General features: G+C 69.4%; 39 protein-coding genes. 13 read left to right on the forward strand and 26 right to left on the reverse strand.

Annotation, left to right across the window (positions count from 1 at the left end; all coding sequences use genetic code 11):
- Positions 1-181: 181 nt before the first annotated feature.
- A complete protein-coding gene (locus tag AB0C15_RS28670) occupies positions 182-1,498 on the reverse strand; it encodes an extracellular solute-binding protein (RefSeq protein ID WP_357357093.1) in 1,317 nt (438 codons plus the stop codon).
- 272 nt (positions 1,499-1,770) lie between these two features.
- On the opposite strand from AB0C15_RS28670, the gene AB0C15_RS28675 reads away from it, so the two are divergent.
- Together AB0C15_RS28675 and AB0C15_RS28680 are read left to right on the forward strand one after the other, a co-directional pair.
- Positions 1,771-2,796 (forward strand): LacI family DNA-binding transcriptional regulator, encoded by a 1,026-nt coding sequence (locus AB0C15_RS28675; RefSeq protein WP_357357094.1) that lies wholly within the window; start codon positions 1,771-1,773, stop codon positions 2,794-2,796.
- Positions 2,797-2,799: 3 nt separating this feature from the next.
- Complete coding sequence (locus tag AB0C15_RS28680) at positions 2,800-3,828, forward strand: family 43 glycosylhydrolase (RefSeq protein ID WP_357357167.1); 1,029 nt, start codon at positions 2,800-2,802, stop codon at positions 3,826-3,828.
- Between the two features lie 90 nt (positions 3,829-3,918).
- Here the strand turns inward: AB0C15_RS28680 and AB0C15_RS28685 are convergent, their stop codons facing one another.
- From AB0C15_RS28685 to AB0C15_RS28710, 6 genes are all read right to left on the reverse strand, one after another.
- Positions 3,919-6,312 carry an RICIN domain-containing protein gene (locus AB0C15_RS28685; protein ID WP_357357096.1) on the reverse strand — a complete coding sequence of 798 codons (2,394 nt, stop codon included), beginning with the start codon at positions 6,310-6,312 and terminating at the stop codon, positions 3,919-3,921.
- A gap of 80 nt (positions 6,313-6,392) precedes the next feature.
- Positions 6,393-7,244, reverse strand: coding sequence for a sugar phosphate isomerase/epimerase family protein (locus AB0C15_RS28690; RefSeq protein ID WP_357357098.1), 852 nt, complete (start codon positions 7,242-7,244; stop codon positions 6,393-6,395).
- Between the two features lie 6 nt (positions 7,245-7,250).
- Positions 7,251-8,432 carry an ABC transporter substrate-binding protein gene (locus tag AB0C15_RS28695; RefSeq protein ID WP_357357100.1) on the reverse strand — a complete coding sequence of 394 codons (1,182 nt, stop codon included), beginning with the start codon at positions 8,430-8,432 and terminating at the stop codon, positions 7,251-7,253.
- Between the two features lie 13 nt (positions 8,433-8,445).
- Positions 8,446-9,429 carry an ABC transporter permease gene (locus AB0C15_RS28700; protein WP_357357103.1) on the reverse strand — a complete coding sequence of 328 codons (984 nt, stop codon included), beginning with the start codon at positions 9,427-9,429 and terminating at the stop codon, positions 8,446-8,448.
- Between the two features lie 2 nt (positions 9,430-9,431).
- Positions 9,432-10,403, reverse strand: a complete 972-nt coding sequence (locus AB0C15_RS28705; RefSeq protein ID WP_357357105.1) for an ABC transporter permease — start codon at positions 10,401-10,403, stop codon at positions 9,432-9,434.
- Positions 10,400-11,911, reverse strand: a complete 1,512-nt coding sequence (locus AB0C15_RS28710) for a sugar ABC transporter ATP-binding protein (protein WP_357357107.1) — start codon at positions 11,909-11,911, stop codon at positions 10,400-10,402. The genes AB0C15_RS28705 and AB0C15_RS28710 overlap by 4 nt, the downstream gene beginning before the upstream one ends.
- A 527-nt stretch (positions 11,912-12,438) precedes the next feature.
- Here AB0C15_RS28710 and AB0C15_RS28715 point away from each other — a divergent pair.
- Positions 12,439-15,981 carry a ThuA domain-containing protein gene (locus AB0C15_RS28715; protein WP_357357109.1) on the forward strand — a complete coding sequence of 1,181 codons (3,543 nt, stop codon included), beginning with the start codon at positions 12,439-12,441 and terminating at the stop codon, positions 15,979-15,981.
- Positions 15,982-16,070: 89 nt separating this feature from the next.
- Here AB0C15_RS28715 and AB0C15_RS28720 read toward each other — a convergent pair whose 3' ends face one another.
- The 8 genes from AB0C15_RS28720 to AB0C15_RS28755 form a co-directional block, all read right to left on the reverse strand.
- Positions 16,071-17,063: an aldo/keto reductase gene (locus AB0C15_RS28720; RefSeq protein ID WP_357357111.1), complete on the reverse strand. Its 993-nt coding sequence runs from the start codon at positions 17,061-17,063 to the stop codon at positions 16,071-16,073.
- Complete coding sequence (locus AB0C15_RS28725; RefSeq protein WP_357357113.1) at positions 17,060-17,938, reverse strand: amidohydrolase family protein; 879 nt, start codon at positions 17,936-17,938, stop codon at positions 17,060-17,062. Before AB0C15_RS28725 ends, AB0C15_RS28720 begins: the two co-directional genes overlap by 4 nt.
- Complete coding sequence (locus tag AB0C15_RS28730) at positions 17,935-18,696, reverse strand: SDR family NAD(P)-dependent oxidoreductase (protein ID WP_357357115.1); 762 nt, start codon at positions 18,694-18,696, stop codon at positions 17,935-17,937. Before AB0C15_RS28730 ends, AB0C15_RS28725 begins: the two co-directional genes overlap by 4 nt.
- Entirely contained in the window at positions 18,693-19,718 is a 1,026-nt protein-coding gene (locus AB0C15_RS28735) for an alcohol dehydrogenase catalytic domain-containing protein (protein ID WP_357357117.1), read from the reverse strand. The genes AB0C15_RS28730 and AB0C15_RS28735 overlap by 4 nt, the downstream gene beginning before the upstream one ends.
- 107 nt (positions 19,719-19,825) lie before the next feature.
- The gene (locus AB0C15_RS28740; RefSeq protein ID WP_357357119.1) at positions 19,826-21,049 is read right to left on the reverse strand and encodes a mandelate racemase/muconate lactonizing enzyme family protein; all 1,224 of its coding nucleotides are present in this window, start codon (positions 21,047-21,049) and stop codon (positions 19,826-19,828) included.
- A 2-nt stretch (positions 21,050-21,051) separates the two neighbouring features.
- Positions 21,052-21,879 (reverse strand): carbohydrate ABC transporter permease, encoded by an 828-nt coding sequence (locus AB0C15_RS28745; protein WP_357357121.1) that lies wholly within the window; start codon positions 21,877-21,879, stop codon positions 21,052-21,054.
- On the reverse strand, positions 21,879-22,859 hold the full coding sequence (locus AB0C15_RS28750) for a sugar ABC transporter permease (protein ID WP_357357123.1): 981 nt from the start codon (positions 22,857-22,859) through the stop codon (positions 21,879-21,881). Before AB0C15_RS28750 ends, AB0C15_RS28745 begins: the two co-directional genes overlap by 1 nt.
- A gap of 4 nt (positions 22,860-22,863) precedes the next feature.
- The gene (locus tag AB0C15_RS28755; protein WP_357357125.1) at positions 22,864-24,126 is read right to left on the reverse strand and encodes an extracellular solute-binding protein; all 1,263 of its coding nucleotides are present in this window, start codon (positions 24,124-24,126) and stop codon (positions 22,864-22,866) included.
- Between the two features lie 146 nt (positions 24,127-24,272).
- Here AB0C15_RS28755 and AB0C15_RS28760 point away from each other — a divergent pair, with 146 nt between their 5' ends.
- Complete coding sequence (locus tag AB0C15_RS28760) at positions 24,273-25,043, forward strand: FadR/GntR family transcriptional regulator (protein ID WP_357357127.1); 771 nt, start codon at positions 24,273-24,275, stop codon at positions 25,041-25,043.
- A gap of 60 nt (positions 25,044-25,103) precedes the next feature.
- Here AB0C15_RS28760 and AB0C15_RS28765 read toward each other — a convergent pair whose 3' ends face one another.
- From AB0C15_RS28765 to AB0C15_RS28775, 3 genes are all read right to left on the reverse strand, one after another.
- Positions 25,104-26,492 (reverse strand): RICIN domain-containing protein, encoded by a 1,389-nt coding sequence (locus AB0C15_RS28765; protein ID WP_357357129.1) that lies wholly within the window; start codon positions 26,490-26,492, stop codon positions 25,104-25,106.
- Positions 26,493-26,913: 421 nt separating this feature from the next.
- Complete coding sequence (locus AB0C15_RS28770) at positions 26,914-28,380, reverse strand: endo-1,4-beta-xylanase (RefSeq protein ID WP_357357131.1); 1,467 nt, start codon at positions 28,378-28,380, stop codon at positions 26,914-26,916.
- Positions 28,381-28,829: 449 nt separating this feature from the next.
- Positions 28,830-29,837: a PaaX family transcriptional regulator C-terminal domain-containing protein gene (locus AB0C15_RS28775; RefSeq protein WP_357357133.1), complete on the reverse strand. Its 1,008-nt coding sequence runs from the start codon at positions 29,835-29,837 to the stop codon at positions 28,830-28,832.
- A gap of 250 nt (positions 29,838-30,087) precedes the next feature.
- Here AB0C15_RS28775 and AB0C15_RS28780 point away from each other — a divergent pair, with 250 nt between their 5' ends.
- Positions 30,088-31,419, forward strand: a complete 1,332-nt coding sequence (locus AB0C15_RS28780; protein WP_357357135.1) for a PHB depolymerase family esterase — start codon at positions 30,088-30,090, stop codon at positions 31,417-31,419.
- An 82-nt stretch (positions 31,420-31,501) separates the two neighbouring features.
- On the opposite strand, the gene AB0C15_RS28785 is transcribed toward AB0C15_RS28780, so the two are convergent.
- Together AB0C15_RS28785 and AB0C15_RS28790 are read right to left on the reverse strand one after the other, a co-directional pair.
- Positions 31,502-33,085, reverse strand: coding sequence for an arabinofuranosidase catalytic domain-containing protein (locus AB0C15_RS28785; protein WP_357357137.1), 1,584 nt, complete (start codon positions 33,083-33,085; stop codon positions 31,502-31,504).
- A 182-nt stretch (positions 33,086-33,267) separates the two neighbouring features.
- Positions 33,268-35,103 carry an RICIN domain-containing protein gene (locus tag AB0C15_RS28790; RefSeq protein ID WP_357357139.1) on the reverse strand — a complete coding sequence of 612 codons (1,836 nt, stop codon included), beginning with the start codon at positions 35,101-35,103 and terminating at the stop codon, positions 33,268-33,270.
- Positions 35,104-35,403: 300 nt separating this feature from the next.
- Between AB0C15_RS28790 and AB0C15_RS28795 the strand changes: the two genes are divergently transcribed.
- The 4 genes from AB0C15_RS28795 to AB0C15_RS28810 all read left to right on the forward strand — a co-directional run bounded on the left by AB0C15_RS28795 (position 35,404) and on the right by AB0C15_RS28810 (position 40,220).
- On the forward strand, positions 35,404-36,642 hold the full coding sequence (locus AB0C15_RS28795) for an extracellular solute-binding protein (protein ID WP_357357142.1): 1,239 nt from the start codon (positions 35,404-35,406) through the stop codon (positions 36,640-36,642).
- 125 nt (positions 36,643-36,767) lie between these two features.
- Positions 36,768-37,631: a sugar ABC transporter permease gene (locus AB0C15_RS28800; protein WP_357357169.1), complete on the forward strand. Its 864-nt coding sequence runs from the start codon at positions 36,768-36,770 to the stop codon at positions 37,629-37,631.
- Entirely contained in the window at positions 37,628-38,452 is an 825-nt protein-coding gene (locus AB0C15_RS28805) for a carbohydrate ABC transporter permease (protein WP_357357143.1), read from the forward strand. The genes AB0C15_RS28800 and AB0C15_RS28805 overlap by 4 nt, the downstream gene beginning before the upstream one ends.
- Positions 38,453-38,507: 55 nt before the next feature.
- A complete protein-coding gene (locus AB0C15_RS28810) occupies positions 38,508-40,220 on the forward strand; it encodes a trehalase family glycosidase (RefSeq protein ID WP_357357145.1) in 1,713 nt (570 codons plus the stop codon).
- Positions 40,221-40,260: 40 nt separating this feature from the next.
- Here the strand turns inward: AB0C15_RS28810 and AB0C15_RS28815 are convergent, their stop codons facing one another.
- Positions 40,261-41,274, reverse strand: a complete 1,014-nt coding sequence (locus AB0C15_RS28815; protein ID WP_357357147.1) for a LacI family DNA-binding transcriptional regulator — start codon at positions 41,272-41,274, stop codon at positions 40,261-40,263.
- 204 nt (positions 41,275-41,478) lie between these two features.
- Here AB0C15_RS28815 and AB0C15_RS28820 point away from each other — a divergent pair, with 204 nt between their 5' ends.
- A complete protein-coding gene (locus AB0C15_RS28820; RefSeq protein WP_357357149.1) occupies positions 41,479-42,957 on the forward strand; it encodes an arabinofuranosidase catalytic domain-containing protein in 1,479 nt (492 codons plus the stop codon).
- A 97-nt stretch (positions 42,958-43,054) separates the two neighbouring features.
- Here AB0C15_RS28820 and AB0C15_RS28825 read toward each other — a convergent pair whose 3' ends face one another.
- A complete protein-coding gene (locus tag AB0C15_RS28825; RefSeq protein ID WP_357357151.1) occupies positions 43,055-43,642 on the reverse strand; it encodes an alpha/beta fold hydrolase in 588 nt (195 codons plus the stop codon).
- 197 nt (positions 43,643-43,839) lie between these two features.
- On the opposite strand from AB0C15_RS28825, the gene AB0C15_RS28830 reads away from it, so the two are divergent.
- Positions 43,840-45,294, forward strand: coding sequence for an alkaline phosphatase PhoX (locus AB0C15_RS28830; protein WP_357357153.1), 1,455 nt, complete (start codon positions 43,840-43,842; stop codon positions 45,292-45,294).
- A gap of 85 nt (positions 45,295-45,379) precedes the next feature.
- Here the strand turns inward: AB0C15_RS28830 and AB0C15_RS28835 are convergent, their stop codons facing one another.
- The 4 genes from AB0C15_RS28835 to AB0C15_RS28850 all read right to left on the reverse strand — a co-directional run bounded on the left by AB0C15_RS28835 (position 45,380) and on the right by AB0C15_RS28850 (position 46,878).
- Entirely contained in the window at positions 45,380-45,796 is a 417-nt protein-coding gene (locus AB0C15_RS28835; protein ID WP_357357155.1) for a VOC family protein, read from the reverse strand.
- A 9-nt stretch (positions 45,797-45,805) separates the two neighbouring features.
- Complete coding sequence (locus AB0C15_RS28840; protein WP_357357157.1) at positions 45,806-45,940, reverse strand: hypothetical protein; 135 nt, start codon at positions 45,938-45,940, stop codon at positions 45,806-45,808.
- Positions 45,937-46,311: a cupin domain-containing protein gene (locus AB0C15_RS28845; protein WP_357357159.1), complete on the reverse strand. Its 375-nt coding sequence runs from the start codon at positions 46,309-46,311 to the stop codon at positions 45,937-45,939. Before AB0C15_RS28845 ends, AB0C15_RS28840 begins: the two co-directional genes overlap by 4 nt.
- A gap of 75 nt (positions 46,312-46,386) precedes the next feature.
- A complete protein-coding gene (locus tag AB0C15_RS28850; RefSeq protein ID WP_357357161.1) occupies positions 46,387-46,878 on the reverse strand; it encodes a YcxB family protein in 492 nt (163 codons plus the stop codon).
- A gap of 94 nt (positions 46,879-46,972) precedes the next feature.
- Here AB0C15_RS28850 and AB0C15_RS28855 point away from each other — a divergent pair, with 94 nt between their 5' ends.
- Both AB0C15_RS28855 and AB0C15_RS28860 read left to right on the forward strand, forming a co-directional pair.
- On the forward strand, positions 46,973-47,944 hold the full coding sequence (locus AB0C15_RS28855; RefSeq protein ID WP_357357163.1) for a PaaX family transcriptional regulator C-terminal domain-containing protein: 972 nt from the start codon (positions 46,973-46,975) through the stop codon (positions 47,942-47,944).
- A 282-nt stretch (positions 47,945-48,226) separates the two neighbouring features.
- Positions 48,227-49,432 (forward strand): cellulose binding domain-containing protein, encoded by a 1,206-nt coding sequence (locus AB0C15_RS28860; protein WP_357357165.1) that lies wholly within the window; start codon positions 48,227-48,229, stop codon positions 49,430-49,432.
- Positions 49,433-49,577 lie beyond the last annotated feature (145 nt).

Raw genomic sequence — 49,577 nt, forward strand, 5'->3', positions numbered from 1 at the left:
TTCTACTTCCGCCACCGCCGGCGGGGGCCCCACACTAAACCCGGGCACAACCACTGGGGGCGCTGCCCGCACACCCCCGGGGCCGGGCCGGGGGGGCCCCACCGGAATCGGTGGGCCCGCGCGGGGGTCGGACGGGCGCGGCGATCGTCGTGCCCGGTCGGTGCGCTGCCGAGGGCAGACGTCATCGGGACAGTTCCTTCTGGTACTCGGCCTGGACCGCCTTCACGTACCCCTCGGGCGTCTGCTGGCCGGCGATCAGCTTCTGCATCTCCGGCGTGATCGCGGCGGCGAAGATGCCGCCGGTCGCGTTCGCGGTGAAGTCCACCGCGCCGTTGTCCGCACCGAGCTGCTGCGACGCCTTCAGGGTCTCGGCCAGCACGGTGTTCGGGGCGGCGCTCGGCACCGGCAGGTCGCTCGGGCCGCCCGGGCTGGAACCGCCGACCGTCACCGAGATCTCGCGGGCCTTGGCGTTGGTGTGCACCCAGTTCAGGAAGTACGCGGCGGCGTCCGGGTTCTTGGCCTTGGCGGAGACGCCGAAGGTGTTGGGGGCGGACATCGCCACGTGCTTCCCACCCGGCGACTCGGTCGGGAAGAGAAAGAAGCCGACGTTGCCGGGCATCGACTTGTCGAGGTTCGCCGACTCCCAGTCACCGTTGAACATGAACAGGCCGTTGCCCTTCTGGAACTCACCCACCATGCCCGCGTAGTCGAGCGCGTTGGCGTCCTTGGTGAAGTACCCGGCCTGCGCCCACTTCTGGATCGTCTGGGTGGCCTTCAGGGCAGCCGGGGTGTCGAACGTGGCCCCCGGCTTCTGGAAGATCCAGTCGGCGACCTGGGTCGGGTCGCCGAACTGGTTCTGCAGCGCCTGGTGCGGGAAGTTGATGCCCGCGGTGTTCTTGTTGAACTGCATGATCGGCTGGACCCCGCCGGTCTTCGCCTTGGCCAGCAGCTCTTCGAACTCGGCGACCGTGGCCGGTGGTTGGGTCATGCCGACCTGGGTGGCCAGTTTCTTGTTGTAGAAGACGCCGGTGACGCTGTAGCCGAGCCCCATCCCGTACAGCGAGCCGGTGCCCCGGGTGTTCTCGCCGACGCGCAGCTGCATGAGCTGGGAGGCGGGGAACTTGTCCCAGCCGTACGCGGTGAAGTACGGGTCGAGGTTCTTGAGCAGGTCGTCCTTGACCAGGTCGACCATGGTGGGGAGCCGGATGATGTCGGGCGAGTTGTCCGACGCCATCACCCGGGGCGCGTTCTCCACGATCACCGTGAACTGGTCCTCGCGGATGTTGAACTTCACGTTCGAGTGCTGCTTGGAGAACTCCTCGGCCAACGCCTTGGCCAGCGGGAAGCCGGTCTCCGCGTACATCTCCAGGGTGATCGGGTCGGTGCCCAGCTCCGTCTTGACGGCGGCATCGGACTTCTGGGTCGACGACCGGTCCTCCCCCGGCGCGCTGCACGCCGTCGCGCTCAGCCCGACCGCGAGCAACGACGCGAGAAGCACGGTTCTCCGTCGCGGAAACTTTGTCACCACAGCTGCCATCTCATGACTCCCTGACATCAACGGAAGGCGCCTCTGGACGCGCCAGAAGTGGTCGCTAAACTGATTTAGCAGAGCATGCGCGCGGCGCGGTGAGCTGTCAAGGACAAGTTGGCAACGGTGCGGAAACGTCTCGTTCACACCACACCGACGCGACCGGCGCTCGGTCCCGGACGGTGACGCATCATGATGGGCAGGAGCGGCGCCCGTGGCACCGCGCCTGATTCGGAGGACTGATGGGCCGCAACAGAGCAACACTCGCCGACGTCGCGCGGAGAGCCGGGCTGTCCAAGACCGCCGCGTCGATGGTGCTCAACGGCAGAGAGGGCACCCGACTCTCGGCCGAGGCACACCAACGGGTGTTCGCCGCCGCCGAGGAACTCGGCTACCGCCCCAACCTCGCCGCGCGCAGCCTCCGTACCCGCAAGACGGCGACCATCGCGTTCGTCTCCGACATCGTGGCCACCACCCGGTTCGCCGGCGACCTCATCCGCGGCGCTCTCGACGCGGCCCGCGAGCGGGACCACGTCCTGCTCATCACCGAGACCCAGGGTGACGCCACCTTCGAGCAGTACGCCATCGAGGCCGTCCTGGACCGGCAGGTCGACGGGGTGATCTACGCGGCGATGGCAACCCGGCGGCTGACGGTGCCACCGGCCATCCTCGGCGGCCCGGTGGTGCTGCTCAACGCCACCAGCCCCGACGGCCTGCCAAGCGTGGTCCCCGACGACGAGGGGGCCGGCCGTGCCGTCGCCACCGCCCTACTGGAGCTTGGCCACCGCGACGCGATCGCGCTGATCGGTCGCAACCGACTCAAGGAGGACGATCCGGAGGTCTCGCTCGCGGCCCGCGCCCGCCTGCACGGCATCCGGCAGGCACTTGAGGAGGCGGACGTCAATCTCCTGGCCGAGTGCTTCTGCACCGAGTGGTTGCCCGAGCACGGTTACGCCGCCATGCGGGGCCTGCTGAGCAAGCCGAAGCGTCCCAGCGCGATCATCTGCATGAACGACCGGCTGGCCTTCGGCGCCTACCAGGCCCTCGGCGAGGCGGGGCTGACCGTCCCGGACGACATCTCGGTCATCTCGTTCGACGACGACCCGATCGCCGCCTGGCTGCGGCCCAGTCTGGCCACCACGGCGTTGCCGCACGAGCAGATGGGGCGACGCGCGGTCGAGTTGCTCCTGGACGACGGCGTCGCCGAGCCCGCGCTCGTCCCGATGCCGCTGCGCCGACGCCGGTCCCTCGCGCCTCCGGCCGGCTGACCGCTGACCCTCCGGCCCCCGGCTGCGCGCCGACCTGGGCCGACGCTAAAACGGTTTAGTGCTAGGTTTCCGACCATGCTTCGTCTACCCGACCACTGGGTTTGGGACAGCTGGTACGCGCGGGACGACAACGGCCTCTGGCACGTGTTCTTCCTGCGCGCGTCCCGCGCCCTGCACGACCCACACCGCCGCCACCGCCGGGCCACCATCGGTCACGCCGTCTCGACGGACCTGCGCTCCTGGCGCCTGGTCGCCGACGCCGTGGTGCCCGCCGACGCTCCGAGCTGGGACGATCTGGCGACCTGGACAGGCTGCACCGTGCGCGGGCCGGACGGTCGGTGGTACCTGTTCTACACCGGGGTCGGCCGCGCCGAGGACGGGCTCGTCCAACGCATCGGACTGGCCGTCTCCGACGACCTCATGACCTGGCACCGGCACGGCACCGAGCCGATCGTCCAGGCCGACCCCACCTGGTACGAGCTGCTGGACAAGGACCTGTGGTACGAGCAGGCGTGGCGCGACCCCTGGGTGTTCCCCGACCCCGACGGCGAGGGTTGGCACATGCTGATCACCGCCCGCGCCAACACCGGCCCGGCGAACACCCGTGGCGTCGTCGGCCACGCCACCTCCACCGACCTCGTCACCTGGACCGTCGCGCCGCCGTTGTCGACACCGGCCGGCTTCGGTCACCTGGAGGTGCCCCAGGTCGCGGTGATCGACGGGCAGCCGCTGCTGCTGTTCTCCACCGACGCGACCGGCAGCGCCCGTCGCGACGACCACCGGATCTGGGTGGCGACCGGCGAGAGCACCCTCGGTCCGTGGGACATCGAGTCCGCCCAGCCGTTCGCCCACCCGCACCTGTACGCGCCCCGGCTGGTCCCCGGACCCGCCGACGACTGGTCCCTCATCGGCTTCCTCGATCACGTCGAGGGCACGTTCGTCGGGGAACTCACCGATCCCATCCCGGTCCGCTACGAGGCCGCTGCCGGATTGACGGTGGCCCCGTCGGTCACCGTCACCCGGGGCGGATGAGCTGAGGAGCGGTACACCTCAGAATGCCTCTGAGGTGTACCGCTCCTCGGCAGATCACCTGCGGGCCGGTCGAGAGCCCGTGGGGCTGGGTCAGCTACGCAGCTGCCACTGCTGGTTGCTGCCGCCGCCGCAGGCCCAGAGGATCAACTTGGTGCCGTTCGCCGTAGCGGCGCCGTTTGCGTCCAGGCAGAGACCCGACTGCACTCCCGTGATCGTGCCGTTGGCGTTGACGTTCCACTGCTGGTTGGTGCCGCCGTTGCAGTCCCAGATCACCACCTTCGTGCCGTTGACGGTGCCCTGGCCGGAGGCGTCCAGGCACTTGGTGCCGTAGACCATGAGCTGCCGGCTCGCGGTGTGGGTCCACCGCTGGTTGGCGACGTTACTGATGCAGTCCCAGATCTGAGCCTGCGTGCCGTTGGTCGTGCTGGAGTTGCCGATCTCGGCACAGCGGCCCGACTGGACGCCCACGATCTGCACGTTCGTCGGGTTGGTGCTGCCACCGCTCTGCACGCCGGCCGCGTTGATCACCGTTTGCGCGCCCGACGGCCAGTTGCCGTTGCTGACCGTGACGTTGCCGTTGACGACATTGCCGCGGTCACCGTTCGTCACGTTCGTGCCGCTGCTGGTCGACCAGTTGTTGGTGACCGTGAAGTTGCCCATGTTCTCGGCGTAGTAGTAGTTGGCGGTGGCCCACGTGCCGGTGGAGGAGAACACGTTGTTGCGGGCGGTGTAGTAGCGGGAGCCCTCGTCGAAGTAGAGCCCGAACCAGCCGTTGGTGCGCAGGCAGTAGTTCTCGGCGATCAACCCGCCCGGGTTCGCCGACAGCGAGTAGATGCACCCGCCGTCGGTCATCTGCTGCATGACGTCGTGCACGTAGTTGCCGATGACCTGGTTGTTGGCGGCGGTGGTCGCCGTGGAGTACCGCGGCTGGTAGTTGTACAGGCCACGGTTGGCGTAGTGCTGGCTGCCGCCGGCGTCGTTGGCGCCCCAGCCGTAGCCGACCGACATGCCGGTGTACGGCATGTTGTAGACCTCGTTGTGCGAGACCAGCGAGGTGTTCACGTAGGTCGTCAGGATCGAGACGACACCCCGGTACTCCAGACCGAGATCGTGCACCTTGTTGTTGCTGATGGTGACGTTGCGGTTGACCATCCGCTGGTCGCTGGGGTGGTGGGCATCGGCGCGCACGCCGCCGACCACGACGCCACCGGCGGAGTTGCGGGCGATCTCCGAGCGGGTGACGGTGATGTTGCTGGCCCCCAGGCCGACGCCGCTGGCGTGGGCGTTGGCGTCGTTGCCGATGCCGATGGCCGTCTGCCCGAGGTTGACGAACTGGGAGTCACTGAAACTGATGGTGTTGGCGGCGGAGACCTGCACCGCGGCCGGCATCTGGGCCCAGCTCGGGCGGGTGGCCTCGAACAGCGGGCAACCCTCCTGGCAGGAGGTCAGCGCGTCCGACGGGCGGGCCCAGGTACCGACGATGTGCGCGCCGGTCTGCTGGTCGGCGAAGCCGTTGCTGCTGCTCGGGCCGAGCCAGCTGGTGCCGGTGAAGGTGATGCCGCTGAACGAGATGTGGTGCGCGGGCGCGTCGTAGGTGCCGCCCACGTTCACCAGGGACTGCAACTGCGGCAGCTCCACGCTGACCGAGCTCATGTTCTGTCCGCTGAGCGGGATGTAGTTGAGCTGGCCGTTGCTCGGGTTCAGATACCACTCCCCCGCCGAGTCCAGGAACTCGTACGCGTTGGCCAGGTAGAACGGGCCCGCCCGGTGCGGGCGCGACAGCGTGTCGAAGCCGAAGGTGTTGTTGTTCCAGGCGGGCTGCTGCATCGTCAGGAAGTTGCCGCTGATGCTCTGCACCGGCGAGTACCTGTCGGTGAACGAGCCGACGCTCTCCACCTCGACGCGGTTCTGGTTGCCGAGGTTGTTGAGGTAGGTGAGCGCGCTGTTGCTGAACCGCATGCCGGACGTGGTGAAGGTGAAGTCGGCGCGGTTCACCGCGGTGCGGGCCCGGGTGGCGACGGCCCCGTTGACGTAGAGCTGACGGGAGTCGAGACCGGCGGGAACGTTGGCCCGCCAGATGTTCTTCCCGGAGTCGACGAGCGACCAGCCGGTGACCGCCCGGGCCCCGGTGATGGTCGGACGTGCGCCGGAGGCCGCCCGCCAGATCACCTGGTAGCCGTTGGTGCCCGAGTCGGCGGCGGTGAACCGCAGCGGCGACGAGAGCCGGTACGCGCCGTTGGCCAACTCCACCACGATGTCACCGGACATCGAGGTGTTGATCGCCCGCACCGCGGTCTGCGCGGCACTGAGCGAACACGGTTGGCTGGCCGAACACGTGGTGCCGGTGCCCGAGGGCGACGCGTAGAGGGTGGTGGTGGCAGCGAGTGCCGGGGACGCCGAGGCGGTTACCGCGACCAGGGCGGTCACCGCTGTCGCGGCGGCGCCGGCCAGCAGTCGGCGCAGCGGCGAGAGGGACGAGGACACGGGACGGTGCTCCTGACGTGAGAACGGGGTGGGGGTGGTGGAACGGCCTCGACCAGCGCGGGGGTGCCGGGCCGGGGCGGTCATCCGAGAATCTCCCGGAGATAGCGCAGACCGTCCGTGGCGAGACGGTCCTGCGAGGGGGCCAGCGGGCGCCAGATCGCCGCGGCGGTGGCGATGGTCTCGTTCTCCGCAGTGAACGACTCGATGCAGATAGCGCCCTGATAGCCGGTGTCCCGTAGGACGTCGAAGAAGCGGGGCCAGTCGAAGTGATCGGCACCGGGGGCACCCCGGTTGGAGCCGCTGACCTGCACGTGCTTGATGTGCGGACCGGCCACCGCGAGTGCCGCGTAGGGGTCGGCCTCCTCGATGTTCATGTGGTAGGTATCGATCATGATGCCGACGTTCGAGGGCAGCCCGTCGATCATCTCGACGGTCTGCTCGACGGTGTTGACGACGCTCGTCTCGTAACGGTTCAGCGCCTCGACACCGATGCTGACGCCCAGCTCGCCGGCCTGCTCGGCGACCGGCGCCAGGGCTCGCCGGAAGTCCGCATAGCAGGCCGCGCGAGCCGCTGGCGACATCCGCCAGGTGCGGCCGACCGAGGCGTACGCGGGGCCGCCGACGCATCCAGCGCCGACGGTCGCCGCGCTCGCCACGCAGCCCTTGAGGTACGCCACCGTCGACTCGACGACCGCTGGTGCGGCGTCTACCAGATCCCGGCCCGGCGGGGTGACCGCGCAGACGCCGGCGGCGACGAGGCCGTGCGCCGCCAGCAGATCCCGGGTACGGATCGGGTCCCAGTCACCGGGCTGCTCGATCGGCAACTCGACCGCGTCGAAGCCGAACGCGGCGATCCGCGGAATCAGCTCGGCCAGGGCCTTGTCATCGACCGGCGAGGCCCACACCCAGGGGTTGACGCCGATGGCGTACATCAGGACCTACTTCCAGCGTTGCGGGTAACCGGGCAGGTCGGTGCAGCCGCACATCGCGTAGTGCAGCGGCGGCATGCTCGTGTCGAGGTACTGGTCCAGGTTGTCCTGCGTGACGGTCGGCTGCGGCAGCTTCCACGGGTTGGAGACCTGCTCGCCGTCCAGGATCCGCAGGGCGGCGATGATCGGCGTACGCCACTGGTAGGTCGGGTAGGTCGGTGCGATCGCGGTGAGCTGCTTGTCCTTCCAGATCTTCAGGAAGTCGAGCTGGTCCTCGCCGTTCATCGGCGGGACGGGCTTGCCCGCGTCCTGGAACGCCTCGACCGCCGCGACGGCCGTCGCTCCGGCGTCCATCCAGACCCCGTCGATGGTGCCGTAGCGCTGGATGTAGTCGTCGACGATCTTCTTGGTCTTGGCCGGGTCGCCGTCGGTGAACTCGACGCCGACGACGTCGACCTTCGCCTTGTCGAACGACACCTTCGCCGCCGACCAGCGGGTCTCCAGCACGTCGACGCCGGGCAGGATCCGCAGGGCGAGGACCTTGCCGCCGGACTTCATCTTCTGGCTGACGAACTCGGCGCCGACGTGACCGAACCCGTACCCGCCGATGGGGTTGATGAACGTCACCGGGCACTTCGTGTTGACGCCGCGGTCGAAGACGACGACCGGCAGCCCGGCCTTGCAGGCCGCCTCGACGGCCGGGGTGAGCGTGGCGGTGGTGTTCGGCGAGACGATGAGCGCGTCGCAGCCCTTGCCGAGCAGGTCGTTGATGTCCGCGATCTGCTTCTGGTCCTTACCCTCGGCGTCGACGTGCACGAACTCCTTGATCCGGCTCTTCTGCGCCTCGACCTCGGCCTGCATGGTCTTGAAGCCGACCTGCCGCCAGGGGTTGTTCAGGGCCGCGTTCGAGAAGCAGATCTTGTGCGGCCCCTTCTTCTTGAACTTGGCGGTGTCGACCATCGCCGGGTTGAGCACCTGCTCCCACGGCTTGTCCGCCGGCCCGGTGGGGGTGGCGGTGAGCAGCGACAGCTCGGCGTCGTAGTCGGCCTGCACGAAGAACTTCGACTGGTCCCCGGTGCCCGACCCGGCGGCCGGAGGGCTACCCGAAGGGCTCGCGGCCGGTTCGTCCGTGGCGCAGGCGCCGAGGGACAGCAGGGTGACAGCGGCAAGCGCCGCCATGGAACGTCGCACTATGGTTTCCCCTTTATCTCGACGTGGAACGGGTTGCCGAGACCGCCACGGCGAGCAGAATGATCGCGCCCTGGACGGTCGACCTGAGGGCGCCGGAGACGCCGTAGAAGTTCATGAGGGCGAACAACAGTTCGAGGGTCAGCGCGCCGAGCATCGCCCCGACGACCGCGCCGCGCCCGCCACCGAGTGCCACACCGCCGAGGACGACCGCGGTGATCGCACCGAACTCAAGACCCGCACCGGCCTGGAACGACACGCCGCTGTAGCCACCCAGGAGGATCGCCGCCACCGCCGCCGCGAGGCCGCTGAGGATGAAGGCGAAGGTCCGGGTACGCCACACGCGTACGCCGCTCAGCTCGGCGGTGCGCGGGTTGTCGCCGACGGCGACGAGCGTCCGACCGAAGTCGGAGCGCATCAACAGCACTGCCGCGATCGCAAGGACCACCAGGACCACCAGCGCGTACGGCACCCGGCCCAGCAGCGGCACGTCCTCGAAGGCCCGCCGGCCGAACCGTCGGAACTCCTCGGAGAGGCCACCCTTCGGGGCGCCGTCGGACCAGAGGTAGACCGCGCCCACCAGGATCAGGAACATACCGAGGGTGGTGATGAACGACGGCACCCGCAGCCGCGTCGTGACCAGGCCGTTGACCAGCCCGACCAGGGCTCCGAAGGCGAGCAGCAGCAGCACCACCGGCCAGGTGCGCGCCGGGTCGCTGTCGATCAGCCGGGCGGCGACGACCACCTGCGCGGTGACCAGCGACCCGACCGACAGGTCGAACTCACCGGACACGATCACGAAGTACTGGCCGGCGGCGAGCAGGATGATCGGCGCCGAACGGCCGAGGAACGACATCAGCGACGGCGGGGCCAGGAAGTCGGGCTGCCGGATACCGACGAGCACCAGCAGCACCGCGAGGATCACCAGGATCGGCAGGACACCACCGGGACGGACCCGCGGCAGACGCAGCGGCAGGGAACGGGGCTGGACGGTCTGCATGGCTAGGCCGCCTTTCGCATGGCCCGGCGGGCGTAGACGGCGACCGCGGCGATGATGATGACGCCCCGGATCACCTGCTTGAAGAAGGCGTCGACCTCGAGCTGGTTGAAGATGGCGTCGATGCTGGCGAGCAGCAGCACCCCACCGACGGTGCCGATGACACCGCCGCGCCCACCGGCGAGGGCGGTCCCCCCGATCACCACCGCGGCGATCGACTCCAGGTCGTAGAGACCCTCGGTGCCGACCCGCGGGGCACCTGAGCCGAGCCGACTGGCGAGGTAGATGCCGGCGAGCCCCGCGCACATCGAGCACAGGATGTGGGCGGTGACGAGGACCCGGTCGTTGCGGACGCCGGAGAGGCGGGCCACCTCCGGATCCCCGCCGACGGCGACCAGGTGGTGGCCGAAGCGGGTCCGCGAGAGCGCGAACCAGGCCGCCGCGGTGACCGCGATCAGGAGCAGGAACGACACCGGCACCGGCCCGACGCGCTGGTAGCCGAGCGCCTGCACCAGCGCGGGTGCGGTGGTGCCGGCCGGGCCGTCGTAGCCGTTGTCGAGATAGCCCTTGAGCAGCAACCCGACGCCGAGGGTGGCGATGAACGCGTTCACCCGGAACCTGGTGACGAGGAGCCCGTTGAGCAGCCCGACGCCGGCGCTGACCACGAGCACCAGACCGATCGCCGGCAGCACCGCGCCGTCACTGCCGTTCATCGTCTCGGCCGCGACCAGGGTGCTGAGGCTGATCACGTACGCCACCGAGAGGTCGAGCGACCCGCCCAGGATGACCAGGGTCTGACCGACCGCGACCAGCCCGAGGCCGGCGGCGACATGCAGCAGACTCACCGTGGTGGACTGGTTGAAGAGCTGACCACCATCGAGCAGCACGACCAGCCAGCCGATCGTGAGGGTCAGGGTCAGGGCCACGAACACGCCCGGTACGGGGCGTCGGGCCGGCAGCAGCGACAGAGCACTCATGTGGCAACCTCGCGTGTGGTGCCGACCGCCAGTGCGACGACCTCTTCCTCGGTCGCCCCGGCGGGCAGTTCGCCCGCGACGTGGCCGTCCCGCATGACGACGATCCGGTCACTCATCCCCAGCAGCTCCGGTAGGTCGGACGAAATCATCAGCACGGCCGCGCCGTCCTTGGCGAGGCGGCGGACGAGGTCGTGGATGGCGGACTTCGCGCCCACGTCGATGCCCCTGGTCGGCTCGTCGAAGAGCAGGATCCCCGGGTCGAGCGCGAGCCACCGGGCCAGCACGACCTTCTGCTGGTTGCCCCCGGACAGAAAGCGGATCTCCTGGTCGTCGCCGGCGCCACGGACCTCCACGGCGGCCAGCAACTCACGCATCCGGACGGTCCGCGCCGCCCGGCCGGACCGGGCGGCGAAGACGGCCCGGCTGGCGAGCAGCGCGTTGTCGAGCACCGACTGGCGGGGGACGATCCCCTCGCCCTTGCGGTCCTCGGTGACGTACGCGATGCCGGCCCGCATCGCGGCGCGGGGTGAGCGCAGCCGGACCGGTCGGTCGTCGAGCGTGACGTCGCCGGTCGTGAACGGCGACACCCCGAAGATCGCGCGGGCCAGCGCCGAGCGCCCGGAGCCCTGCAGACCGCCGATGCCGAGCACCTCGCCGGCGCGCAGCTGGAGGTTGACGTCCCGCAGCTTCCGGTTGCCCGCGTCGCGAAGGTTGAGCCGCACCGGGCCCCGGTCCTCCGGGGCGGCCCGGTCCGGGTAGTAGCTGGACAGTTCCCGGCCGACCATGTGCCGCACCAACTCGTCGGCGGTGGTGTCCGCGGTATTCACGGTGGTGACCCGACGGCCGTCCTTGAGCACGGTGATCCGACCGGACAGGTCGAAGACCTCGGCGAGCCGGTGCGAGACGTACAGCAGCCCGATGCCCCGTTCCTGGAGCCGGCGCACCAGCCCGTAGAGCAACTCGACCTCGTGGTCGGCCAGGGCGGCGGTCGGCTCGTCCATGATGAGCAGCCGCGCGTCCAGGGCGAGCGCCTTGGCGATCTCGACGACCTGCTGCTGCGCGACGCCCAACTGCCCCACCCGGGCCTCGGCCGGCAGGGTGGTCTCACCGATCGAGGCGAGTAGTCGGGTGGTGCGCTCGACCATCTCCCGACGGTCGACGAGCCCGCGTCGGACCGGCTCGTGCCCCAGGTAGACGTTCTCCGCGACGGTGCGCTCCGGGAGCAGGTTGAACTCCTGGTGGATGATGCCGATGCCGGCTCGCTGGGCGTCACGAGGGCCACGGAACGTACGCGACTCACCGGCGAACTCGACAGTGCCGCCGTCCGGGGCGTGACCGCCCGAGACGATCTTCATCAGGGTCGACTTCCCGGCACCGTTCTCACCGACCACGGCGTGCACCTCGCCGGGCGCGACATCGAGGTCGACACCGTCGAGGACGCGGACGCCGAGAAAGGACTTGCCGATGCCCCGGAGGGTCAGAAGTGGCGTCGGCGGCGGATCTGACATCCCGAATGCCCTCACAGATAGTAGTTGTCGGTTGGATCCAGCACCGCGCTCCGGCGGCTCTGAGAGACCGCACGGTGAACTTTCGTAGCTATCGACGAAGACTTATGTTCGCGTGATGCGAACATTCCCTTGACATCGACGAAACATCACACGTATGAAGATAGATGTTTGGATGCGGGTCCGCAATCCTCGACCGGGGCTGATTGCCAGGGCCTTCACCCGATCGACAGCGACGCCCGCAGCGAGGGGCTCGCGCACGACCGTCGTCACCTGGGCAGGACGCCGGACGTTGTCGCCTTCATTGACATCGATCTATATCTAGCTCATCCTGACCCTCGTGGATCACCGGACGAGACCTACAGCGGCCATAACGCTGTGTAACGTCCTTCGGGTCTGACTGCCGTTACGGCGAACGGCACGAGGACCAACCACCGCACCCCGTGCACCCCCGCGCGTGCAGGCACAACCTGACGAGCCGTGGGGCCCGTGGTGGCAATCGGAGTTGCTCGCCCAACCTAGGAGACGGCATGCGTCGCAACACATTGCTCATCTCAATTATCGCCGGCCTGTTGCTGGCGCTCGGACTCGCTCCACCCGCGTCGGCGGCCCCGGCCTTCCGCGCCCTGGTGTTCAGCAAGACCACCGGCTACCGGCACGACTCGATCCCCGCCGGGATCAGCATGCTCCAACAGCAGGCCGCCGCGAACAACTTCGAGGTGGTGGCGACCGAGGACTCGAGCGTCTTCACCGCCAGTAACCTGGCGACCTTCGACGTGATCGTCATGCTCCAGACCTCCGGCATGGTCTGGACCTCGTCGGCGCAGCGCCAGGCGGTGGAGGGCTACCTCGCCAGCGGTAAGGGCATCGTCGCCATCCACAACGCCACCGACATGGGCATCGAGTCCGAGTACCCGTGGTGGGACCAGACCATCAACGCCGGCGCCCACATGCCCGAGCACTCCCCCGGCGTGCTCCAGGGCACCGCAATCGTCGCCGACAAGAAGCACCCGTCGACGGCCAGCCTGCCGGACCGGTGGGTCCGCAACGAGGAGTGGTACAACTTCGACGCCAACCCGCGCGGCAACGTGCACGTGCTGGTGACCGCCGACGAGCGCACGTACAACCCGGGATCCCGGGCGATGGGCCCGGACCACCCGATCTCCTGGTGCCGGAACACCAACGGCGGGCGGGTGTGGGCCACCGCGATGGGCCACGCGATCGGCTCCTACAGCGAGGCGAACTTCCAGAACCACGTGCTCGGTGGCATCAAGTGGGCGGCCGGTAACGCCGCCGGTGACTGCGGCGGCACCGTCTGGGGCAACTTCGAGAAGCGCACCCTCGACGACAACACCGTCGACCCGATGGCGCTTGGTGTGGCACCGGACGGCCGGGTCTTCTACGTCCAGCGTGGCGGCCAGGTGAAGATCTTCAAGCCCTCCACCAACAGCACCGTCACCGCTGGCACGCTCAGCGTCTACACCGGCGGCGAGGACGGCCTGACCGGCATGGCGCTGGACCCCAACTTCGCCACCAACGGCTACATCTACCTGTACCACTCGCCGGCCAGCAGCAGCACCGACATCAACCGGGTCTCCCGCTACACGGTCAGCGGTGACACGCTGAACACGTCCAGCGGCGTGACGATCATCGACATCCCGGCGTACCGGGACCGGACCTTCCCGGAGCCCGGCCACACCGGCGGCTACATCAAGTTCGGCCCGGACGGCAACCTCTTCATCGGCACCGGGGACGACACGCCGCCGAACCTGGACCCGAACTGGCAGGGCTACGCCCCGCTGGACTGGCGGTCGGGCAAGTCCAACCTGGATGCCGCCCGCAGCGCCGGCAACACCAACGACCTGCGCGGCAAGCTGCTGCGGATCAAGCCCTCGGCCAGCGGTGGCTACACCATCCCGTCGGGCAACCTCTACCCCCAGGGCACCGCGCAGACCAAGCCCGAGGTCTACGCGATGGGCTTCCGCAACCCGTTCCGCTTCTCCATCGACCCGGCCAACGGCTGGGTCTACCTGGCCGACTACGGCCCGGACCGGAACCCGCCCACCACCAACCGTGGCCCCGAGGGCCTGGTAGAGCTCAACGTGATCAAGCAGGCCGGCAACTACGGCTGGCCGTTCTGCCACGGCAACAACCAGCCGTACGCCCCGTTCAACCCGGACACCGGCGTCGTCGGCTCGAAGTTCAACTGCTCCGCGCCGGTCAACAACTCGCCGAACAACACCGGTCTGACCAGCCTGAAGCCGGTCGTCATGCCGAACATCTGGTATGGCTACCCCGCCTCGACGACCTTCCCCGAGCTCGGCTCCGGCGGCTCCGCTCCGATGGGTGGGCCGATCTACCGGTACGACGCCTCGAACCCGTCCGCGACGAAGTTCCCGCCCTACTACGACGGGGTGCACTTCTTCTACGAGTGGGCGCGCAACTACGTCAAGGAGGTGCACTTCGACTCCTCCTCGGCGGTGACCCGGACCAACCCGTTCCTGCCCAACGTGCGGTTCAACAAGCCGATGGACATGGAGTTCGGCAAGGACGGCTCGCTCTACCTGTTGGAGTGGGGCACCAACTTCGGCGGCGGCAACAGCGACTCCGGGCTCTACCGGATCGACTACAACCAGGGCGGCCGGTCACCGATCGTCAAGGCCACCGGCACGCCCACCAGCGGCAGCGCACCGCTGACCGTCCAGTTCAGCAGCGCCGGCACGTCCGACCCGGACGGCAACGCGCTGAGCTACCTGTGGACGTTCGGCGACGGCACCACGTCGACGGCGGCCAACCCGTCGAAGGTCTACACCTCCAACGGCAACTACACCGCCCAGTTGAAGGTCACCAACAGCGCCGGCAAGACCGGCTTCGCCAACGTCCAGATCACCGTCGGCAACAGCGCCCCGGTGGTCACCATCACCACACCTGGCAACGGCGGCATGCTCACCTTCGGTGACAAGGTGTCGTACCAGATCACCGTGACCGACCCGGACGGCGGAACCGTCGACTGCTCGAAGGTGTTCCTCAACCCGGCGCTGGGTCACGACGACCACGCGCACGAGACCACCGAGTACCCGGGCTGCTCGGGCACCATCTCCACCGACCTGCTCGGCGGGCACCCCGATGGCGCCAACCTGTTCTACGTGCTGAACGCGCGGTACACCGACAACGGTGGCTCGGGCGGCGGGTCCCCGCTCACCGGCACCGCACAGGCGATCCTGCAACCGAAGCACAAGCAGTCGGAGTACTTCAGCAGCCAGTCCGGCATCCGGGTGGTCGACCAGTCGGCCGCGGAGAGCACCAAGCGCGTCGGTGACATCTCCAGCAACGACTGGATCGCGTTCAACCCGATGAACCTGTCGGGGATCTCCACGGTCAGCTACCGGCTGTCGTCGCCCTCCGGCGGCGGCTCGATCGAGCTGCGGGCCGACTCGCCGACCGGCACCCTGCTGGCCACCACCACGGTGCCCAGCACCGGTGGCTGGGACAACTACCAGTCCACGACACCGGTGAGCGTCGCGTCGCTGAGCGGGACGCACACGCTCTACATGGTGTTCAAGAACGCCAACAACTCGTTCGATCTGGACTCGCACACCTTCGGCGGGAACGGCGTCGGGACACCCGGCACCGGCACCGGGCTGGCGGGCAAGACCTACACGGTCACGGCGCAGCACAGCAACAAGCTGATGGACGTCAGCGGTGTCTCCACCGCCGACGGCGCCCAGATCACCCAGTGGGCGAGCACCGGTGGCAACAACCAGAGGTGGCAGGCGGTCGACGCCGGTAACGGCGCCCTCTACCTGAAGGCGGTGCACAGCGGCAAGTGCGTCGAGGTCACCGGCAGTTCCACCGCGGCGGGTGCCTTCCTCCAGCAGGCCACCTGCAACAACGGTAACCAGCAGAAGTTCACCGCCACCGCGACGGGCACCTCCGGCGTGTACACGGTGAAGAGTGTGCTGAGCGGGCTCTGCCTGGACGTCAACGGCGCTTCCACGGCCGACGGCGCCCGGGTGTTGCAGTGGACCTGCAACAGCGCGGCGAACCAGCAGTGGCGCTTCACCGCGCTCTGACCCTGCGGCTGTCGCGGTAACAGATGACGTCCCGGTCGGGACCGGTATCCGAGTAACGGAGCCGGCCCCGGCCGGGACGTCGTCGTCGATCAGGCAGGCAGACCGGGCGGCGCGGCGAGCAGCCCGGCCGCCGCCAGGTCGTCCCACAACTCCTCCGGCACGACCACCCCGGACCGTCGCACCGTCTCGACCACCTGCTCCTCGTTGCGGACGCCGACCACCGTCGACACCACGGTCGGATGCCGGCGGACGAAGGCGAGCGCCGCCTGCGGCAGGGTCACCCCGTACGTCTCGCAGACCGTGGCGATCCGCCGAGCCCGCTCGATCACCTGCGCCGGAGCCTGCTGGTAGTTGTAGACCGCGTCGGCCGGCGGCCGGTCGCGCGACAGCAGCCCCGAGTTGTAGACGCCGGCGATGACCACGCCCACCCCCCGGGCCTCGGCAGCCGGCAGCAGGTCGGCGGCGGCGCCCTGTTCGAGCAGGGTGTACCGGCCGGCGCACATCATCACGTCGACGTCGGTCTCCCGGACGAACCGCGCCAGCATCTCCGACTGGTTCATTCCGGCACCAATGGCACCCACCACGCCCTGGTCCCGCAGCTCGATCAGGGCGGGGACGGCCTGGTACGCGGCCTGCTCCCAGTGGTCGTCCGGATCGTGCAGGTAGACGACGTCGATCCGGTCCAGGCCGGTCCGTTCCAGGCTGGCCTCGATGGAACGGAGAACGCCGTCCCGGCTGAAGTCCCACACCCGCCGGTGGTCCGCGGGCACGTCGAACCCGTCGGAGTCCCGCAGGTGCGCATCCTCGGGTGACGGCACCAGGAGTCGCCCGACCTTCGTCGACACGACGTACTCGTCGCGCGGCCGTTGGCGCAGCGCGACGCCGAGCCGCCGCTCGGAAAGCCCGAGGCCGTAGTGCGGCGCCGTGTCGAAGTACCGGACACCCGCCTCCCACGCGGCGTCGACCGCCGAGGCGAACTCCTCGTCCGACGTCGTCCGGTACAGGTTGCCACCCTGGGCCGCGCCGAAGCCCAGCTCGCTGAGGCGTACCTCCGGGCGGCGCGGCAGCGCGCGGGCCATCATGACGCCTCCAGCCGGTAGACGCGGCGTGCCGTCGCACCCCAGATCGACGCCTGTCCGGCGTCGTCCTGGCCGTCCAGCAGCTCCGCGAGGGTGTCCACCCACCGTTGGTACGAGCTGGCGAGAAGGCTGACCGGCCAGTCCGAGCCGAACATCAGTCGGTCCGGCCCGAACGCGTCGAGGGCGTCCTCGACGGCGGGTCGAAGGTCCCCCGGCGTCCAGTGCGGGCGCGGCACCTCGGTCACCAGACCGGAGAGCTTCGCCGTGGTGTTCGGCGAGCCGGCCAACGACCGCAGGTCCCGGCTCCACTGGGCCATCTCGGCGGTGCCGAGCGCGGGCTTGCCCAGGTGGTCGAGGACGAAGCGCACCTCGGGCAGATCGCGGGTGAGACGCACGGCCATGGGGAGTTGGTGCTGGCGTACCAGCAGGTCGAAGACGAGGCCGGCGGCGCCCACCGCGGCGATCCCCCGGCGGACGTCCGGACGGTCCAGGTACGCCGGGTCGGTCTCGGACTGCACGAGGTGGCGGATGCCGACGAGGCGTTCCCCACCCCGTCCGGCCCGCAGCCGCTCGAGTCGCTGCGCGACGTCGTCGGCGGTCAGGTCAACCCAGCCGACGACCCCACGGACCAGGCTGTCGTCGGCGGCGATGGCCAGCAGGTCCACCGTCTCCGTGTCCGAGGCGATGGACTGCACCACCACGGTCGCGGTGACCCCCGCCGCCCGGGCCGGCAGCGCGAGATCGGCGGGTTCGAAGTCGGCGTCGATTGCCGACATGGTCACCGGGTCGATCCACGGCTGCGGGTGCCGTGCGCGGACCCAGAGGTGGTGGTGCGCGTCGACGATTCCGGCCCGCCCGGCCTCCCCCGTGCCCGTCATCGGCCCAGCCATCCGCCGTCGACGGGCAGGACGACGCCGTTGACGTAGTCCGACGCGCTCGCCGCCAGGAACACCGTGGCACCGGCCAGGTCGTCGGCCCGGCCCCACCGCCCGGCCGGGATCCGGCCGAGGATCGCCTGGTTACGGTCCGGGTCGTCGCGCAGAGCCTGGGTGTTGTCGGTGGCGATGTAGCCGGGCGCGATGGCGTTGACGTTCACCCCGCGCGCCGCCCACTCGTTCGCCAGTGCCTTGGTGAGGCCGGCCACGCCCGACTTCGACGCGGCGTAGCCGGGGACGGTGATGCCGCCCTGGAAACTCAACAGCGACGCGGTGAAGATGATCTTTCCTCGGCCACGCTCGACCATCGTCCGACCGATCTCCCGGCTGAGGATGAACTGACTGCTGAGGTTCACCTCGATCACGTGGTCCCACATCTCGTCCGGGTGCTCCGCGGCCGGGGTCCGGGCGATGGTGCCGCCGTTGTTCACCAGGATGTCGACCGGCCCGAGCGCGATGATGTCGCTGGCCAGCCGGTGCACGGCGGCCCGGTCGCCGAGGTCCGCCCGCAGCGGCGTGAACCGGCGGCCGGCGGCGCGCACCCGACGTTCGACCTCGCTGCCCTCCGCTTCGAGCTGAGCGGAGACGCCCACGATGTCGGCGCCGGCAAGGGCCAGCGCCTCGGCCATGGCCAGGCCGATGCCACGCCGCGCCCCGGTCACGACGGCGGTCTGGCCGGACAGGTCGAAGAGCGCCGTCACCTGTCACCCTCCCGCACATCGAGCAGCACCTTCATGACGCCGCCACCCTCCAACGCGGCGAAGGCCGCACTGGCCTTCTCGACCGGTTCGATCCGGGAGATGAGCTGTCGTGCCGGAATCGCACCCGAGGCGACCAGTCGGATCGCCTCCACCATGTCGTCGCGCTGGTAGAGCCGGGCGCCGAGCAGCTCCAGCTCCCGCCAGAAGAACCGGTGCAGGTTGACCTCCCGGGGCTTGGGGTGGATCGCCACCATGACCAGACGTCCACGAGTGGTGAGGACGTCGACAGCGGTGGTGACACCGGCCGGCGAGCCGGACACCTCGAAGGCGATGTCGGCGCCCGCGCCGTCGGTACGGTCGTTCACCAGCGCCACCACATCGGTCGACAGCGGGTCGACGGCCTCGACGCCGATCCCTTCCGCCACCTCACGTCGGAACGGGTCCGGTTCGACCAGGAGCACCCGTGCGCCGCGGCTGCGCGCGACGGTGGCGATGAGGACGCCGACCGGCCCACCACCGACCACCACCACCTGGTCGTCGGCGGTCACGTTGCCCCGGCGTACGTCGTGCACGGCGACCGCGACCGGCTCGACAAGCGCCGCGTGTTCAAGGGGCAACTCCTCCGGCAGGGGCAGGACCAGCTCCGCCGGCACCGTCCAGGAGGACTGCATCGCGCCCGGCGAGTCGATGCCGAGGAAGTTCATCGCGTGGCAGACGTGGGAGTTGCCCCGCTTGCAGGCCGCGCAGCGTCCGCAGGGCCGGGTCGGCATGACGGTGACGGGCTGACCGACGGTCAAGCCGGTCACCTCCTCGCCGACCGCCGCGACCCGCCCGGACATCTCGTGCCCGATGATCGCGGAGTCACCAACCCGGGCGTCCATGTCCCCGTGGTAGATGTGCAGGTCCGTGCCGCAGATGCCGGTGTACGCCACCTCGATCCGCACCTGGCCGCGACCCGGTGGCTCCGGGTCGCGGTGCTCGATGCCGAGGTCTCGCGCTCCCCGGTAGACGACTGCCTTCATCGTTCCTCCGTCTCGACTGTCGGTACGTCGGTCGTGGCCGACCGGGCATGGTCGTGGGTGCACCGCCGTCGCGATGCACCCACGCCTTCCCTCTTACGGTGTTCAGCTCAGTGCCGTACGGTCGGCGACACCTCGTTGCGGGAGTTCAGCGGCACGGCGGGCACCTGGCGGGTGGGGATCACCCCGTCCACTCCGGCCAGCAGCCGCCGCCCGGCCCGCTCCGGCCGTACGTTGGGACTGTCGGCCGTCAGCGCCTGTGGGCGGCGGTTTGCCGCCCGGATCCGCTCCTCGTCCACTCGGATCCCCAACCCGGGGGCGTCGCCGAGGATGAAGGCACCATCCTCGACGTGCAGGTCGACGGAGATGCCGACCGGTGGGTGCAGATCCTGCAACTCGCTGGTCAGGTGGTTCGGCACCGAGGTGGCGGCGTGCAGCAGCCCGATCGGGCTGTTGCCGATCGGGCTGACCGGCAGGTCGTGGGCGTGCGCCAGGGCGGACACCCGGAGGAAGTGGGTGACCCCCCAGACCGCGGACGTCTGGAGGACGTCGACCGCGCCGGCGGCGATCAGTGGGCGGAACTGTTCGAGCCCGGTCAGGTTCTCCCCGGTGGCGACGGACGCGCACACTCCACGGCTCACCGCGGCCAGGCCCTCGGCGTCCCAGCGGCGGACCGGCTCCTCGATCCAGATGAGGTCGAGGGTGCGTTCCAGCTCGCAGACGTGCCGCACAGCCTGCTTGCGGGTCCATGCCTCGTTGACGTCGAGCATCAGACCCGGCCGCCGGCCGTGCCCGGCCTCGGTCAGCACGTCCCTGACCAGGCCGAGGCGGTGCCGGTCCTGCTCGATGTCGAGGCCACCCTTGAGCTTGGCGGCCCGTAGGCCGCGGTCGGCGTAGATCTCGTACTCGGCGACGAGCTCGTCGTCGCTCAGGCCGATGTCCAGGCCGGAGGCGTACGCGTTGACCCGCCGGTCCCGCCCGCCCAGCAGCCGCCACAAGGGCTCACCGGCAGCCTGCGCCTTGATGTCCCACAGTGCGGTGTCGAGAGCGCCGATGGTGCCGAAGACCGGCCCCGCGTGGCCCGCCTTGAAGGTGTGCCGCAGCATGCGGTCGTACAGGGTCGTCACCGCACGGGGGTCTTCGCCCTCGACGGCAGCGAAGATCCGGTCGATCTCGACGTGCGGCCCCAGGCCGACGCCGGTGATGCCCTCGTCGGTGTCGACGAGGACGATCGAGACCGGGACCACCCCGTCGGCGAACACGCCGTTGGCGTCACCGACGGGGCGCCCCCATTCCTGGACCGTGGAGAGCGTCCGATAACCCGTGATCCGCATGGTCAACCCTTCGTGGAACCGGCGGCCACGCCGTCGGCAATTTGGCGCTGGAGGAACAGGTAGACCAACAGGACAGGAATCGCGGCGATCAGCACCCCGGAGGCGAAGGTCGGGATGTTGTCGGAGTACTGGCCGCGCAACGAGGTCACGCCGATCATGAGCGTCCGGTTCTCCGCCGAGGGCATCATCACCAACGCCATGAGGACGTCGTTCCAGCAGAACAGGGTGTTGAGGATGCCGACCGACAGCAGCGCCGGGGTGCCCAGGGGCAGCATGATCCGGCGGTACACGCCGTACACCGTGTTGCCGTCGATCCGCGCGGCGTCGACGATCTCCGGCGGGATGCCCCGGTAGTAGCTCGTCATCAGGAAGACCGTGAAGGGCAGGAACTGGGCCACGTAGACCAGGATCAGGCCCGGGTACGTGTCGATCAGCGCGGTGTCCGCCATGATTCGGGCGAGCGGCACCATGACCACCTGGAACGGGATGAAGAGCCCGGCGAGGCAGCCCAGGAACAACGCCGACGAGCCGCGGAACCGCAGTTGGCTCAGGGCGAAGCCGGCCATCGACCCGAGCAGCAGCAACAGGACGACCGACAGCGTCACCACGACGAGCGAGTTGACGAAGTAACGGCCCATCCCGGCGCTGGTCCACGCCGTGCTGATGTTCGCCCAGTTCATGGAGTCGGTCAGGGAGAACCTGTCGAGGATGTACTCCCGGCGGGTCTTCAACGCGACGTTGGCGGTGAACAGCAGGGGGTAGATCGTCGCCATCGCGAGCAGTGACATGGGGATGGCGAGCAACCACCATCCCAGACGAGCCCGGCGCATCAGTCCTCCTTTCCGGACCGGTCGAGCAGCTTGATCTGCAGCAGCCCCACCACGAGCATGATCACGAAGAGGATTGTCGAAGCGGCCGACGCGAGGGCCGGGCGGTTCATCTGACCCTGCTGGATCCAGATGTAGTACTCCGGCAGGTAGGTGGAGCCCTCCGGGCCACCGCTGGTCATCACGAACAGCAGCCCGAACATCGAGGTCAGCATCCCGATCATCGTGGTCACGAAGACGAACTGGATGGTCCGGGCGAGGCTCGGAACGATCACGTGCCAGACGACCTGGCGCAGCGACGCGCCGTCCACCCGGGCGGCGTCCAGGAGTGCGGCGTCGAGCGTGGCGAAGCCGGCGAGGAACACCACCAGGGCCATGCCGAAGGTGGCCCAGATGTGCACCCCCACGACCATGAACATCGCGATGTCGGGGTCACCGAGCCAGTCCACCGCACCGATGCCGAACGACCCGAGCACCGCGTTGAGCGGGCCGTCGAAGGCGAGCAGCAGGTTGAAGATCGCACCGACGATGACCGGCGAGAGCACCGCCGGGAAGAAGTAGACGCTGCGGTAGAAGCGGTGGCCGGGCACCCGCAGGTAGATGAACGTGGCGAGCAGACCGGGGATCGCCACCGCCACCGGGAGCAGCAGCACCAGCAGCCCGACGTTGCGCAGCGCGGTCCGGAACAGTTGGTCGCCGAACAACTCCTGGTAGTTGCCGAGCCCGACCGCTTCCCCGTTCTGGTCGCCGTCGCCGGTGAAGGAGAAGTTGACCCCGAGGATCAGCGGGTAGAGCCGCAGCAGCACGATGATCAGGACGGCCGGAGCGACAAGGATGTAGGGGGCGTAGCGCTCGGCCCCCAGGCCGCCGCGGGTGCGGTGGGGGCGTGCGCCACCGCGGTGCGCGGGGGATGTGACCGCCGGACCGCCGGCCCGCCCGGCCGAAGCCAGGCGGACCGACGGTTGCGTGTTTCCGATTGGCACGAGGTCAGCCCGCCTGGTCGGAAGCAGCCAACTGCTTTACCACCTCGTCGACGGTGATCGAACCGCTGAGCAGTTGCTGGGAGAGGCGTCCCATCAGGTCGATCGTCTTCGAGGAGAGCGCGACGTGCAGGGCGGGCTTACCGCTCTTCAGCTCGCTCACGATCGTGCTCGCGGCCGGGCCGGCCTGCGACACGTCGATGGTGGTGTCGGCGGCGATCGCGCCGGCATCGGCGTAGAACGCCTTCAGCGCGTCGGCCGAGGTCAGCGAGCGCACCAGGTCGGCGGCCACCTTCGGGTCCTTCGTCCACTTGGCGACCGCGTAGCCGATGCCACCGTCGTACGGGAGGCTCGGGGTGGTGCCAGCGGTGACGACCGGGGGCTTCATGACGCCGAGCTTCTCCGGGGTGAGGAACTCGTTGAAGGCCTTCCAGTGCCCGACGTCCGACATCAGGCCCATGACGTGGGCGGCCTTGCCGGACTGGAAGGCGGCGAAGGAGTCGTTGAACATCGCGGTCGAGTTGGCCCCGTCCGTGTTCATCTTCTTCTCGCCGGTCTCCTTCCACGTTTCGAAGACCCGCTTCACGTTCGGCGACGTCCAGTCGCGCTTGCCGGTGATCCAGGCGTCGTACTCCGCGGCGGTGAGGGTGACCGACCCCATGCTGGAGAGCCAGAACTGGATGCCGACGCCCTCCTTGTTGCCGAGGGCGAAGCACTTGGAGCCGGCCTTGGCGACGGCGGCGCAGTCCGCGACGAACTTGTCCCAGGTGGTGGCCGGGCTGGCCGGGTCGAGGCCGGCCTTCTGGTAGACGTCCTTGTTGTAGTAGATCGGGTAACCCTGCAGCGTCACCGGGCTGCCGTAGATCTTGCCGTCCTTGGTGAACGCCTCCCACCCGGCCAGCCGCTGCTTGTCCTCGGCCACGTAGTCGGTGATCGGCACCAGCGCGTCCACCCGGTCGCGGATCTGACCGCCGCCGTTGAACATCATGACGTCGGGACCCTTGCCGGACTGGATCGCCGCACCGAGCAGGGTGTAGTACTGGTCGAAGGGCTGTGCGACGAACTCGACCTCGACGTCGGCGTGCTTCTTCTTGAAGTCTGCCTTGGCCTTGTCCAGATAGGATTTGGCGAACGGCTCGCCGGACTTCCAGTCCCACACGACCAACTTGCCGTCTGAGCTGGTCGACTTGCCCGAATCGCTAGCACTTCCACAACCGGCCAGGGCCAGGCCCACAACGAGGACGGCCGACCATATTGCGCGCTGTCTCATCAGTTGTCACCTCTATATGGGGGGTGGCCGGCGGGTGCCCCGCGAGCCAATGTTGACGGGAAGGTAACTCGTATGACGTGTGACGTCAACACTCGGCCGTACACTGATCCGGACGTCGTGCCACGGCGAGCCATTCGGAGGGGGACATGACGCCACCGCAGGAGACAGCCCTGAACAGCCCGGGGACCCCGGCGTGGGTGCGTCGGCCGACCAACCTCGCCAGGGCGGTCACCGCCGAACTGGTGGAGCGCATCGTCCGCGGCGTCCACCCGTCCGGGACGTCCCTGCCCCCCGAGCCGATCCTCTGCGAGACCTTCGGCGTGAGCCGGACCGTCGTCCGGGAGGCCGTCAAGATCCTTCAGGAGAAGGGGCTGGTGCAGGTTCGCCAGGGCGCCGGCACCATGGTGACCCCACCGTCACACTGGGACATGCTCGACGAGCTCGTCCTCGCCGCCACCATCGCGGTGGACGACAGCCTCGCCATACTCGACGACCTGGTCGTCACCCGTCGGGTGCTGGAGTCCGACATGGCGAACGTCGCCGCCCGCCACGCCGACGCCGAGACCGTCGATCGACTGCGGGCCATGGTGGACCGGATGGACGAACTCGTCGACGACCACGTCACCTACCACGACCACGACCGGGCCTTCCACGACACGATCATGCAGGCCTCCGGCAACCGCATCGCCCGTGGCGTCGTACGTGCGCTGGAGAGCCAGGTCATCAACACCGCCCGTTACATGGGCCGGACCGAGCGGGCGCTGTGCGTGGCGTCGAACCAGGGCCACCGCCGCATCTACGAACGCATCGCCGCCCACGACTCCAACGGGGCCGCCGAGGCGATGTTCACCCACATCACCGAGGCCTGGCTGGTGCGCCGCAGTGGCTCGGGGAGCCCGGTGCGCCTCGAACGCTGACCGTCCCGGACGACCGACGGCGCCCACCCCCGGGTGCGGGAGCGGACGCCGCCGGACAGGTCAGGAGAACTGGGCGAAGAAGCGCCAGATCTCACCCTTGGTCCAGGTCGTGACGCCGCTCTCGGCGTAGGTGCCGTCCACCGGGCCGGGCATGTGACCGTTGTCGTACGCGGCCCACTGCACCGGATACCCGGACCTGCACCCGGAGTAGACCGTGGTGATGTGGGTGCGGCTGCCGCCGGCCGGCTCACGCGGGCTCTGCGCGGTGCAGCCGTTGTTCCGGACGAACGTGTCCCGCAGCGCCCTGCCCTGGGAGATGTTCAGGACGTTGTCCGTGATGCCGTGCAGCCCGAAGTACGCGATCGGCTGCGTACCGCCGCTGCAGCCGCTGATCTGCGCGCCGGAGATGACCGCGACGGCCCGGAAGACGGTGGCCCGCGCGCAGGCGACGGCGTAGCTCATGCCGCCACCCCAGCTGAAACCGAGCGCGAACCGCTGCCTCGGGTTGACGCAGAGGCTGCTCTCGATCCGGCTGATCATGTCGTCGACGAAGGTGATGTCCTCGCCGCCGGAGTTGCCCCAGCCGTTACCGAATCCCTGAGGCGCCACCAGGATCGCGCTGTTGTTCGACTGCTCCTGCTGCCCGTAGTAGGACCACGCGGTCCCGCTGGTGCCGCCGGAGGAGATCTCCTGCATGGTGCCGCCCCGCCAGTGGAAGGCGAAGATCAGCCGGTAGGGGTTGCTGTTGTTGTAGTTGGTGGGCACCCGCAGGATGAAGGTCCGGCTCTTGCCGTTGCTCTGGATGGTGTGCGTGCCGCTGGCCAGCGTCGGCGCCTTGCCGCACCCGCTACCACCCGACGGTGGTGGGTTGCTGCCGCCGTCGACGGGAACGAGTTGCCACTGCTGGTTGGTGCCGCCCCAGTCCGCGTACTGGACGATGTTCCCGCCGTCGGCGGTGGACGAGCCCTGCACCTCGACCGCCTTGTTGCTGTTGCGGTTGATCAGCCGTACGTAGCCACCATCCGAGTCGGCAAGCCGGAACTGCTGGTTCGTCCCGTTGAGGTCGGACCACTGCACGATCGCGCCGCCGTCGGCGGTGGAGAAGCCGCTGACGTCGAGCACCTTGCCCGAGTGCCGCGACTTGACCCGGTAGTAACCACTCCCGGAGTCCACGAACTGCCACTGCTGGTTGACGCCGTTGTTGCGCGTCCACTGGCTGATCCGTGCGCCGTCGTTGGTGGCCGAGGCGTACAGGTCCAACGCCTTGCCGCTGTTCCGGTTGACCAGGGTGTACCAGGCGTTGGTGTCCACGGTCGCCGCCGCCGCCGGCGCCGCGTTGACCGCGACGAGTGTGCCGGCCGCCATGACCGCGGCCGCCGCCGCGGCCAACCCTGACCGCCAGCGACGTCTCTGTCGAGAGGCGGGACGAGCCTCACCGAGGGCTTTCATGGTCCACTCCTTCGATCGGGGTCACCCACGGGCGGAACTCCGCGCGTGCCCTGGGGTGCGTGCCGGCGTCCTGGTGGTGGCGTCAGCACGTGTGGGGGGTGTGGTGCGGGCGACCTTCGGCCAGCGGCGTACGTCCACGGGGGTGCCACGACCGGGCTTCCCGGTAGACCGCGCCGGTACGCGCGGTGCGACGTCCCGGCTCCCGGTGGCGGGGTGGCCCGCGGGTGAAAATTAGCGGTTCAAACGTCATACGTCAAACGATTGGCATCGATTCACGCGAGCGCCGACGGCGGCACCGGTGCGGTCGTGGTGGCCCGCCCCTGGGCGGGGGCGGGCCACCACTGTGCACGCCTCGCCTGGGCGAGCGCCGGCCGGATCCCGAGCGGCCGGCAGCTCGCTCTCCCCAGGTCGACGGTGACTGCTAGCCGATCCGGACCAGTTGCCACTGCTGGTTGGTGCCGCCCCAGTCCGCGTACTGGACGATGTTCCCGCCGTCGGCGGTGGACGAGCCCTGCACCTCGACCGCCTTGTTGCTGTTGCGGTTGATCAGCCGCACGTAGCCGTCAGTCGAATTCGCGAGTCGGAACTGCTGGTTCGTGCCGTTGAGGTCGGACCACTGCACGATCGCGCCGCCGTCGGCGGTGGAGAAGCCGCTGACGTCGAGCACCTTGCTGGAGTTGCGGGCCTTGACCCGGTAGTAGCCACTCCCGGAGTCCACGAACTGCCACTGCTGGTTGACGCCGTTGTTGCGCGTCCACTGGCTGATCCGTGCCCCGTCGTTGGTGGCCGAGGCATACACGTCCAACGCCTTGCCGCTGTTGCGGTTCAGCAACACGTACCAGGCGCTGGTGTCCACCCCGGAGCCCGGCGGGGGCGTGGTGGGCGGGGTCGAGCCGCCGTTGAGGGCGTCGAGGACGGCGGTGTACGCGGCCTTCTTGTTGCCGTTGCAGTCGAACAGCAACGCATTGTCCGAGCCACGCCACGAGTCGCAGTCCCGCACACCCCAGGTGGTGATGCCGGTGCAGCGCGCGACGGCCAGGCAGGCGCGGGTGACGGCGCCGTAGATGTTGGCCTGGTTGCCGCCGGTCATCACGTCCAGTTCGGTGATCTGCACGTCCACGCCGAGGTCGGCGAAGCGCTGCAGGTTGGCCTGGTAGTCACTGGCCAACGACGTGCCCAGGTGCGACTGGAAGCCCACGCAGTCGATCGGCACGCCACGGGACTTGAAGTCCCGCACCATGTTGTAGATCCCCGTCGACTTCGCGTTGACCCCGTCGGTGTTGTAGTCGTTGTAACACAACTTCGCACCCGGATCCGCAGCCCGCGCCGCCCGGAACGCCGCCTCGATCCAGTCGTTGCCGGTGCGCTGCATGTTCGAGTCACGACGCCCACCCGAACCACCGTCGGCGAACGCCTCGTTGACCACGTCCCAGGCGTAGATCTTCCCCCGGTAGTGGGTGGCGACCTGGGTGACGTGGTTGATCATCGCGTTGCGCAGCGCGCTGCCCGACATGCCCTGCGCCCAGCCCGGCTGCTGCGCGTGCCACAACAGGGTGTGGCCCCGCACGCTCATGCCGTTGGCCTGGGCGTGGCTGACCAGGCGGTCACCGCTGGAGTAGGTGAAGGTGTTCTGCTGCGGCTCGGTCGAGCTCCACTTCATCTCGTTCTCGGCCACGACACTGTTGAACTCACGGTTCAGGATGGTCGTGTAGGCGCTCGTCGAGAGCTTGTTGACGGCGACAGCCGCGCCGAAGTAGCGGCCCTTCTCGGCGGCGGCCGCCTTCAGGGTGGTGCCGGCACCGGATGCGGGGGTCAGCGCCACCGTCATGCCGGTGGTGAGGGCGACGGCCATGGTCGCCGCCGCCAGCATCGTTCTCATGGGTTTCATGGCGTTCCTTTTCAGTGGTTGCATCGGTGGTGGTGATGTGCCACTTCGCTCGGAACAGCTGATCGGGGCGGTCATGCTGGCCGCCCACCATCAGCGCGCACAGTCCGAGAGGGCTGTCGCCGGCGATTGCCGGTCCCGAGGTGACGTCCGCATGCCCTTGCGGACGTCGTGATCGGTGCGACGATCCGTACGGCTCGCCCGGTGAGCCGAGACAGCGATCGTTCTCTATATCGAGAGTGAGCGATAACATGCCGTTCGTCAAGACGTAACGGGCCGTTCACGCCGATCTCCCGGAACGCCGCTTTTCGCCAAGTAACGAACGCCCTGAACAACCGGGTTCAGCCGCTGCGCGGCCAGGGTGATTGCCCTCCCACCGCGTCAGCGGGACCGCACCAGAGGGCGACCCTGTTATCGCTCACAGTCGTCGACCGGCCGCTGTCGACAGCGGCTCAGGGGCCGCCGGTGACCGAGCTGCTCGGGGACGCCTGCGCCTGCTCCACGTCGGCGCGTATGCCGGCGACGAGGTCAGCGGTGGTGTGCGCCTCGATGCCGGGCTGCGCGGCGTCGGCGAACCGCTCGACCACCGCCCGGACATGTCGCTCGGCGGGTGCGGCGAGGCCGTCGTAGACGGCCGCGAACAACTCCCGCGCCGGACGACGGAGCCACTCCCGCGGCAGCAGCTCCACGGGCAACTGCGGATCGAGGACGGGGAAGCGCCGGAAGGTGTCCATGACCTCGGTCCGGGCTCGTACCGCGGCGGCGCCGTCGATCTGCCCGGAGACCACCTCGGGCAGCAGCGGCGTCCACCGTCGCAGGAACGCGTCGTAGCTCCGGCTGATCGCGTCGATGTCCCAGGCTTCGATCGGCGCCCGGTGGATGGTCGAGGCGAGTGCGGTCTGCTGCCCCCGGAACACCGTCACGGCGCCGAGGGTGAGCCGGTCCAGGTGGGCCCGAGCGGCGGGCGTCAACTCCTGCGGCGAGATCCACAGCCCGTCGTAGAGCGGCGCGTAACCGAGCCACCGGAGCTGCGCCCGCAGCGCCCGGCGCTGCGTGCTCCGGTCCTGTGGCAGCGAGAAGGCGACGATCGTCCAGCATCCGTCCCACCGCGCCGTCGAGCTGGTGGAGGCGAGGATCCAGTGCCCACCGGCGGAGAGGTTGGCGGCCGCGGGGCGACTGAGCCGGTAGGAGCTGCGTCGCCCCAGCCGACTGCCCTCCAACACGCCCCGGCGGGCCAGCCGGCTGATCGCGGTCCGCGCTCCGGCCGTCGTCACACCGGTCTCCCCGAGCAACGCGACGATGGCGGCGGACGGGAGTGCGACCCGGGTCCGCAGCGTGTAGTCGGCCAACAGGGTCACCGCGACCCCCTGCGGTGAGTTGCCGACCTGCCGGCGGGGCAGCCGGAGGGGGTGGTCGGCGTCGTCCGGATAGATCTCATCGATGTCGAAGAGGCTTGCCACAGGCGCTCCGTGCTCCTCGGGGACGGTACGACGACTGTAGACGGACGGCTGCGGCCCGCCGCAAATAGAGAATGTTCGATTGACACTTGTTGGTCCGGGGGGAACACTAATTGCCACGCGACGCCATCCGAAGCCGGGCTGGGCGAGCCACAGGTAGCGGGCATCGTGCGATCACCGCGGGAGTCGGGCAGACCCGCGACCTGACCGCACGGCCAATCCAACCTGCACAGGCAATCGAAGGAGTCGTGCGGTGAAAATCAGAAGGAAACTGCTCTTCGCCCTGGCCGGGGCGCTGGTGGCCGCCGGCCTGGTGGCCCCCACGGTCGGGCCCGCGTACGCGGCGTCACTCACCGAGGTGACGAGCTTCGGCGACAACCCGGGCCGGATGCGCATGCACGTCTACGTGCCGGACAACCGCCCGGCCCGGCCGGCCGTCGTGGTGGCCATGCACGGCTGCGGCGGGTCCGGCCCCGGCTTCTACTCCGGGAGCGAGTTCGCCAGCCAGGCCGACCGCTACGGATACATCGTGATCTACCCGTCCGCGACCCAGCAGGCCGGCTTCGGCAACTGCTTCGACACCTGGTCGGACGCCGCCAAACGCCGCGGTGGGGGCAGCGACCCGGTGTCGATCATCTCGATGATCCGGTACGTGCAACAGCAGTACTCGGCCGACCCGGACCGGGTCTACGCCACCGGCAGTTCGTCCGGGGGCATGATGACCAACCACATGCTGGCCCTCTACCCCGACGTGTTCAAGGCCGGCGCCGCCTTCATGGGTGTGCCGTACAACTGCTTCGCCAACGCGGCGGACTACCCGCCCGGCAGCAGCCAGTGCACCGGCGGGAACATGAACCGCACGCCGCAACAGTGGGGCGACGCGGTGCGCCAGGCGTACCCCGGCTACTCCGGCCCCCGGCCGCGAGTGCAGTTGTGGCACGGCACCAACGACACGCTCGTGCCGTACTCGCTGCTGCAGGAGACGATCGAGCAGTGGACGAACGTGTTCGGGCTGAGCCAGACACCCACCTCCACCGACACGCCCCAGGCCAACTGGAACCGTCGCCGGTACGCGGACAGCAGCGGCACGGTCCAGGTCGAGGCGTACAGCATCCAGGGGGCCGGGCACAGCCTGCCGTCCGGCGGGATGGCCGCGGCCGCGATCGCGTTCTTCGGACTGAGCAACCCCACGACGCCGCCGACCACCCCGCCCCCGACGACCCCGCCCCCGACGACCCCGCCGCCGACCACGCCGCCGCCGACCTCCGGCGGCTGCCGGGTGACGGTCGCCATCAACGCCTGGAACACCGGCCTGACCGAGAACATCACCGTCACGAACACCGCCACCAGCGCCGTCAACGGCTGGTCCCTGGTCTTCACCCTGCCGAGTGGGCAGACCATCACCTCGGGCTGGAACGCCACCTACTCGCCCAACTCGGGGCAGGTGACGGCCCGCAACGTCGCCTACAACGGCCAGATCCCCGCCAACGGCTCGGTGAGCTTCGGCTTCCAGGCCAGCCACACCGGTAACAACGCCCGACCGTCCTCGTTCACCCTCAACGGCGCGTCCTGCACGGTCGCCTGAACCCGGGGCGACACCCACGCGCGCGTGCGCCGGTCACCACCTCGTGGTGACCGGCGCACGACCCGTTCGGGCCCTGCCAGGATCAGCGGTAACCGGCGCTCACCACACTTGCCTGCACGGCGTTCTCGGTCGCGTCGGACGGGTAGCCGGCGACCATCGCCCCCTCGTAGAAGGTGCCGGCGCTCAGGTTCGCGCCGCCGTCGGGCTTGCAGCAGTCACCGCCACTGCCCAGGATGATCGCGCCCTGCTTCTTCATCGGGCTGTACCCGTTCGGAAGCGAGCCGTCGTACAGCGTGTAGAGGCTGCCGGCCTGCGCGTCGCTGCCCTTGATGGCGAAGCGGGTAGTGCCGTTGTTCTTCAGCGTCGCGGTGACGAACTTGCTGGTGAACGCGCGCTGGTTCGGGTTCCAGGAGCTGCTGCCGCCGGGGAAGAGGCCCCACTCCAGGTCCGCCTGCACCCACGGGCCGCTGCCGGAGCAGCCGCCGAACCAGCACTGCTTGCTGAAGTTGATGGCGTCCATCGCACCGGCGGCGTCGGCCTTGCGGGTCGTCTCGCTGTTGCCGTAGTCGAAGCAGCAGCCGCTGTTGACGTGGGTGCCGCTGGTGACCATGTACATGCCCTCGGGCGCCGCGCCGGTCGGTACGCCGGTGAGGTGTCCGTCGCGCCAGTAGCTGTTGCCCGGGTTGATGTAGAGCGAGTACGCCTTGGCGCCACCCACGGTCAGCGACTCCGACGTGGCGGTCGCCGGCCTGCTCTGCGGCGAGCCGGGAACCACGCTGGAGCCCTGGTACCAGAGGTCGTTACCACGCCCGGACTGGTCGAAGACGACGGTGATCACGCAGGTCGTACCGGAGCAGAACGAGTCCTGGGTCGCCGCGTTCGCGGTGCCGCCGGTGCCCGTGAGCCCGATGTTGCGGGTCGTGTTGTCCGACGAACGCCGCACCTGGTAGAGGTTGCCGGCGTACGCCTCGTAGAGCGCCCGCGTGGTGCTGTGCGCCGCGACGCACGGGGTGCCGCCGGAGGCGTAGATGTCGCACGGGCGCGCGCCGGTCGGCGGGGTGGTCGTCGGCGGCGGGGTGGTGGTGGTCGGCGAGCTCCACTGCTGGTTGGCGCCGCCGTTGCAGGCCCACAGGATGATCTTGGTGCCGTTCGCGGTGGCGGCCGCGTTGGCGTCGAGGCAGAGCCCGGACTGCACGCCAGTGATGGTGCCGTTGCTGTTGACGTTCCACTGCTGGTTGTTCTGGCCGTTGCAGTCCCAGATGATCGCCTGGGTGCCGTTGGTGGTGCCTCGACCGGAGGCGTCCAGGCACTTGTTGCCGTACACCTGCAGTTGCCTGCTCGACGTCCACGTCCAGGTCTGGCCGGCGCTGCCGCCGCAGTCCCAGAGTTGCGTCTGGGTGCCGTTCGTGGTGCTGGAGTTGGGCACCTCCAGGCAGCGGCCGGACGGCGTGCCGACGATCGGGGTGCTCTGCCCGGGCTGGATGGTGGCCGCCGCGGCGGCCCCGGCGGCGAAGGGCGAACTGGCGGGGGTGGTGCCGACGCCGATGCCGACGACGACGAGCACCCCGGCCAGCGCACCGGCCAGGAGGGTCAGACGTCGGACGCGTTGGCGTCTCGGGATGAGGTCGCGGGCTGTTCCGGACCCACTGCGGGACGGGGTTCGCACGAGGTGGCTCCTCGGAGTCGTGGAAGCGCGGAAGATCGTCGACGCGCCACGGGCGGGTGGTGGCGATGGTGAATCGTTGCGAATGGTAGGACCTTTGTTTTATTCATGTCAATGAATGCGTCGCCGGGGCGGTGCGCTGGCCGCTGGGCAGACAACCAGCGCACCACCTCCCCCGGGAGGGCCTACCGCCCCAGGAGCCGCCAGGTCTGGTTCAACGAGCTGTTCTGGTTGACCGCCTTGCAGGTCCACTGGAGGACAGTTGCGCCAGCCGCCGTGGAGACGCCGTTGACGTCCACACACTTGCCGCTGTGTCGGGCGACCAACTGGTAGTCGTGCGAGTCGTTGCCCGAGTAGGTCACCCTGCGGAGGGTGAACTGCTGGTTCGAGCCGTTCAGGCAGGTCCGCTGGCTCACGGCGGCACCGTCGGCGGTGGACGAACCGCTGACCTCGAGGCACTTGCCGCTCTGCTGGTTGACCACCGTGTAGGTGTTGGCCACCCCCGCGACCGGGCGGAAGTTCCAGAGCTGCTGGTCGCCGCCGTCGCAGTAGTTCTGCTGTTGGCCGTTGCCGTCGGCGGTGCTCAGGCCGGTGTTGTTGAGGCACTGCTGGGAGTGCTGGGCCACCGCCACCGACTGGAAGCCACCATCCGACGGAGGCAGCAGGGTGACGGCGTAGGTGTCGTTCTGGTTGGTGTACGGCAAAGTCACCGTGGCGTTGGTGTTTGACACGCCGACCACGCTGTTGGAGACCGTGATCGGCCCCGGCACCGCGCCACCACCGTTGTGCGGGATGCGTTGGGTGAGGACCCGGACCTGGTTGTTCTCCACGATGCCGCTCGTGGTGTCCAGGCGTTGCAGGTTGACGGTCAGGTTCCCGGTGGTCCGACCACCGCCGACCAGCACCTTCGCCGAGCCGGTCGCCTTGGTGGCGTACGCGTCGTACGACTGGCTCTGGGTCACCCCGACGTTCTGCCCGGTCTGGGAGGCGTAGAAGCGGTAGTTCCACCACTCGCCCTTGGGCTGGTGCTGGCCGGCCGAGTTGCGGATCAGCAGGTTGCCGAGGTCGTTGTGCAGGCTGCCGCCGCTGGCCCAGTTCGCCCGCAGGCCGTCGGCCTTGGCCCGTTCCAGACGTGCGATGTACCAGGCGCCGTCGGCCGGGTTCTGCTCGTCGGGCGCGCCGTACTCGTTGATCTGGTACGGCCGCGGATGGGCGATGCCACGGGGGTCCAGGGTGGCGTTCGCGGCGTTGACGTTCGCGACCGGGTCGCCCGGCAGCGAGTGCCAACTGATGATGTCCGGCACGGTGTTCGTCGAGCGGACGAAGTCCAGGTACTGGTTCCAGAAGGCGTGGTTCGTCGACGGGACGCAGGCACAGCTCGGCCCGACGATGAGCTGGTTGGGGAACTCCACCCGGAGGCGCTGGTAGGTGCGGCGCCACAGTTCGAGGTACTGGGAGATCGGGCGGTTCCAGAAGATGGTGATGTTGGGTTCGTTCCAGATGTCCCACTGCACGGTCAGCCCGGACGCCCGGACGTCGTTGATGAGCCTGGTCAGGAAGTTGTCGTAGTCGGTCCAGTTGCCGTTGTCGCCGGGGAAGCGGGAGATTCCGGCGCCGTCGGCACCCCACAGGTCGTGCGGCAGGATGATGAACTTGCCGCCGAGGGCGGTGGTCCGCCGCGCCTGGGCGAGTGTGGAGTTCCACCGGCGGTCGTAGGTGCCGCCGACCCAGCCGCTGCCTGGAAGCTGTGCGCCACCGGCACGCATGAACTGGAACTTGACGTCTCGGTAGAAGTGGTCGGCCGGGCCACTGGCGTTCTCGGTCATGCCGTAGATCCAGCCGGATGCGCGGTAGGTCGGCGTGCCGTTGTCCGTGGCGAAGTTGACGCTTATCGACTCGTCGGCCGCCTGGGCGGGGGACGCGACGACGGTCACGGCGGCAGCGGCGGCGAGCAGGCCGACGACGAGTCGGGCCACGAACACACGCGCTCGTCCTGACCTGCTGCGGGACGGGGTTTTCACGGGCGGCTCCTTGGTGGGGCGCGGGGGACGCTCTCCGGAGGGCAGCGCTTGCGAATCGATTCGCACGGATCGTAGGACCGGAGACTGAACGATGTCAATGAAGTGACCACCCGGTAACGGCCGTGTTGCCCAGCGATCCTCCCGGCACTGGCAACTGGCTCTTGACCCCCGGGCGCGGCCAGACCTATCTTCGGGCGAACCGATTCGTCGAATCGGTTCGCCTCATGGCTGGACTGGTCCAGCGCACGACGATCACACGCACACACCCCACCTGACGATCGATTTGAAGTGAGGCACCACATGACCGGACTCAGTCGTCGACGGCGTCTGGCAGCCGTCGCCGTGATAGCTCTCGCCGCAGTGGCAGGCAGTGCCTGCTCGTCGTCCGCCGACGAACCCGCAGACGGGGGCTCCTACCTCGTCTGGGACCCGTACCCGCAGTTCGCCGACGACTCCGAGTGGGTGGCGCTGCTCAAGAAGTGCGGCACCTCCGCCGGCGTGACGGTCGAGCGCACCGGTTACGACACCACCGACCTGACCAACAAGGCCCTGCTCGCCGCTCAGCAGGGAAATTCTCCGGACGTGCTGATCGTCGACAACCCGGTCATCTCGACCCTGGCCGAGGCCGGCGCGCTCACCACCACCGACGACAACAAGCTCGACGTCTCGGCCATGGAGAAGAACCTGCTCGGCGCCGGTCAGAGCGACGGCAAGACCTACGGGGTGCCGATCGGGGCGAACACCCTCGCGCTCTACTACAACAAGGAAGTCCTCACCGCCGCCGGTGTCGATCCCGCCACCGTGCAGGACTGGGCGTCGCTCAACTCGGCGCTGACCAAGGTCAAGGCCAAGGGCAAGAAGGGCATCACCTTCTCCGCCATCGGCACCGAGGAAGGCAGCTTCCAGTTCCTGCCCTGGTTCTGGGGGTCGGGTGCCCAACTGACAAGCCTGGACTCGCCGCAGGCGGTGTCCGCGCTGACGCTGTGGACCGACTGGCTCAAGCAGGGCCACGCCCCGAACTCCGTCATCAACAACACCCAGACCACGAGCTGGCAGGAGTTCGCCACCGGCGACTACGCCTTCGCGGAGAACGGCACCTGGCAACTGGCAAACGCGGAGAAGCTCGGCTTCCCGTACGGCACGATCGCCATCCCGGCCACCGCCGGCGGGCCCGCCCCGGCGCCCACCGGCGGTGAGTTCGTCTCCATTCCGGTGCAGAAGAAGACCGGCCGGTACGAGACGTCGCAGAAGCTCGTCACCTGCCTGACCAATGCCGACAACCTCCTCACCACGGACACCACGCTGTCCTACGTCGCACCCGTCGCCGCCGTTCAGGAGCGACAGGCGACCGCGGACCCCAAGCTCAAGGTCTGGGTGGAGGCGGTCCGGGCCGCCAAGGGCCGCACCGGTGACAACCTCGGCACGAAGTACCCGAAGATCTCCGAAGCGCTGTGGACCGCCGTGCAGTCGGCCCTCAGCGGCGGGAAGTCGCCACAGGAGGCACTGACCGCCGCGCAGAGCGCCGCCGCGAACAGGTAAGCGACCGAACCGACACCATGCCCTCCACGACCGAGACCTCCACCCCCGTACGAGAGCAGGGTGGGGCGGCGACCGCCGCCCCACCCGGGCCTCCCCCGTCCCGTGCCCGCCGACCCAGCCGGTGGATGGCCTGGGGCTTCCTGGCACCCGTGACCGTCTACCTGGCGGCCTTCTACGCCTACCCGCTCTACCGCAACGTCGAGTTGAGCCTGCGGGAGTACACCGTCCGCTCGTTCGTGCAGGGCGGGGCACCCTTCGCCGGTCTGGACAACTACCGGACGGTGCTGACCGATCCGGCCTTCGTGTCGACGCTGACGCACACGGTGGTGTTCACCGGCGCGTCGCTCGCCTTCCAGTTCACCATCGGCATGGCCCTGGCACTCTTCTTCCACCAGCACTTCCCGCTGTCGCGCACCCTGCGGGCGTTGTTCCTCGTACCGTGGCTGCTGCCGTTGATCGTCTCGGCGTCGACCTGGTCGTGGCTGCTCAACAGTGACTCGGGTCTGGTCAACTCCGCACTCGGAGTGGTGGGCGTCGACCCGGTCAACTGGCTCACCTCGCCGGGCTGGTCGCTCACCTCGGTGATCATCGCGAACATCTGGATCGGCATCCCGTTCAACCTGGTGGTGCTCTACAGCGGTCTACAGGCGATCCCGACCGAGGTGTACGAGGCGTCCGCCCTCGACGGCGCGACCGGATGGCAACGGTTCTGGGGGATCACCTTCCCGTTGCTGCGCCCCGTCTCCGCGATCACGCTGCTGCTCGGGTTGATCTACACGCTGAAGGTCTTCGACATCATCTGGATCATGACCAAGGGCGGGCCGACCAGCTCGTCCGCGACGCTCGCCACCTGGTCGTACCGGCTCGGCTTCGGCAACCTGCTGCCCGAGTTCGGGCCGGGCGCGGCCGTCGGCAACCTGCTCATCGTGATGGCCCTGATCGCCGGGCTCGTCTACATCCGAATCGAGCGGAGGCAGCAGCTGCGATGACCACCTCCACGCCGCGGGCCTGGTGGAAGACCAGCGTCGGCCTGGTGCTCACCGGGCTGATGCTCTTCCCCGTCTACTGGATGATCAACGTGTCCTTCACCCGGGACCAGGACATGCGGGCCAGTCCCCCACACCTGTTCCCCACCAACGGCACCCTGGACGGCTACCGGGCGGTGCTCGACCAGCAACTGCCGTACCTCGGCACCAGCTTCCTGGTCGGCCTCGGCACGGTGGCGCTGACCGTGGCACTCGCCGCCCCCGCCGGCTACGCGCTGGCCAAGCTCCGGCCGCCCGGCGGTCCGGCGTTGAGTTTCGTGCTGCTGATCGCCCAGATGATCCCGGGAATCATCATGGCGATGGGCTTCTACGCCATCTTCCTCACCCTCGGCGTCCTGAACACGCTGCCCGGCCTGATCCTGGCCGACACCACGCTCGCGGTGCCGTTCGGCGTCCTGATCTTCACGGCCTTCATGTCCGGCATTCCCGACGAGCTGCTCCAGGCCGCCGTGGTCGACGGCGCCGGTCGGCTGCGGACCTTCTGGTCGGTGGTGCTGCCGGTCAGCCGCAACTCGATCGTCACGGTGTCGCTCTTCGCGTTCCTCTGGTCCTGGTCGGACTTCATCTTCGCCTCGACCCTGGCCGGCGGCGGCGACCACCAACCGATCACCCTCGGCATCTACCAGTACATCGGCAACAACAACCAGCAGTGGAACGCCATCATGGCCACCGCCGTCGTCGCCTCGATCCCCGCCGCCGTGCTGCTGGTCCTGGCCCAGCGCTACGTCTCGATGGGCGTGACCGCCGGCGCCGTCAAGGACTGACCTCCGCGGCGGTCGAGGAACGACCACCCGCACCACAGAAAGGCACCCGCCACCCATGACCGTCGCCCCGTCCGGTCCGGAGTTCCCCATCCAGGACATTCCGTTCAGCTACCGCGGATCCTGGTTCAACATCTCCCCGGTGGTAGCCGAGAAGACGTACGCCGACGATCTGCACCTGGTCTCCCACCAGACCGGGCTGCACCCCGTACTGCGTCTCGCCCCCACCGTCGCCGGCAGCACCGTCACCGCCACGCCCGCGCTGCTGACCTGGCGTAACGGCGACGACCGGATCGAGGCCGTCTACGACGGGCCGGACACCCTGCGGATCCGGGGCCACCGACTCGGTCTGCGGGTGGCGGCGGCCGCGCCCACCCTCACCCCGTTCAGCGGCACCTACCTGTACGGCGACCCGGTCGACGGGTCCCACGTGTTCACCTCGTACGAGACCGGTCGCCGTTACCGGGTGACGGTGGTCTCCGGCGCTCTGCCCCGCACCGAGGGCACGCAGGCGCTCGGCAGCGCCGACCGGTCCCTCGACCTTTCCGGCGACCAGCCGTGGGAGATCGCCATCGAGGAGTACGCCACCGCACGCCGCCCGTACGCCGCAACCGCCACCTTCGAGCAGCTCCGCCATGATCGGGTCGCCGAGTTCACCGCGTTCGTCGACGCGATCGCGCCCTGGCGTGGCGCGGAGACCCCGGCCGCCGAGCTGGCCGCGTACGTCCTGTGGTCGGCCACGGTCGCCCCGGCGGGTTTCGTCACCCGGCCGGCCGTCCTGATGTCCAAGCACTGGATGGACAAGGTCTGGAGCTGGGACCACTGCTTCAACGCGATCGCCCTGGCGGCCGGGGAGCCGGAGCTGGCCTGGCACCAGTTCCAGCTTCCCTTCGACCACCAGGACGAGGCCGGAGCCCTCCCCGACTCGGTCACCCACTCCGAGGTCCTGCACAACTACGTCAAGCCCCCCATCCATGGCTGGGCCCTGCGTCACCTGCGCCGACGACTTCCCCAGCAGCCGAGCCGGGCGGAGCTGGCGCAGACGTACGAGCGGCTTGCCCGCTGGACCGGATTCTGGCTGGACGCGCGGCGCGCGCCCGGCCACGACCTGCCGCACTACCAGCACGGCAACGACAGCGGCTGGGACAACGCCACCACCTTCGACGACAACCAGGTCCTCGAGACGGCCGACCTCGCCGCGTTCCTGGTCTCGCAGCTCCGCTGCCTCGCCGACCTCGCCACCGAGTTGGGCGAGCCCGCTGGCCGCTGGTCCCGGGAGGCCGACCGGATCCACGGGGCCATGCTGCGCGACCTGTGGGACGGCGGACGCTTCCACGCCCGTGACCCGCACAGCGGACGCCTGCGGACGAGCCGCAGCCTGCTCGACCTGATGCCCGTCGTGCTCGGGGCCGACCTGCCGCCCCCGGTCGCCGCGACGCTGGCGCGAGGCGTCGAAACCCACCTGACCACCCACGGGCTGGCCACCGAACCGACGGACTCGGCCCACTACCTCGCCGACGGCTACTGGCGTGGCCCGATCTGGGCCCCCTCCACCGTGCTTGTCGAGGACGGCCTGCGCCGGGCCGGACAGACCCGGATCGCCGACGACATCAGTCGGCGGTTCCTCGCGCTGTGCGAGAAGTCCGGCTTCGCGGAGAACTTCGACGCCGAGACCGGCACCGGGCTGCGGGACCGCGCCTACACCTGGACCGCCAGCAGCTATCTCATCCTCGCCGCCGCGCAGGAGGAACGGAGGGTCAGGGGCGGGTAGTCGGGTTTGCTCTGCACCCGCGGAGGCGCCACTGCGCGGCTCAGCGGGCTCGGACCGGGCCGGTGCTGGACCGCAACGAGATGGGCGGGCTGTACAGGCGGTGTCGGGGCACCGCACCAGGAGCCGCGATGATCTCCAGCAGCAGGGACACCGCCTCGGCGCCCATCTCGACCATCGGCACGTCGGCGGCGGTCAACGGCGGGCGGAAGTCCTCCGCCCAGTGCTGCGCGGCGACCCCGCTGACGGAGAAGTCGCGGGGCACGGACAACCCGGCGCCGGTCAGCGCGCGCTGCATCCCGGGCAGTGCGGCCTCGTTGATGGTGGCCACCGCGGTGACCTCCGGGTGCGTCGCGAGCAACTGCTCCATGCACGCCTCGCCGGAGGCCGTGTCGTCGCCGCTGCAGACCTCCACGCCGGCCAGACCCCGCTCCAGCGCCGCCGTACGGAAGCCGGCGAGCGCGCGGTGGCTGGGACCGTACCCGGCGGCGACCAACTCGGCGGACCTGTTCACCAGGGCCACGTGCCGGTGCCCCAGGTCGGCCAGGTGGTGCACGCACCTGGCGATCAGCCCGGCGTAGTCGATGTCGATCCAGCTCATCCCGTGCGGCTCGGCGGTCCGACCGATCGTGACGAACGGCAGCCCGGCCCTGGTCAGCCGAGTCACCCGGTCGTCCGCCAACCGGATCTCCATCAGGACCACGCCGTCCACCCGACGCCCGGTGACGATCCGCTCGAACGACCGGTCATGGTCGCCACCGGAGGGGGACAACAGCACGTCGAGGTCGTGGCGGGCGGCCGCCTCGACGACGCTCGCCACGAAGCCCAACTGCATGTCGGTCAACCGCTGGCTGGCCGGAGGGATGACCAGCCCGAGGGTGCGGGTGCGCCCCTCCTTCAGCGCACGGGCGCTGGCGTTCGGCCGGTAGTCCAACTCGTCGATGACCGACTGGATCCGTTGGCGGGTCGCCTCGGAGACGCTGCGTTTTCCGCTGAGCACGTAGGAAACGGTGCTGCGGGACACCCCCGCCCGGCGAGCGATCTCCCCGATGTTCATCAGTCGCCCTCGAATCGATTCTTGCCCCGACACGGGGACGCACCTTGCTCCGCCGACCAGCATATCCGTCCTCAGGCTCGTCGATCGATGACCAACCGTGCCAACTAGCGCATCGGGATTGATGCCTATTAATCTCACAGGTATGACGTGTGACGTCAATCGCACCGCCGCACCTCACCCCCACCATGTACTGGAAAGGATCCGATGAATGTGAAGAGGACGATGGGTCGCGCGCTTGCCGCCGCCGCAACCCTGCTGGCCCTGGTCGTCGGCGTCGGCGTCTACGTGGTCGCGGACGCGCCCGGCGTGGCGCACGCCGCCGGCACCGGGCCGTGCGACATCTACGCCGCCGGGGGCACGCCGTGCGTCGCAGCGCACAGCACCACCCGCGCGCTGTACGGCGCGTACAACGGCCCGCTCTACCAGGTCCGACGCTCGTCGGACAACACCACCCGCGACGTCGGCGTGCTTGCCGAAGGGGGCTACGCGAACGCCGCCACCCAGGACTCGTTCTGCGCCAACACGAGCTGCGTCATCACGATCATCTACGACCAGTCCGGCCGCAACAACCGCCTCACCCAGGCGCCCCCGGGCGGCTTCGCCGGGCCCGCGCCGGGCGGTTGGGACAACCTCGCCGACGCGAAGGCGGCGCCGGTCACCGTCGGCGGCCAGAAGGCGTACGGCGTCTACATCGCCCCCGGCACCGGCTACCGCAACAACAACACCAACGGTGTCGCGACCGGCGACCAGCCCGAGGGCATCTACGCGGTCGTCGACGGCACGCACTACAACCAGTGGTGCTGCTTCGACTACGGCAACGCGCAGACCAACAGTCTCGCCGACGAACGCGCGATCATGGAGACCGTCTACTTCGGCGCCAACAAGCAGTGGGGCTACGGCGCCGGGGCCGGCCCCTGGATCATGGCCGACCTCGAGTGGGGGCTGTTCTCCGGAGTGAACGCCGGTTACAACAACATCGCGTCCATCAACCACCGCTTCGTCACGGCCATGGTCAAGGGTGAGCCGAACCACTGGGCGATCCGCGGTGGGAACGCCCAGTCAGGCAGCCTGACGACCTACTTCGACGGGCCGCGCCCCAACGGCTACCACCCGATGAAGAAAGAGGGGGCCATCCTGCTCGGCATCGGCGGCGACAACAGCATCACCGGCCGCGGCACCTTCTTCGAGGGCGTACTGACCTCCGGCTACCCGACGGCGGCCACCGAGAACGCCGTCCAGGCCAACATCAACGCCGCCGCCTACGCCCCGGCCGCCGGCGGCAACCCGCAGCAGAACGTCCAGCTCGTGGGCGCCCAGTCCAACCGCTGCGTCGACGTGCCGAACGGCACCACCACCAACGGCACCCAGGCCCAACTCTGGGACTGCGTCAGCACCAGCACCGCGCAGCGCTGGACCTACACCGCCGCAAAACAACTCCAGGTGTACGGCAACAAATGCCTCGACGCCAACGGCCAGGGCAACACCAATGGCACCCAGGCCATCATCTGGGACTGCCACGGCGGCACCAACCAACAATGGAACCTCAACTCCAACGGCACCGTCACCGGCGTCCAGTCCGGGCTGTGCCTCGACGCCAATGCCGCCGCCACCGCAAATGGCACCAAACTCATTCTCTGGGCCTGCAACGGCGGCGCCAACCAGCGATGGACCCCGCGTAGCTGACCGCCGCGGGCGGTGACCGACGGTCACCGCCGTCGGGGCGGACGCGGTCGGGAGCGGTATACCGCAGAGTCATATTCATACCTCTGCGGTATACCGCTCACGGCAGACCGGGATGGCGGGCCGGTCCTTCGCGCCGGATCACCGTCGCCACCTCACTCAGATCGTCGTTCAGCTGGTGGTCGCGCCCGGGCAGCCGGTGCAGGTGCGCCTGCGGGACGACCGCGGCGTACCGTTCGGCGTGCGCCGGCGGCGCGGTGTCGTCCTGGAGCCCGTGGAACACGTGCACCGGCACGCCGCGCGGCAGCCTCGCGCCGAGGTCGGGCGGCAACCCGAACTCGTCGTTCGCCCAACCTCCGACCCCGACGAACGGGGCGGCGACCAGCACGATCGCGCCGAGCGTCCGTTCCGGTGGCCGTTCGGCGAGCGTGTGGACGAGGATCGTCCCGCCCACCGAGTGGCCCACGACGACCACCCCGTCGTCCAGGGCCGCGACCTCGCGCCGGATGGCCGCACTCCAGGCGGCGTGGCTCGGGTCGCCCTCGTCGGGCATGCGCGGGTAGTGGATCTCGTACGCGTCCCCGAGCTCACGGCGCAAGCTGTCGACGAGCTTGTCGTCCCATTCGTCGTGCACACCGGCACCGGCCCCCTGGATCAGCAGGACCTGCGGGACTCGTCCGATCGCCACGATTGTGTGTGCCCGGCGTACGGCCGCCACAAACGGGTGAACGGCCGCCACCGGCACCCGGCCGGCCCGGCGACGTGTGCGCGAAGCCGACTCTTCACTTCGATGTCACCGCCCGATCCCACGGCTGACGTGTCGCTGTCCGTCCGAGGGAGTTGGCTGCGGGTCGTCGCACATGTCCTGACCAGGAGTTGATTCGCGTGCCTTCCTCTCGTCGTACCTTCCTCGCCAGCGGCGCCGCCGCCGGTGTCGGCATCGCCGTCGCGGGCGGCCTGCCGTCCCTGGCCCAGGCCAGCCCGGCCCGCCCGCACCCGCCGGTGAGGCCCGGCACCGTGCCCTTCCCCCCGCTCGTGGACGACCCCAAGGGGATCCTGGCCCTGCCCAGGGGCTTCCGCTACACGGTGGTCACCCGGACCGGGGTCACCCGGCTCGACCGCGGTCAGGGCACCACCCCGTCGGACCACGACGGCATGGCCGTCTACGACGCCGGGCACGGCCGGTACACCCTGATCCAGAACCACGAGATCGACCCGGGCGCCGAGTTCGGCGTGCCGCACGTCAAGGGAACGGTCTACGACGCGGGCGCCGTCGACGCCGGCGGTTGCACCGTGATCAAGACCGACCTCGCGGGCCGCAACCTCGGCGAGTTCGTGGCGCTGTCCGGCACCATCTCCAACTGCGCCGGCGGACCGACCCCCTGGGGCACCTGGCTCACCTGCGAGGAGGCCGAGGACCGGGCCGGCGACACGTGGGAAGAGGGCGGCCGGTCCGGCGTCTACCAGAAGGACCACGGCTACGTCTTCGAGGTGTGGGCCGACGGCAGCGCCGACCCGAAGCCGATCAAGTGCCTGGGCCGCTACTCCCACGAGGCCGTGGCCGTCGACAAGGACCGTACCCGGGTCTACCTGTCCGAGGACGCCGACGAGCCCAACGGCCTCTTCTACCGGTGGACCGCGCCGCACGGCGTGAAGCTGGGCCCGGGCGTGCTCACCCGCCTCGCGCCGAACGCCGGTGTCCTCGCCGCGATGCAGATCATCATGGACGACGGTTCGGTGCTGCCGGACGTCGCCTACCTGACCTCCGCCCAGCTCGGCCGGCCCTTCCCGGTCCGGTGGATCGAGGTGCCGGACCGCGACGCCCGCACGACGCCCGTGCGTGAGCAGTTCGCCGACGGGCAGGTCACCCGCGGACGCAAGTTCGAGGGCGTGTGGGCCACCGACGAGGGCGTGTACGTGGTCAACTCGTACGCCTGGGACGAGGGTGACCTGCCGGCGGACGCCGCTCCGCACGACGGCATGGTCTGGTTCTACCACTTCAAGGACCAGACCATCCAACTGGTGACGTACTTCCCGCACCAGACCCAGTCCGAGGAGGGCACGCCGGTCAAGTACACCGACATCACCTTCGACGGCCCGGACAACGTCACGGTCACCCCGTGGGGAAGCCTGGTGCTCGCCGAGGACGGCTCGGGTGCCTCCCACGTGCTCAGCACGATCCCGGGTGGGCCCACCTACGCGATCGCCCGCAACCAGCTCAACGACTCGGAGTTCTGCGGCCCGACCTTCAGCGCGGACGGCAAGGTGCTCTTCGTCAACATGCAGGACCCGGGCCTCACCCTGGCCATCACCGGCCCGTGGGAGAAGTACCTGGGCTGAGCGAGCCCGAATGTGGGGGGCCGGGCGACCCGCCCGGCCCCCCACCCAGACTCGACCGCGCTCAGCAGACGCGCGGCGGGCGGCGCTAGTCGAGACAGAACTCGTTGCCCTCGACGTCCTGCATGTTGAGGCACGACTCGTTCTCGCCGTCGGCGAGCAACAACTGCCCGCGTACCGCGCCGAGCGGGATCAGCCGCGCGCATTCGGCCTCGAGGGCGGCCAGGCGCTCCTCGCCCACCAGCCCGGTGCCGACCCGCACGTCGAGGTGCACCCGGTTCTTGACGACCTTGCCCTCGGGCACCCGCTGGAAGTACAGGCGCGGGCCCACCCCCGACGGGTCGCTGCACGCGAACCACGAACCCTGCTCGGAGTTGACGTCCTCCCAGGAGGCGAACCCTTCCGGGGCCGGCGGCGGGACGTACCCCAACACCTCACACCAGAAACGGCCGACGCTCACCGGCTCGGCGCAGTCGAATGTCACTTGAACCTGCTTGACCGACATCCGCTCACCTTATGAGTCGCGTCGCCGCCGCTGACCGCGCACCCCGGACAGCAGGGTGCGTACCACACCCGGGTTGCCGACGATGTCGTGCGCGCGCCGCTCGCGCAGACGGCGGTGATCGATGACCGGCCGTGGGGGGGTCACTCCACCTTGGTGAGAAGCGGTTTCCCCTTCTCGACGACGTACGTGGCCAGTTCGACTGCGACACCGTCGCCGACGTTGCGGGCCTGGTGGTGCACGCCGTAGGGCACGGTGAGGGCGTCCCCGGTCCGGCACACCACCGGCGGCTGACCGTCGAGGCTGTATTCCAGCGCCCCCTGGAGGACGCAGATGATCTCCTCACCGGGGTGGAAGTGCTTGAACGGCGGCGAGTCCGGCGTGAACTCCACCCGGGTCTGGATGACCTCCCGCCCGGGGATGCTGAGGTCGTGCCGTTGCAGATCGATCCGCCACAGCCCCGGTGCCGACTCCACCGCGGTGGGGCTGATGCCATCGGGTCGATCCTTGCTGCTCATGACAGCCTCCGGTGAGCCGTCGGACCGACGGCGACTATTCGGACATAACGCATGCCGTCGAGGATAGGTCCGAACTCACCGCAGCAGTCCCCGTTCGGCCATGTGCGCGCGCAACGTCTCGGCCTCCTCGGCGGACATCAGCCAGCGCGGGATCACGGTCGCCGGCATCCGTCCGACGTACACGACCCAGAAGTCCTGGACGTCCCGCACCTGGGCGACCCCGTCCCAGGCGATGCCGCCGGACTCCGAGCCGCTGCGCATCATGATGTTGTCGTCGGTGATGTCGTAGGCGCCCTCGACGGCGTAGTCACCGGAGCGGCGTCGGGCGCGCGCCAGCACCCACGGCCGGTACAGCATCGACAGCACCCCGGCCACGACAAGTGCCGTCCACAGCGGCGCACTCCGCTCGCCCCACCCGAACCCCCGCGAGACGACGAGGCCGACCACCCCGACCACCGTGAGGGCAGCTCCGATATAGCCGAATCTGCGCAGTCGGACGCTGCCGAGCGCGGCGGCCACCCGGCCCGGGTACGCGGGATCGGCGGGGACGTCGAAACGGATGTGCACGCCAGCACGATAGTGCTCCCCCGCGCCCTCGGTGGCGCCTCACCCCACCTCGCCTGACGAGGCCGCGCGTGTCGTGGTGAGGCAGTCTGGTGAGGTGAGCGCCCGCGAGCCCGTCGACGACGTCCGAACACCTCGGGCCCAGAGCGGGTCCAGCCCGCAACACCTCCTGGCGACGGTGCTCGGCGAGTACCTCGACTCCTCGGACGCCGACCTGCCGTCGACCGCGATCATCGCGATCCTGCGGGAGTTCGGGATCAGCGAGTCCAGTGCCCGCGCCGCGCTGTCCCGGCTGGTCAAGCGCGGTCTCATCGCGACACGGAGGAGGGGGCGGTCGCCGGTCTACCACCTCACCCCGCAGGCGATCGCAAAGCATCGCTCCCGGATGCGGCATTTCCTGACCTTCGGCTCCCACCCGGCGCCCTGGACCGGCGAATGGGTGCTGGCCTCCTTCTCCATCCCGAACTCCGGCCAGGCGTCCCGGCACGCGCTCCGCAGGTCGTTGACCGCACTGGGCTTCGTGGGCCTGTACGACAGCGTGTGGATCCGGCCGGGGTCCGACGCCGCGCCGGCGCGGGAGGCGCTACGCGAGTTGCTGCACCCCGTCGAGGGTGCCCGGTGGTCGGTTCTGCTCGCCCGGTTCGACGATGAGACCGGGCCCCACGGCCCCGCCTCCGCGTACGACCTGACCGGGCTCGCCTCCGCGTACTCGCGCTTCATCGAGCGACACACGGCGTTGCGGGCAGCCGCGCGCAACGGGGAGGTGGACGCGGCCCGGGCGTTGGTGGCCCGGACCTCGGCCATGGATTCCTGGCGGAAGTTCGCGGACATCGACCCGGACCTGCCGCCCCACCTGCTACCGACTCCGTGGCCCCGCCAGCAGGCCAGAGAGATCTTCCTGGACATCCACCGCACGCTCGGCTCGCTCGCTCAGGCGCGGCTCGTCGAGGTGGCGACGCCGCACTGGCCGGAGGCCGCCTCGTGGATCACCCACTTCCAGGCGTCGAGGGATCTTTCGCGGCCGGAGCCGACCGGCGGGAGGCACGGCAGCGGCCCAATCGCGAACTGACGACGTCGCGGCCGGCCAGAGCCAGCCACACATTGACACCTTTCGTTGCGGCAGTGATAGTAACTGCATACAGCTCTCATCGGAGCGCCTGTGGGGACCGCGGCCGGGCGGTCACCGGCGCTGAATGAGTGGGCAGCGGCGACCGGGGGCACGGCCGCCGCGCCGGCCGCGACGCGTTCACGTGGACCGAACCCGTGGCCGGCGCTGACCACCTCTCGTCGGGGCGCGAGTGACACACCCGCCGCCGCAGGGAGCGCCACCGTGACTGTTCCTGGAGGATCAATGAGAAGGCGAACCAAGATCTACGCGGGGCTGGCAGCCGCCATCGTCCCGGTCACCTCCGTGATCATGGCGCTGAGCGGGACACCGGCGTCCGCCGCCATCGGCGGCTCCGGCCCCTACCCCGCCGACTACGAAACCTCGGCGACCCTGGCCAACCACACCATCTTCAGGCCCCAGACCCTCCCGTCCGAGCGCCTCCCGATCGTCGTGTGGGGCAACGGTGGCTGCTCGGCCAACGGGCTCTCCCAGGGCAACTTCCTCCGCGAGATCGCCTCCCACGGCTTCCTCGCCATCGCCAACGGCGGCCCGAACGCCTCCGGCTCCACCAACTCCCAGATGCTCACCCAGTCCATCGACTGGGCGACCGCGGAGAACTCCCGGCAGGGCAGCAAGTACTACAACAAGATCGACACGAGCAAGGTCGCGGTCGCGGGCTTCTCCTGTGGGGGCCTGGAGGCGTACGCCGTCTCGAACGACCCGCGCGTCACGACGACCGGCATCTTCAGCAGTGGCCTGCTGAACGACGCCGACGACTACCAGCTCCGCCGACTGACCAAGCCGATCGCCTACTTCGTCGGCGGCCCGAGCGACATCGCATACCCGAACGCGATCGACGACTGGGGCAAGCTGCCCGCCGGCCTGCCCGCCTTCATGGGCAACCTGAACGTCGGTCATGGTGGCACCTACGACCAGACCAACGGCGGCGAGTTCGGCCGCGTCGCGACCCTCTACTTCAAGTGGCGGTTGAAGGGCGACACCACCGCCGGTCGCAACTTCGTCGGCACCGACTGCGGTCTGTGCCGCACCCAGTGGAGCGTCCAACAGAAGAGCCTGACGCTCGACGACGGCACGCCGCCCACCACGCCCCCGCCGACCACGCCGCCGCCGACCACCCCACCGCCCACCGGCACCCCCGGCTGCACCGCGGTCTTCGCGGTCCAGGACCAGTGGAACGGCGGCTTCGTCGCAAACGTCAGCGTCACCGCGGGGAGCGCCGCGCTTACCGGCTGGCGGGTCACCGTCACCCTGCCGAGCGGGGCGGCGGTCAGCTCGCTGTGGAACGGGGTCAGCAGCGGCACCAGTGGGACCATCACCGTCGCGAACCAGAGCTACAACGGACGACTGGCCGCAGGTCAGGCCACCAGCTTCGGGTTCCAGGGCACCGGCAACGGCAGTGGCACCACGGTGAGCTGCGCCGGAAGCTGAGGTCCGCAACTCACACCGCCCGGCGGGGGGGGGGCCCCCCCCCCCCCCCCCCCCCGGGGGGGGGGGGGGGGGGGGGGTTGGGGGGGGGGGCGGGCGGGGGGGAATGTAACCAGGGGAGGGCCCCCCGAACAAAAAACAACCGGGG

The organism is Micromonospora sp. NPDC048835, assembly GCF_040649995.1.
GTDB lineage: Bacteria > Actinomycetota > Actinomycetes > Mycobacteriales > Micromonosporaceae > Micromonospora.

Excerpts from the sequence above, each read along its gene's own strand:
- AB0C15_RS28675 (WP_357357094.1), top strand. The coding sequence starts at position 1,771 with ATGGGCCGCAACAGAGCAACACTCGCCGACGTCGCGCGGAGAGCCGGG.
- AB0C15_RS28690 (WP_357357098.1), bottom strand. The coding sequence starts at position 7,244 with ATGTACGCCATCGGCGTCAACCCCTGGGTGTGGGCCTCGCCGGTCGAT.
- AB0C15_RS28700 (WP_357357103.1), bottom strand. The coding sequence starts at position 9,429 with ATGCAGACCGTCCAGCCCCGTTCCCTGCCGCTGCGTCTGCCGCGGGTC.
- AB0C15_RS28705 (WP_357357105.1), bottom strand. The coding sequence starts at position 10,403 with ATGAGTGCTCTGTCGCTGCTGCCGGCCCGACGCCCCGTACCGGGCGTG.
- AB0C15_RS28710 (WP_357357107.1), bottom strand. The coding sequence starts at position 11,911 with ATGTCAGATCCGCCGCCGACGCCACTTCTGACCCTCCGGGGCATCGGC.
- AB0C15_RS28715 (WP_357357109.1), top strand. The coding sequence starts at position 12,439 with ATGCGTCGCAACACATTGCTCATCTCAATTATCGCCGGCCTGTTGCTG.
- AB0C15_RS28720 (WP_357357111.1), bottom strand. The coding sequence starts at position 17,063 with ATGATGGCCCGCGCGCTGCCGCGCCGCCCGGAGGTACGCCTCAGCGAG.
- AB0C15_RS28725 (WP_357357113.1), bottom strand. The coding sequence starts at position 17,938 with ATGACGGGCACGGGGGAGGCCGGGCGGGCCGGAATCGTCGACGCGCAC.
- AB0C15_RS28735 (WP_357357117.1), bottom strand. The coding sequence starts at position 19,718 with ATGAAGGCAGTCGTCTACCGGGGAGCGCGAGACCTCGGCATCGAGCAC.
- AB0C15_RS28740 (WP_357357119.1), bottom strand. The coding sequence starts at position 21,049 with ATGCGGATCACGGGTTATCGGACGCTCTCCACGGTCCAGGAATGGGGG.
- AB0C15_RS28745 (WP_357357121.1), bottom strand. The coding sequence starts at position 21,879 with ATGCGCCGGGCTCGTCTGGGATGGTGGTTGCTCGCCATCCCCATGTCA.
- AB0C15_RS28755 (WP_357357125.1), bottom strand. The coding sequence starts at position 24,126 with ATGAGACAGCGCGCAATATGGTCGGCCGTCCTCGTTGTGGGCCTGGCC.
- AB0C15_RS28760 (WP_357357127.1), top strand. The coding sequence starts at position 24,273 with ATGACGCCACCGCAGGAGACAGCCCTGAACAGCCCGGGGACCCCGGCG.
- AB0C15_RS28765 (WP_357357129.1), bottom strand. The coding sequence starts at position 26,492 with ATGAAAGCCCTCGGTGAGGCTCGTCCCGCCTCTCGACAGAGACGTCGC.
- AB0C15_RS28770 (WP_357357131.1), bottom strand. The coding sequence starts at position 28,380 with ATGAAACCCATGAGAACGATGCTGGCGGCGGCGACCATGGCCGTCGCC.
- AB0C15_RS28795 (WP_357357142.1), top strand. The coding sequence starts at position 35,404 with ATGACCGGACTCAGTCGTCGACGGCGTCTGGCAGCCGTCGCCGTGATA.
- AB0C15_RS28800 (WP_357357169.1), top strand. The coding sequence starts at position 36,768 with ATGGCCTGGGGCTTCCTGGCACCCGTGACCGTCTACCTGGCGGCCTTC.
- AB0C15_RS28805 (WP_357357143.1), top strand. The coding sequence starts at position 37,628 with ATGACCACCTCCACGCCGCGGGCCTGGTGGAAGACCAGCGTCGGCCTG.
- AB0C15_RS28810 (WP_357357145.1), top strand. The coding sequence starts at position 38,508 with ATGACCGTCGCCCCGTCCGGTCCGGAGTTCCCCATCCAGGACATTCCG.
- AB0C15_RS28815 (WP_357357147.1), bottom strand. The coding sequence starts at position 41,274 with ATGAACATCGGGGAGATCGCTCGCCGGGCGGGGGTGTCCCGCAGCACC.
- AB0C15_RS28820 (WP_357357149.1), top strand. The coding sequence starts at position 41,479 with ATGAATGTGAAGAGGACGATGGGTCGCGCGCTTGCCGCCGCCGCAACC.
- AB0C15_RS28835 (WP_357357155.1), bottom strand. The coding sequence starts at position 45,796 with ATGTCGGTCAAGCAGGTTCAAGTGACATTCGACTGCGCCGAGCCGGTG.
- AB0C15_RS28845 (WP_357357159.1), bottom strand. The coding sequence starts at position 46,311 with ATGAGCAGCAAGGATCGACCCGATGGCATCAGCCCCACCGCGGTGGAG.
- AB0C15_RS28860 (WP_357357165.1), top strand. The coding sequence starts at position 48,227 with ATGAGAAGGCGAACCAAGATCTACGCGGGGCTGGCAGCCGCCATCGTC.